General features: G+C 63.8%; 57 protein-coding genes and 1 riboswitch (1 of these 58 only partly in view). Of the genes, 33 read left to right on the top strand and 24 right to left on the bottom strand.

What is annotated here, in order from left to right; all coding sequences use genetic code 11:
- Positions 1-145 precede the first annotated feature (145 nt).
- From G3N95_RS27500 to G3N95_RS27490, 3 genes are all read left to right on the top strand, one after another.
- Positions 146-721: a DUF3331 domain-containing protein gene (locus G3N95_RS27500; protein ID WP_205973238.1), complete on the top strand. Its 576-nt coding sequence runs from the start codon at positions 146-148 to the stop codon at positions 719-721.
- A 105-nt stretch (positions 722-826) separates the two neighbouring features.
- Complete coding sequence (locus G3N95_RS27495) at positions 827-1837, top strand: LysR family transcriptional regulator (RefSeq protein WP_205973237.1); 1011 nt, start codon at positions 827-829, stop codon at positions 1835-1837.
- A 67-nt stretch (positions 1838-1904) separates the two neighbouring features.
- A complete protein-coding gene (locus G3N95_RS27490; protein WP_205973236.1) occupies positions 1905-2459 on the top strand; it encodes a YbaK/EbsC family protein in 555 nt (184 codons plus the stop codon).
- 18 nt (positions 2460-2477) lie between these two features.
- Here G3N95_RS27490 and wrbA read toward each other — a convergent pair whose 3' ends face one another.
- Positions 2478-3077 (bottom strand): NAD(P)H:quinone oxidoreductase, encoded by a 600-nt coding sequence (gene wrbA, locus G3N95_RS27485; RefSeq protein WP_205973235.1) that lies wholly within the window; start codon positions 3075-3077, stop codon positions 2478-2480.
- A gap of 271 nt (positions 3078-3348) precedes the next feature.
- Between wrbA and G3N95_RS27480 the strand changes: the two genes are divergently transcribed.
- Positions 3349-3924 (top strand): DUF4142 domain-containing protein, encoded by a 576-nt coding sequence (locus tag G3N95_RS27480; RefSeq protein ID WP_205973234.1) that lies wholly within the window; start codon positions 3349-3351, stop codon positions 3922-3924.
- 52 nt (positions 3925-3976) lie between these two features.
- Here the strand turns inward: G3N95_RS27480 and G3N95_RS27475 are convergent, their stop codons facing one another.
- On the bottom strand, positions 3977-4684 hold the full coding sequence (locus G3N95_RS27475) for an MgtC/SapB family protein (protein WP_205973233.1): 708 nt from the start codon (positions 4682-4684) through the stop codon (positions 3977-3979).
- Positions 4685-5098: 414 nt separating this feature from the next.
- Here G3N95_RS27475 and G3N95_RS27470 point away from each other — a divergent pair, with 414 nt between their 5' ends.
- The 3 genes from G3N95_RS27470 to G3N95_RS27460 all read left to right on the top strand — a co-directional run bounded on the left by G3N95_RS27470 (position 5099) and on the right by G3N95_RS27460 (position 6363).
- Positions 5099-5455 carry a hypothetical protein gene (locus tag G3N95_RS27470; protein WP_205973257.1) on the top strand — a complete coding sequence of 119 codons (357 nt, stop codon included), beginning with the start codon at positions 5099-5101 and terminating at the stop codon, positions 5453-5455.
- Between the two features lie 14 nt (positions 5456-5469).
- Entirely contained in the window at positions 5470-5835 is a 366-nt protein-coding gene (locus G3N95_RS27465; protein ID WP_205973232.1) for a hypothetical protein, read from the top strand.
- Positions 5836-5934: 99 nt separating this feature from the next.
- Positions 5935-6363: a lytic transglycosylase domain-containing protein gene (locus tag G3N95_RS27460; RefSeq protein ID WP_241018984.1), complete on the top strand. Its 429-nt coding sequence runs from the start codon at positions 5935-5937 to the stop codon at positions 6361-6363.
- 28 nt (positions 6364-6391) lie between these two features.
- Here the strand turns inward: G3N95_RS27460 and G3N95_RS27455 are convergent, their stop codons facing one another.
- A complete protein-coding gene (locus G3N95_RS27455) occupies positions 6392-6796 on the bottom strand; it encodes a helix-turn-helix domain-containing protein (RefSeq protein ID WP_205973230.1) in 405 nt (134 codons plus the stop codon).
- 640 nt (positions 6797-7436) lie between these two features.
- On the opposite strand from G3N95_RS27455, the gene G3N95_RS27450 reads away from it, so the two are divergent.
- The 3 genes from G3N95_RS27450 (at position 7437) to G3N95_RS27440 (ending at position 8839) form a co-directional block, all read left to right on the top strand.
- Positions 7437-7829, top strand: a complete 393-nt coding sequence (locus tag G3N95_RS27450) for a hypothetical protein (protein WP_205973229.1) — start codon at positions 7437-7439, stop codon at positions 7827-7829.
- Between the two features lie 93 nt (positions 7830-7922).
- The gene (locus G3N95_RS27445; protein WP_205973228.1) at positions 7923-8525 is read left to right on the top strand and encodes a hypothetical protein; all 603 of its coding nucleotides are present in this window, start codon (positions 7923-7925) and stop codon (positions 8523-8525) included.
- 86 nt (positions 8526-8611) lie between these two features.
- The gene (locus G3N95_RS27440; RefSeq protein WP_007586054.1) at positions 8612-8839 is read left to right on the top strand and encodes a DUF2964 family protein; all 228 of its coding nucleotides are present in this window, start codon (positions 8612-8614) and stop codon (positions 8837-8839) included.
- A gap of 6 nt (positions 8840-8845) precedes the next feature.
- Here the strand turns inward: G3N95_RS27440 and G3N95_RS27435 are convergent, their stop codons facing one another.
- The 4 genes from G3N95_RS27435 to G3N95_RS27420 all read right to left on the bottom strand — a co-directional run bounded on the left by G3N95_RS27435 (position 8846) and on the right by G3N95_RS27420 (position 11404).
- The gene (locus G3N95_RS27435; protein WP_205973227.1) at positions 8846-9940 is read right to left on the bottom strand and encodes a DUF484 family protein; all 1095 of its coding nucleotides are present in this window, start codon (positions 9938-9940) and stop codon (positions 8846-8848) included.
- Positions 9941-10087: 147 nt separating this feature from the next.
- A complete protein-coding gene (locus G3N95_RS27430) occupies positions 10088-10279 on the bottom strand; it encodes a YqaE/Pmp3 family membrane protein (RefSeq protein WP_205973226.1) in 192 nt (63 codons plus the stop codon).
- A gap of 29 nt (positions 10280-10308) precedes the next feature.
- Positions 10309-10650, bottom strand: a complete 342-nt coding sequence (locus G3N95_RS27425) for a YbjQ family protein (RefSeq protein WP_205973225.1) — start codon at positions 10648-10650, stop codon at positions 10309-10311.
- 31 nt (positions 10651-10681) lie between these two features.
- Positions 10682-11404 (bottom strand): sulfite exporter TauE/SafE family protein, encoded by a 723-nt coding sequence (locus G3N95_RS27420; protein WP_205973224.1) that lies wholly within the window; start codon positions 11402-11404, stop codon positions 10682-10684.
- A 230-nt stretch (positions 11405-11634) separates the two neighbouring features.
- On the opposite strand from G3N95_RS27420, the gene G3N95_RS27415 reads away from it, so the two are divergent.
- From G3N95_RS27415 to rpoD, 9 genes are all read left to right on the top strand, one after another.
- Positions 11635-12471, top strand: coding sequence for a hypothetical protein (locus tag G3N95_RS27415; RefSeq protein ID WP_205973223.1), 837 nt, complete (start codon positions 11635-11637; stop codon positions 12469-12471).
- Between the two features lie 105 nt (positions 12472-12576).
- Positions 12577-13731 carry an acyl-CoA dehydrogenase family protein gene (locus G3N95_RS27410; RefSeq protein ID WP_205973222.1) on the top strand — a complete coding sequence of 385 codons (1155 nt, stop codon included), beginning with the start codon at positions 12577-12579 and terminating at the stop codon, positions 13729-13731.
- A 392-nt stretch (positions 13732-14123) separates the two neighbouring features.
- Entirely contained in the window at positions 14124-16409 is a 2286-nt protein-coding gene (locus G3N95_RS27405) for a DUF3141 domain-containing protein (protein ID WP_205973221.1), read from the top strand.
- An 86-nt stretch (positions 16410-16495) separates the two neighbouring features.
- Complete coding sequence (locus G3N95_RS27400; protein ID WP_205973220.1) at positions 16496-17437, top strand: phosphate acetyltransferase; 942 nt, start codon at positions 16496-16498, stop codon at positions 17435-17437.
- Positions 17438-17455: 18 nt separating this feature from the next.
- Entirely contained in the window at positions 17456-18637 is a 1182-nt protein-coding gene (locus tag G3N95_RS27395) for an acetate/propionate family kinase (RefSeq protein ID WP_205973219.1), read from the top strand.
- 2 nt (positions 18638-18639) lie between these two features.
- The gene (gene fabI / locus G3N95_RS27390) at positions 18640-19419 is read left to right on the top strand and encodes an enoyl-ACP reductase FabI (RefSeq protein ID WP_205973218.1); all 780 of its coding nucleotides are present in this window, start codon (positions 18640-18642) and stop codon (positions 19417-19419) included.
- A 21-nt stretch (positions 19420-19440) separates the two neighbouring features.
- Positions 19441-19746: an RNA-binding protein gene (locus G3N95_RS27385; protein ID WP_205973217.1), complete on the top strand. Its 306-nt coding sequence runs from the start codon at positions 19441-19443 to the stop codon at positions 19744-19746.
- A gap of 230 nt (positions 19747-19976) precedes the next feature.
- A complete protein-coding gene (locus G3N95_RS27380; RefSeq protein ID WP_346778417.1) occupies positions 19977-20231 on the top strand; it encodes a hypothetical protein in 255 nt (84 codons plus the stop codon).
- Between the two features lie 266 nt (positions 20232-20497).
- The gene (gene rpoD, locus G3N95_RS27375) at positions 20498-22495 is read left to right on the top strand and encodes an RNA polymerase sigma factor RpoD (protein ID WP_205973215.1); all 1998 of its coding nucleotides are present in this window, start codon (positions 20498-20500) and stop codon (positions 22493-22495) included.
- 131 nt (positions 22496-22626) lie between these two features.
- On the opposite strand, the gene G3N95_RS27370 is transcribed toward rpoD, so the two are convergent.
- The 6 genes from G3N95_RS27370 to G3N95_RS27345 all read right to left on the bottom strand — a co-directional run bounded on the left by G3N95_RS27370 (position 22627) and on the right by G3N95_RS27345 (position 29239).
- Positions 22627-23067 carry a PRC-barrel domain-containing protein gene (locus G3N95_RS27370; protein WP_205973214.1) on the bottom strand — a complete coding sequence of 147 codons (441 nt, stop codon included), beginning with the start codon at positions 23065-23067 and terminating at the stop codon, positions 22627-22629.
- Between the two features lie 148 nt (positions 23068-23215).
- Positions 23216-24070 (bottom strand): hypothetical protein, encoded by an 855-nt coding sequence (locus tag G3N95_RS27365; protein WP_205973213.1) that lies wholly within the window; start codon positions 24068-24070, stop codon positions 23216-23218.
- 210 nt (positions 24071-24280) lie between these two features.
- Positions 24281-25102 carry a spherulation-specific family 4 protein gene (locus G3N95_RS27360; RefSeq protein WP_205973212.1) on the bottom strand — a complete coding sequence of 274 codons (822 nt, stop codon included), beginning with the start codon at positions 25100-25102 and terminating at the stop codon, positions 24281-24283.
- 60 nt (positions 25103-25162) lie between these two features.
- A riboswitch (cyclic di-GMP riboswitch) is annotated at positions 25163-25241 on the bottom strand.
- A gap of 177 nt (positions 25242-25418) precedes the next feature.
- On the bottom strand, positions 25419-26609 hold the full coding sequence (locus G3N95_RS27355; RefSeq protein WP_205973211.1) for a fumarylacetoacetate hydrolase family protein: 1191 nt from the start codon (positions 26607-26609) through the stop codon (positions 25419-25421).
- 41 nt (positions 26610-26650) lie between these two features.
- A complete protein-coding gene (locus G3N95_RS27350) occupies positions 26651-27541 on the bottom strand; it encodes an SMP-30/gluconolactonase/LRE family protein (protein WP_205973210.1) in 891 nt (296 codons plus the stop codon).
- Positions 27542-27655: 114 nt separating this feature from the next.
- Positions 27656-29239, bottom strand: a complete 1584-nt coding sequence (locus G3N95_RS27345) for a class I SAM-dependent methyltransferase (protein WP_205973209.1) — start codon at positions 29237-29239, stop codon at positions 27656-27658.
- A 396-nt stretch (positions 29240-29635) separates the two neighbouring features.
- Between G3N95_RS27345 and cobA the strand changes: the two genes are divergently transcribed.
- Positions 29636-30400, top strand: coding sequence for a uroporphyrinogen-III C-methyltransferase (gene cobA / locus G3N95_RS27340; RefSeq protein ID WP_205973208.1), 765 nt, complete (start codon positions 29636-29638; stop codon positions 30398-30400).
- A 5-nt stretch (positions 30401-30405) separates the two neighbouring features.
- On the opposite strand, the gene G3N95_RS27335 is transcribed toward cobA, so the two are convergent.
- On the bottom strand, positions 30406-31023 hold the full coding sequence (locus tag G3N95_RS27335; RefSeq protein ID WP_205973207.1) for a CBS domain-containing protein: 618 nt from the start codon (positions 31021-31023) through the stop codon (positions 30406-30408).
- A 245-nt stretch (positions 31024-31268) separates the two neighbouring features.
- Between G3N95_RS27335 and mnmH the strand changes: the two genes are divergently transcribed.
- Positions 31269-32315, top strand: coding sequence for a tRNA 2-selenouridine(34) synthase MnmH (gene mnmH / locus G3N95_RS27330; RefSeq protein ID WP_205973206.1), 1047 nt, complete (start codon positions 31269-31271; stop codon positions 32313-32315).
- A 30-nt stretch (positions 32316-32345) separates the two neighbouring features.
- On the opposite strand, the gene G3N95_RS27325 is transcribed toward mnmH, so the two are convergent.
- Positions 32346-34688: a bifunctional diguanylate cyclase/phosphodiesterase gene (locus tag G3N95_RS27325; protein WP_205973205.1), complete on the bottom strand. Its 2343-nt coding sequence runs from the start codon at positions 34686-34688 to the stop codon at positions 32346-32348.
- Positions 34689-34931: 243 nt separating this feature from the next.
- Complete coding sequence (locus tag G3N95_RS27320; protein ID WP_205973204.1) at positions 34932-35432, bottom strand: GNAT family N-acetyltransferase; 501 nt, start codon at positions 35430-35432, stop codon at positions 34932-34934.
- A gap of 228 nt (positions 35433-35660) precedes the next feature.
- Between G3N95_RS27320 and G3N95_RS27315 the strand changes: the two genes are divergently transcribed.
- Both G3N95_RS27315 and G3N95_RS27310 read left to right on the top strand, forming a co-directional pair.
- Positions 35661-35807: a hypothetical protein gene (locus tag G3N95_RS27315; protein WP_205973203.1), complete on the top strand. Its 147-nt coding sequence runs from the start codon at positions 35661-35663 to the stop codon at positions 35805-35807.
- Positions 35808-35821: 14 nt separating this feature from the next.
- Positions 35822-36427, top strand: coding sequence for a hypothetical protein (locus tag G3N95_RS27310; RefSeq protein ID WP_205973202.1), 606 nt, complete (start codon positions 35822-35824; stop codon positions 36425-36427).
- 106 nt (positions 36428-36533) lie between these two features.
- On the opposite strand, the gene G3N95_RS27305 is transcribed toward G3N95_RS27310, so the two are convergent.
- Positions 36534-38768 carry a TonB-dependent siderophore receptor gene (locus tag G3N95_RS27305; protein WP_205973201.1) on the bottom strand — a complete coding sequence of 745 codons (2235 nt, stop codon included), beginning with the start codon at positions 38766-38768 and terminating at the stop codon, positions 36534-36536.
- Between the two features lie 213 nt (positions 38769-38981).
- Between G3N95_RS27305 and G3N95_RS27300 the strand changes: the two genes are divergently transcribed.
- Complete coding sequence (locus G3N95_RS27300) at positions 38982-39335, top strand: gamma-glutamylcyclotransferase family protein (RefSeq protein ID WP_205973200.1); 354 nt, start codon at positions 38982-38984, stop codon at positions 39333-39335.
- Positions 39336-39440: 105 nt separating this feature from the next.
- Positions 39441-39989, top strand: a complete 549-nt coding sequence (locus tag G3N95_RS27295) for a hypothetical protein (RefSeq protein ID WP_205973199.1) — start codon at positions 39441-39443, stop codon at positions 39987-39989.
- Between the two features lie 28 nt (positions 39990-40017).
- Here G3N95_RS27295 and G3N95_RS27290 read toward each other — a convergent pair whose 3' ends face one another.
- Complete coding sequence (locus G3N95_RS27290) at positions 40018-40419, bottom strand: hypothetical protein (RefSeq protein ID WP_346778416.1); 402 nt, start codon at positions 40417-40419, stop codon at positions 40018-40020.
- Between the two features lie 274 nt (positions 40420-40693).
- Complete coding sequence (locus G3N95_RS27285) at positions 40694-42115, bottom strand: aldehyde dehydrogenase family protein (protein ID WP_205973198.1); 1422 nt, start codon at positions 42113-42115, stop codon at positions 40694-40696.
- A 102-nt stretch (positions 42116-42217) separates the two neighbouring features.
- Here G3N95_RS27285 and G3N95_RS27280 point away from each other — a divergent pair, with 102 nt between their 5' ends.
- Together G3N95_RS27280 and G3N95_RS27275 are read left to right on the top strand one after the other, a co-directional pair.
- On the top strand, positions 42218-43192 hold the full coding sequence (locus G3N95_RS27280) for a LysR family transcriptional regulator (RefSeq protein WP_205973197.1): 975 nt from the start codon (positions 42218-42220) through the stop codon (positions 43190-43192).
- A 97-nt stretch (positions 43193-43289) separates the two neighbouring features.
- A complete protein-coding gene (locus tag G3N95_RS27275) occupies positions 43290-43727 on the top strand; it encodes a YciI family protein (protein WP_205973196.1) in 438 nt (145 codons plus the stop codon).
- Positions 43728-43733: 6 nt separating this feature from the next.
- Here the strand turns inward: G3N95_RS27275 and G3N95_RS27270 are convergent, their stop codons facing one another.
- The 4 genes from G3N95_RS27270 to G3N95_RS27255 are packed head-to-tail and all read right to left on the bottom strand — an operon-like array spanning position 43734 to position 48013.
- Complete coding sequence (locus tag G3N95_RS27270; RefSeq protein WP_205973195.1) at positions 43734-44900, bottom strand: ABC transporter permease; 1167 nt, start codon at positions 44898-44900, stop codon at positions 43734-43736.
- Between the two features lie 24 nt (positions 44901-44924).
- Positions 44925-46079, bottom strand: a complete 1155-nt coding sequence (locus tag G3N95_RS27265; protein WP_205973194.1) for an ABC transporter permease — start codon at positions 46077-46079, stop codon at positions 44925-44927.
- A 21-nt stretch (positions 46080-46100) separates the two neighbouring features.
- A complete protein-coding gene (locus tag G3N95_RS27260) occupies positions 46101-46808 on the bottom strand; it encodes an ABC transporter ATP-binding protein (RefSeq protein ID WP_205973193.1) in 708 nt (235 codons plus the stop codon).
- Positions 46805-48013 carry an efflux RND transporter periplasmic adaptor subunit gene (locus G3N95_RS27255; RefSeq protein ID WP_205973192.1) on the bottom strand — a complete coding sequence of 403 codons (1209 nt, stop codon included), beginning with the start codon at positions 48011-48013 and terminating at the stop codon, positions 46805-46807. Before G3N95_RS27255 ends, G3N95_RS27260 begins: the two co-directional genes overlap by 4 nt.
- 213 nt (positions 48014-48226) lie before the next feature.
- On the opposite strand from G3N95_RS27255, the gene G3N95_RS27250 reads away from it, so the two are divergent.
- Positions 48227-49084, top strand: a complete 858-nt coding sequence (locus tag G3N95_RS27250; protein WP_205973191.1) for a class I SAM-dependent methyltransferase — start codon at positions 48227-48229, stop codon at positions 49082-49084.
- A 22-nt stretch (positions 49085-49106) separates the two neighbouring features.
- On the opposite strand, the gene G3N95_RS27245 is transcribed toward G3N95_RS27250, so the two are convergent.
- Positions 49107-50954 carry a tannase/feruloyl esterase family alpha/beta hydrolase gene (locus tag G3N95_RS27245; protein WP_205973190.1) on the bottom strand — a complete coding sequence of 616 codons (1848 nt, stop codon included), beginning with the start codon at positions 50952-50954 and terminating at the stop codon, positions 49107-49109.
- Positions 50955-51354: 400 nt separating this feature from the next.
- Between G3N95_RS27245 and G3N95_RS27240 the strand changes: the two genes are divergently transcribed.
- The 5 genes from G3N95_RS27240 to nudC all read left to right on the top strand — a co-directional run.
- Positions 51355-52611, top strand: a complete 1257-nt coding sequence (locus G3N95_RS27240) for an MFS transporter (RefSeq protein ID WP_205973189.1) — start codon at positions 51355-51357, stop codon at positions 52609-52611.
- Between the two features lie 151 nt (positions 52612-52762).
- Positions 52763-52942, top strand: coding sequence for a hypothetical protein (locus G3N95_RS27235; RefSeq protein ID WP_205973188.1), 180 nt, complete (start codon positions 52763-52765; stop codon positions 52940-52942).
- Between the two features lie 102 nt (positions 52943-53044).
- Positions 53045-53326 carry a hypothetical protein gene (locus tag G3N95_RS27230; RefSeq protein WP_205973187.1) on the top strand — a complete coding sequence of 94 codons (282 nt, stop codon included), beginning with the start codon at positions 53045-53047 and terminating at the stop codon, positions 53324-53326.
- 89 nt (positions 53327-53415) lie between these two features.
- A complete protein-coding gene (locus tag G3N95_RS27225; RefSeq protein WP_205973186.1) occupies positions 53416-54984 on the top strand; it encodes a S8 family serine peptidase in 1569 nt (522 codons plus the stop codon).
- A gap of 124 nt (positions 54985-55108) precedes the next feature.
- Positions 55109-55754, top strand: the 5' portion of a protein-coding gene (gene nudC / locus G3N95_RS27220; RefSeq protein ID WP_205973185.1) for an NAD(+) diphosphatase. The gene runs 362 nt beyond the window's last position; the window shows 646 of its 1008 coding nt (coding positions 1-646); its start codon is at positions 55109-55111; its stop codon lies beyond the right edge, outside the window.

Below are 55754 nucleotides of genomic sequence, written 5' to 3'. Positions count from 1 at the left end.
GCGCAACGACGCGCGGCGCATGCGTTTTCGCCCGCACGCAAGCGGCCGCGATGTGCGGCAGCAGGCGTTCATCACAAGCAGGCCGTAAGGTTCTGCGCAGCCGGATGATTCGCTTCGACGGGCCATGCTTTAACGAGGAGTCGACGTGAGCAGGATTGGAACTGCAACTGGCACAACGGCTGAACCCCGGCCTCGCGCCCACGCAAACCGGCGCGCGAGCGGCGAGCCGGAACTGCGCCGCAAGGAAACGCTGTACGCTGACGTCCGGTCCGACCATGCGGGGGGCGTTGCGTCCGCTCCGCCCGCACTGCGCGATCCGTGGGCCGCGACCATTTCGCGGCTGGGCAAGGCCCCCGCACAGGACATCAAGCTCGGACCTTCCGACAAATGCGACCAGGGCGCATGTGCCGCACGCGCCGCGCGCCGCACGGCAACGGCCGAACGCACCCAGGCCGCGAGCGAATATAGCGGCGCGGTGATCACCTTCGTCGAACGCTTCGGAGCAAAGTCGATTTCGATCACGTGGCGCGATTCGACGGCAGGCCGCTATACCGAGCAACTGTGGGTGCGCCGCATCGCGCGTTCGCGCGGCGTGTGCGCGCTGACGGGCGCGGAGATCGTGCGCGGCGACGCCGTGTACGGACCGTTCAGTCGACCGTCGAGCCGTCCGCGCAACATGTCGCAGATGATTCTCGCCGAGTTGCTCGACGACCTCGAATGATCGTTCCCACGCGATCGCGCTACACTTCGGACGCGCACGCCTAGCGTGCGCCGCGCCGCCCTCGGCATCGCGTCTGGGCGGCGCGTTTCGTTCCGGAGACCTCTCATGGCTTCGCAAGCCGATGCCGCGCGCACCGCGCCCCTCACGCTGCACTCCGCATCGTCGGCCACCGTCGACGGCACGTCGAGCACGAGCGCGATGGACCGCTTCGGCTCGATCAACGTATTCGTGCGTGCCGCCGAAACCCGCAGCTTCGCGGAAGCGGGCCGCCAGCTAGGCATTTCCGCTTCCGCCGTCGGCAAGGCTGTCTCGCGGCTGGAAACGCGGCTCGGCGCGCGGCTCTTTCATCGCAGCACTCGCAGCATCACGCTCACGCCCGAAGGCGCGCTGTTTCTCACGCGCTGTCAGCGCATCGTCGAAGAAATCGAGGCGGCCGAAAACGAACTCGCGCTCGCGCATGCGGCGCCGCGCGGCAAGCTGCGCGTGAGCATGCCGATGGTCGCGACGCTCGTGATGCCCGTGGTCGGCGAGTTCATGAAGGCGTATCCGCAGATCACGCTGGACATCGACTTCAGCGACCGGATCGTCGATGTGATCGAAGAAGGCTTCGACGTGGTGATGCGCACGGGCGACGTGAACGACTCGCAACTGATCACGCGCATCATGGGCACGTATGTGCATCTGATCGTGGCATCGCCTGCGTATCTCGCGAAGCATCCGCCCCTCACGGCACCCGAAGCACTCGTTCATCACGCATGTCTTCAGCATCGCTTTCCGACCACGGGCAAGCTGCGCCGCTGGCCGCTCGAACGCGACGGCGAATCGCTCGATATCGACTTGCCTTCGACCGCCATCGCAACGGCCGTCGAGCCGCTGATCGCGATGGCCGAACAGGATCTCGGCCTCGCCTGCGTGCCGGACTTCACCGTGCGCACACAGATCGCGAACGGCACGCTCGTCCCCGTTCTGCGCGAATACTCCGGCGCTTTGAGCGTATTTCGCGCGCTATGGCCTTCAGGCGGAAAACTGACGCCGAAGATGCGGGCCTTCGTCGACTTCATGAGTCTGCATCTCTTTCCCGCCGATACCGCCAGCAAACACGCGCAAGGCGACTGACTGACGACAACGTACAATGTGTGCGCGTCGTTTTCGCTCGCTCATTGCCCGGAGATCACAGGTCACCATGCTTTCGCACGAACCGCTTCAGAAGCTCGACATCGTCTCGCCCGATCGCATCGGCGCACATCTCCCCGCACACGTTGCCGCGTCGATCGAAGGCCGCGATATCGTCGTGTTCTCCGTCACCGACGATGCATCGGACACCGCCGACTTCAGCACGCGCTACGGCTTTCCGATGGAAGACTGCGCGAACACGATCGTGGTTCGCTACAAGAAGGACGGCGGCGAACATCTCGCCGCGATCGTGACGCTCGGCTCGCTGCGTCTCGACGTCAACGGCGCGGTGAAAGCGGTGCTCGGCGCAAAGCGCATTTCGTTTGCGCAGCGCGAGATCGCGACCGAGCAAAGCGCCATGGAGTTCGGCGGCATCACGGCATTCGGTTTGCCTGCGAACTGGCGTGTGCTCGTCGATGCCGCGGTGATGGAACGCCGGCAGGTAGTAATGGGCGCAGGCATACGCGAGGCGAAGCTGTTGCTCGCGCCGTCCGTGCTCGCGCAGCTCGGCAACGTCGAAGTCGCGCAATTGACGTTGCCGGCCGGCGAGCCCGACGCGGCCTGAATCGTAGGAACAAGAGGCTCAGCCAAACAGCTTCGCGGCCGTCTTCGCCACCAGTTCGCCCTGATGCCGCGCGCCAGCCAGATCGATGGCGCTCGGCTGGCGCGAGCCGTCGCCCGCTGCGATCGTGGTGGCGCCATAGGGCGCGCCGCCGACGATCTCCGTCATGTTCATCATCCCCTGATGGCTATACGGCAAGCCCACGATGATCATGCCGAGATGCATCAGGTTCGTGATGATCGAGAACAGCGTGGTCTCCTGTCCGCCGTGCTGCGTCGCCGTCGATGCAAACGCCGCGCCGACCTTGCCGTTCAGTGCACCGCGCATCCATAGTCCGCCTGTCTGATCGAGAAACGCGGCCATCTGCGACGAGATGCGTCCATAACGCGTGCCCGTGCCCACGACAATCGCATCGTATTGTTCGAGATCGGCGACCGTCGCAATGGGCGCCTGCTGATCGAGCTTGAAATTCGCCTTCTTCGCAATCTCTTCGGGCACGGTCTCCGGCACGCGTTTGATGTCGACCTGCGCGCCCGCGCCGCGCGCACCTTCCGCCATGGCCTCCGCCATTTTTTCGACATGCCCGTACGACGAGTAATAGAGAACGAGAACCCTGGCCATTGCGATCTCCTGACGTGAATGCGAAGCCCGCATGCTTCGCGTTGAGAGAAGGCGGCATCGATTGCCGTACTGCGCACGATACTCCCGACACATCGCGCATGTCTTCGCAAGGCCGGGGCGCATGCCATTGCATCGTCACGCTACACGCGCCACAACCTTTACGCGCCGTTACACAAGCGACATCGCCGTTGCACCTGCACGCCCGCCCGGCCCCTAGAATGCCCTCGACTGATTTCCAGCTCACGATTCACAACTCACTGAAGGAGAACACATGATCCGTTTGCCCCGCGCTCTCATCGTCTGTGCATCCACGACCAGTTTGTTGCTGCTCGCATCGACGGCGAACGCGCAAACCACGCAACCGGCACAACAGGCACCCGCTGCGAAGTCCGCAGAGACCGTGCGCCTGCACGCTGCCGACCAGACTTTCATCAACGAAGGCACGCAAGCCGTCGCTACGCAACGCGATGCCGCGCGCATCGCAACGTCGCGCTCGACGGATCGTGAGGTGAAGGCTTTCGCCGAAAAGGCCGCCGCCGACAATCTGCAAATCGCCGACGCGCTGCGCGCAGCGAGTCCGCGCGGCGTCGACGTGCCGCACAACAATCCGGACACGGCGGTGCTCGACAGCATCAAGACGATGCGCGGCGCGGAATTCGACAAGACGTACATCGAGCAGATCGCACTGGCCGATGGACAGAAAACGCTGTCTGCGTTTCAGGCGGAAATCGCGTCGGGCCGCAACGAGCAGTTGAAGGACGCCGCGCGCAAGGCGCTGCCCGTCATTCAGGCGCAGTACGCATCAGCGCAAGAGCTTGCAAAGCGCAAACATCTCGCGGCGCAGTAAAGCCAGTTCAGAAGCAAGCTCGAATGAAGCGCATCATCGCGATGCGCTTTTTTTATTCGGGCGTCGGCTCGACTTCCTTCGCCGACCAACTGACGCTCGACACGCTCTTCTCCATGCTGAGCCGGCTCGCCATCAGTTCGAGCTTCGGCTGATCCTTCGGATGCATGCGCAAGGTCGCCGTCACCTGGATGCGCGACGGCTCATCCGCGACATCCTCGCTCGTCAAACTCTGAAACGACAGCGGTTGCGAATACATCGCGTTCGACAGCACCGTGCGAATGTGGATCTCGTCATGCTCGCGGCACACCACCGTCAACACATATTCGCGCACGAGATCCGCGCTCGATACAGGTGTGGCGTTGATCGCGCGGCTCACTTCGCGCAGCACCGTATTGGTTGCCAGCACGACGACGGTGCCCGCGAGCGCCGGTCCGTAATGCCCCGCGCCGCATAGCACACCGACGGCCGCGGAACACCACAGCGTCGCCGCCGTGTTGATGCCCTGGATCGAGCCTTTGTCGCGCATGATCACGCCACCGCCGAGAAAGCCGACGCCCGACACCACGTACGCGGCAATCTGCGTGACACCCGCCACGCCGTTGCCCGTCAGCATGCCGAGCGTGACGAACAGGCACGCGCCGCTCGCGACCAGCGTGATGGTGCGCAGCCCCGCCGTGCGCTGGCGCATCTGACGTTCGAGACCAATCGCGACGCCGCACGCGAACGCGGCGAGCAACCTCCAGATGAAATCCGCTGACATGTCTTTTGAAAGGTGAATGCGGGTTGGATATCGAATGAAGCCTGGCTGCCCGAGCCGGCTCATGGGAGCGATATCCTGAGGCCGCTGTGTTTCACTACTGTGTTGCAGGAATATGTTGTGCGGCCAATCATTTCGGCTGCCGCCGGCAGCGAAGGAAAATGAAATCCGCCTGACGCGAAACGTGTCTTCCGTCAGGCCGCGAAGCGCCGCCAACCGCGAGGCAACCTCACCGCTTTCGCGCCCTCGACGGTCAGAGTTTCCGCTCGACCGCTATTTCTTGAGTCAAGTTTCCCGATTTGCCAAACGTTTGCGGTTTGCATATCAAGTTCGCCGTGATCCTGCCGACAAACCGATACAGCCCGTTATAGCGTCAACGACTTCTGGGAGCGGTTCGTGAAGCAGCTTGCGATAGGTATGGTTCTCGCCGTGATGGCCGGTTGCGCGCAGTTGCCTGCCAATACGGCATCGCAGGCGGACAAGCCGCCCGCGTCGAACGACGTCATGAGTTTCACGATTCCGCCCGACGCACTCGGCGCGCGTGACCCGCAGCTGTCGGCCGTACTGGCCAAGGCGGGCGCGCTGGCCGCGTCGCAGAAGCAGCCGACGACCATTCTCGTCACCGCACTCGGCCAGGATCTGCCGTACCTGAACCAGGCCATCTGGCGCGGCGTGCCTTCGCAGCATCCGGCGAAGCTCAGCCTCGAGAACCTGACGGCGGGCGCGAATCAGCCGTATAGCGTGTCGATCCGGCCGACGGCCGCGACGCCATGAGGGGAAGCCACGTCATGTTCCGCACTGCCATCCTCGCGGCGAGCCTTGCGCTCGCCGCGTTCATGAGTCAGGCCGCGTCCGCTGGCCAGCCTGCCGTTGCCGGCGCGCTGTCGACCAGCGGCTCGAGCGCGGCGCCCGCCGCGTCCGCTGCCGCCGACAAGGTCTATCCGCCGCTGCCGACGCTCGCGATGCTGCCGCCCTCGGCCGGCGACGACGACGAACCGCCGCTCGCACCGAAGCCCACTGCGAAGAAACGCAAGGTGCGCGCGTCCGTCGACTTGCGGCCCGCCGCGCCCGCTGCGCGACTCGTCGTGTCGGAGACGACGCGCACCTATCTGCGTTCGGTCGAAAAGCAGCTCGACCTCGCGCTCGCGAAATAACCGCTGATCCGCGAACCCTACGGAGCGTCATACGTGTCTCTTCACCGATTCCGCGCTGCGCCCCGCTCAGGGCGTCCACTCGGGCGTGCGCTCGGCGCGCTGGCCCTGTCGTTCGCCGCGCTGACCTGCGGGACGGCACGCGCCGACGACTGCTTCGAGCAGGCCGCCGTCTATCAGGGCGTCAATCCGCTGATTCTGCGTGCGGTCGCGTGGCATGAATCGAAGGGCGATCCCGCCGCGGTCAACCGCAATACGAACGGCTCGATCGACGTCGGCCAGGCGCAGATCAATTCCGTGCACTTCAGCGACCTGAAACGCCTCGGCATTCCGCATCGCGCGCTCACGGATGCGTGCGTGAACATCTACGTCGCCGCGTGGCTCATCAAGCAGAAGATGGTGAAGTACGGCAACACGTGGCGTGCGATCGGCGCATATCACTCGGAGTCGCCGAAAGAGCGCGACGCCTATGCGCGCAGCATCCAGAAGATCCTCGTCGCGTGGGGCGAGCTGCTGCCCGCGGCTCATTGACGACACTGGCGGGTGCCGCTGCCCGCTTTCATTTGCGCGACTTCGTGAGGCGGTGCCCCAGACCGAGATTGGTCGCGATCTGCCAGGTGTAGACCCGCGAGTAGCTGACGCCGAACCTCGCGCGTATCAGTTCGCGCAGACGATTGCTGGTCCACGCGTCGGAAGGAAACCCGTGAATGCCCGCGGGGCCGTTCAGCGCCGCCGCGATCCATTCCATCGCAGCCTCGTCGAGCACCGACGACCTCCCGCCTACACTCATCTGCCGCAACGACTCCATTCCGCCTTCGTTCATGAGCGCGCGATATTTGCGCACTGTGTTCTCGGAGATGTGCAACTGCGCGGCGACATCGCTGACGGACGCGCCCTCCATCAGCATCTTGCCTGCGGCGAGCCTGCGCATGACGGTCGGCAATGCTTCGTTTCGTGGCGACATGAACGGCCTCGCTGATGGTCGGTACAGGAAAGCCTTGGGTGCCGCATGACGGGCCTTGCTCGGGCGCGTGGCAAAAGTTAAAAAAACCAATATATGCTTCGCGACTGTTTGTGTCAGGCGTCCGTAAAATTTCATGAATATCGAAAAACCATTTGTGGATTTTATTGCGCAATATCTAACGAAAATCAACAAACGAATCATTTCGGTAAATAATAAGAAACCCTCACATTTTTTCAACCACATTACACAGCACCCTTGAACTTACCGAAATCGTTTGCTAGCATGCAGTAACCGTTACTTACGTCGAGTGCAGTCAAGGCTTACAACCGCACTTTGAACTGTGCGCCTGCCACGTTTCACAGGGGAACGTCGTATGGCAATACCTCGATTTCAATAACGCACTACCCAATCGCCGCGGCTTTCGTATGCCAAGGCAATAACTTTTTATTCCGCCCAGTTCGCCGCTTTTAAAGCGGTGGGTATATTCCTGCCCGAAAATTCTTATGATTGTCCGAAATTAAATAATATTCATCGGCACAAAACATCATTTAGGCATAAACGACATAACCGGCAGTTTGTAATTGTCCGCCGCGCAGGTTTACATGGCCTGCGTGACGGCGCATCACGCGCGGAGGTAGAGATGGAAGTGGAACGGGTCGAACGTATCGTCGTGGCGCTGCGGCGCGCGGCGGAACATGAGCGTCTTCTGAGCTATCAGCGCTTTCATGCGATGTTCGGCGCGGGCGATCCTCTTACCGCTCGCTACGACGCGCTGGAGCGTGCCATAGCGTCGCTCGGCGAAGTGTCGAGCATCGATTACGGTGTGCTGCTCGCGCTGAGCAACGGCTTGCCCGGTCCCGACTTCTTCCGCCGCTACCAGAAGCACCGCTATGACGACTATGTCGCCGTCATGGGGCCGCCCATCCACCGGCAGTCGATCAAGCGCAAGCGCGTGCTGGTCGAGGCGGAACGTCGCCGCGTCTATGACGATGCAAGAAAAAGGGCGTCCTGCCACGCCGCCGAAACCGCCTGAGCCCAGGCCGGACAGACCCGCACAGAACGCGGGCCCGGCACATCGCGCCATGTGGCCAACGAACCAAGCGTCCATTTAACCGAGGAGTCTCACATGCAACTTGCAGCTCGCCGTTCGATTCGCATCCTGACCATCGCTGCCGCTTGCGCGGCGCTCGCCGCGCCCGCCCTCAACGCCCGCGCGCAGGACAATCCGGCGTCCTCGCCCGATGCCGTCGGCACGGCAGCCGTCGCCGAAGTGACGGCGCACATCACCCATATCGACGCCGACAACAACGAAGTGACGATCCGCGGACCGCGCGGCAATTCGATGATCGTCGACGTCGATCCCGACGTCGGGGACGTGAAGAAACTCAAGGTCGGCGACGAAGTGCATATTTCGTACAAGGGTGCGCTGCTGCTGTCAGCGGACAAGGTCGATGCGAAGGGCATACGTTCGCGCGTCGAATCGCAGGCGACGACGCCCACGAAGAGCGGCGCGTCGACGCAGGTGCGTCGTGTGGAAGTCGTCGCGACCGTGCAGAAGATCGACCGCAAGAAGCGCGAGGTGACGTTGCGCGGACCGAAGCACACCGTGGTGCTCGAGGTCGCGCCCGACGTGCCGCTCGAGAAGATCAAGGTCGGCGACAGCATTCGCGCGAACTACGCGTCCGCCACGGCCGTGCAGATCACGCGCAACGGCACGCCCATCCAGTAACGGGCTGCTTGCGCCCTTCCGTCTCGCCCGGCATATGACGCGGGCGAGACATATCGCTGCCGGTCACTGCCCGCATGGTCAATCCGATGCCTATCGAACCCTGGAACTCCCCAAAGCGCCGCGCGCGCCGCAAGATGATCTGGAGCAAGGCTCACGTCGTGCTGGCCGCGATCGGCACGCTGTCGGCCGTCGCGGGCATCGCCGTCGCGATCAACGGCGGGCTCGAATTCAATCGCACGAAGGTGTTCGTCGGCGTCGGCATCATCGTCGTGTCGACGATCCTCTACGTGTCGATGCTGTTCGTCGACGACTAGCACGCGTCAGGTGACGAGCGTCACCACGCGATTGCGCCCGTCGGCTTTCGCCTTGTACATCGCGCGGTCCGCTTCGTCGACGAGCGTGCGGCCAAGCCGGTCGAGATCGGCGCCGAGCTGCATCGCATGCGCGGATACGCCGATCGACACCGTCAGCGGTATGCGCGCGCCGCTGTCGTCGTGCAGTTCGAGTTGCGCGACGGCCGTGCGCATGCGCTCGGCCACCACCAGCGAATCCTTCAGGTCGCCTTGCAGCAACACGGCGAACTCTTCGCCGCCATACCGCGCGATCGTGTCGCCGAGGCGCGTCTGCTTGCGCAGACATGCGCCGACCAGCGCGAGCGCGCGGTCGCCGACTGCATGGCCGTGTACATCGTTGATCGGCTTGAAGCCGTCGATATCGATGAAGAGGCAGCCGAGCGGCAGACGGTAGCGCGACGCACGCGTCGTCTCTTCGCGCAGACGCTCGTCGAAATAGCGTCGATTGGGCAGACCCGTCAACGCATCGGTTGCACCGAGCCGTTCGAGCTGCTCGCGATGCGCGACGTTATCGAGGCTCGCCGCCACGATCACGGCGAAGCGTTCCAGCATGTCCGTCGCCATGCCCGCCGCGAAGCGGCTGGCGTTGTCGCTGCCGAGGCACAGATAGCCGCTCAGTTGGCCGTTGGCGGCAAGAGGCAGCAGCGCGACGCTGGCCGCCTGCATATCGCGGGTACAGAGCGCGTCGTGCGTTGCATCGTCCATCGATGCGGCGGTGCCCAGCCAAGGACGTCCTTGCGGACACAGACGCGTCGCCGCGTCGCCGATTTCACGCGACGTCTTCAGTGACGCGACCGGGCCTCCGTTCGCCGGCTGGATCACGTGACGCGAGGCCATCTCATGCAGCAGCGGCAGCGTGTCGTTGAGCCAGAGCATCACGCACTCCAGTCCGAACTCGCGCGGCAGATAATCGAGCAGCACGCGGCAAAGGGACTGGAAATCCTGCGCGCGAATCAGTTGAAGTTCGACATCCTGGAAGCGGCGCAACGTGCGTTCGTTGCGTTGCACCGTATCGACGAGTGCGCGAAGACGGACGGACTGGGGCGTGTGTGGTGTGCTCATCGGGGCCGTTGCATTGGGGCCCGCTACAGGGCCCAACGTCTGGTTATCGGCCACGATGCACGTTTGCTTGAGGCCGACGGTTGCGATCGGTTGCAACCGCCTTGAACGCCGCCCGCTTCACACGGCGCGTGGCCCCGAATACGCCGATCAGCGCCGGCCGAGCGCCTCTTCGATCTTGCGATCGGTCTTGTACTGGCTCAGTGCGTAGACCGACCAGATCGCCGCGGGCAGCCAGCCGATGATCGTGAGCTGCAGCACGAGGCAGATGATCCCCGCGATCGGTCGGCCGATCGTGAAGAACTGGAACCACGGCAAGAGCAGGGCAAGCAACAGACGCATGAGATTTCCTTCTGGTTGAAAAAACCTGGTTATACGTTGACGTTGCGGCGTGCGTGCACGGCGGTGCCGTAGCAGAGCACTTCCGTCACGCCCGCGCCGATCTCGGTCGCATCGTAGCGCATGCCGATGATGGCATTCGCTCCGAGCATCCCCGCTTCGGCCAGCATGCGCTCGTAGGCGTCCTGCCGCGCACGCTCGCACAGCGACGTGTACAGCGAGATGTTGCCGCCGAAGATCGTCTGCAACCCCGCGCCTATCGATCCCACCACGGAGCGCGAGCGCACGATGATGCCGCGTACCATGCCTAGCGATGCATCGACGGTATGGCCGGGCAAATCGAAGGTCGTGGAGACCATGTGTCGTTCGATCATGTCGTTTCCTCCGCTGGTTGATTCGTTTGGTTCAGCGGCCCGCCGCCCACAGCAGCGACAAACCGGATGAGAGCATCAGTCCGTCGACGACCAGCCTGAACGTGCCGGGACTCATGCGCACGACGATGCGGCGCGCACAGAATGCGCCCGCCATCAGCGCGGACCCCGTGATCAGCCCGTCGAGCACCACATGCAGCGGCAGCGCGCCGAAGTGATTGAAGGCCGCGACTTTCGCGGCATAGACGGCGAGCGAGCCGGCCGCTTCCGTCGCGAGAAACGCGCCTTTCACGAGACCGTAGCCCATGAACACGGGCACCGTGATCGGTCCCGTCGACACGACGATGCCTGTCAGAAAGCCGACGGGCCCGCCGATGGCAGCAAGATGCCACGGCGAAAAGCGGACCGCGCGGCGCGCGAGCCAGCGGCGCGCGGGCACCATCGCGACGAAGAACAGGCCCAACGCGATCTCGACGGCATGCGGCGGCAGCGCGAGCAGCGTGCGCACGCCGAGCGCCGCGCCCGGCACGGCCGTCGCGCAATACGCGCCGCACGCGCGCCAGTCGATCTCGCGCCACCACGCAAGCACCTTGCCGAAATTGCCCATGATCGCGGCGATCGCCATGATGGGCACCGCCTGTTGCGGGCCGAACAGCATCACGAGCACGGGCATCAGCAGCATCGACGAACCCGTGCCGATCACACCGCTCAACGTACCCGCGGCAAGACCGACAGCCAGTACCAACAGATAACCCATGCGACTCCCCGAAAAGCGCGTTGGCGCCATGCTACTGGAAAATGGCGGCACATCATTCAAACATGCGACGAATGCCGGCAGGTGTTTTTGCACAACAGCGGCCTTTCGGCAGCTAATTGCTGCTACAACTCGTATTGGACGCGCGCGCTTGCCGCGTCTGTTTCGTCTGCCGATTGCGGGCGGTGCGATGCGTTAGCGACCTGTGCGATATCCGTTTCAAGGAACGCGCGATGATGAGCGAATCCAGCAGAATGTTCGTGGCAGGCGGCGTGCTGATCGGCGCGCTGGCGCTCGCGACACTCGGGCTCCGCTTCGGCAATCGCGAGTCGTCGGCGAAGGAAGCGGACGGCCACATCGATGCGTCGCTCGCGTCCGGCGCGCTGCCCGTGATACCCGACGCGCCCGTCGACGATCCGCAGAACGCCGGCATCGCACGCGTGTTGCAGGCGGTGCACGACAGTCTGCAAAGCAATGACCTCGCCTCCGCACGCGTGCTGCTCGATGCCGTGCTGACGATGCGCGCAAACGAACCTCAAGCCCTCATGCTTCAGAAGGAACTGGCTGCGCGCGAAGCGATGGCGCGCGGCGTGCAGACGTCGACATTCGACCGGCAAGGCGATGCGAGATCCGCGACGCACGCGCATGCGTCGCGCAAGACGCTGCATGCGCGCGTGCATCATGTGACGGACCATGACGAAGAGGAAGACCTTTCAGTCAACAACCCGCCGCCGCCCGTCGATATCCGTTCAACCAGCGCAAAGAACGACACGACAAGCGACATTCAAAACGCGCAACCAGAGCCTGAAGCCGCAACACAAACGGCGACAACGACAACAACTGAAGAACCGCCCGCACCACCCGCCGCCCCCGTCATCGCGCCCGGCAAGCCAAACGACGAAGCGCCCGGCGCCTCGATCCGCGATGCATCGAAAACCCGCGCCGATGTACGCGACGAACTGAATCGCGCGCGCAGCGACGGCTCGATGTCGCGCTTCGGCAATCCCGATCCGTATGGCCCCGGCGGCGCATCGAGCCGCGACACGCAGCCTTCCGCGCGAAACTGGTAATGCCAGAGCGCCCGCCGCATGTTCGCTGACCGGCCGGTTGGCGAATCCGCGCGTCCGTCTCTACAATGACCGGCCAGATCAACTGCGTCTTGCACAGGTAACACGATGATCCGCGATCAGGAAACACTTTCCATTCTTCTCGATTCGCTGTCGCGCTTCGTGCGCGAGCGTCTCGTGCCCGCCGAAAACGAAGTCGCCGAAACGGATGAAATCCCCGCCGACATCGTCGGCGAAATGCGCGAACTCGGTCTCTTCGGCCTGTCGATTCCCGAGGAATACGGCGGCCTCGGTCTGACGATGGAAGAGGAAGTGCTCGCTGCGTTCGAGATCGCGAAGACCTCGCCCGCGTTCCGCTCGCTGATCGGCACGAACAACGGCATCGGTTCGCAAGGGCTCATCATCGACGGCACGGACGAGCAGAAGCAATACTATTTGCCGAAGCTCGCATCGGGCGAACTGATCGCTTCGTTCGCGCTGACGGAACCGGGCTCGGGCTCGGATGCCGCGTCGCTGCGCACGACAGCCGTGCGCGATGATGACCATTATGTGATCAATGGAACCAAGCGTTTCATTACCAACGCACCCGAAGCCGGCATCTATACGGTGATGGCGCGCACCAATCCGGATATCAAGGGTGCGGGCGGCATCTCGGCGTTCATCGTCGAGCAAGGCACGCCCGGTTTGTCGCTGGGCAAGATCGACAAAAAGATGGGCCAGAAAGGCGCGCATACCTGCGACGTGATCTTCGAGAACTGCCGCGTGCCTGCGTCGAACATCATCGGCGGCAAGGAAGGTGTCGGCTTCAAGACGGCGATGAAGGTACTCGACAAAGGCCGCCTGCATATCTCTGCAATCTGCGTCGGTGCGGCCGAGCGCATGCTCGACGACGCGCTGCGCTACGCAATGGAGCGCAAGCAGTTCGGCCAGCCGATTGCCGAATTTCAGCTCGTGCAGGCCATGCTCGCCGACAGCCGCGCGGAAATCTACGCCGCGCGTTCGATGGTGCTCGACGCCGCGCGCCGCCGCGACGAGAAACAGGACGTATCGACGGAAGCATCGTGCTGCAAGCTGTTCGCGTCGGAGATGTGCGGACGCGTCGCCGATCGCGCGGTGCAGATTCACGGCGGCGCAGGTTATGTGTCCGACTATGCCGTCGAACGCTTCTATCGCGATGTACGCCTGTTCCGCATTTACGAAGGCACGACGCAGATCCAGCAACTGGTCATTGCGCGTAACATGATTCGCGACGCAAGCCGCTAAAGCGATACTACGTCGATCAACGCAGACGTTTGCGATTGCGTTGATCGATGTCATTGCAGTCGTAAGCCTGCTTCAAATTGCGCACACGTATAGGCACTTTTTCGATTGCCAGAAAAATTATCCCGTCCTAAACTGAGTTGATGACGCAACGCAACAAGCACCGGATGATGCTTAAGGTATGTCCGATGTCCGCATTCATCAAAGCGTCATGCTTCTGCCATTTTTTTCGCTGATCTTGATCGAAGCCGCGCCTCATTCGAGGCGCGTTGAAGTCTCGCCCTGGTATCAGGCCGCTTGACTCGCCGCGACGCTGCACGCATCGCCTGTTTGATGCGCGCATGCAGTCTCGCATGAGAACGCGGCACCGACCCTTTGAGGGAGCAGATCCGACCATGAATCAGTCTCAACCGATCTCCGCTTCATCCAGCACGTTCACCGCGCCGATGCCTTTCGCGTCGATGCCGGGCAATCTGTTCGCGCAAGGCTATGCGTATGCCGTCGATGCATGGCAGCGCGGCGTGCTGTTCGCCGACGTGATGCGCGAGCGCGGCAATCAGTATCAGGCTCACTTGCAGGAGCGCGTGCCCAACGTGCTCGACTTCGGCACGGATCTCGTCGTCGATGGACGCACCTTGCCGCGCCCCGTGAATTACGGGCTCGTGCGCATCGTCGCGCCCGACGACCTGAAGCCCGACCGCGATCTCGTGGAAGGACGCGATCCCGGCCGTCTGCGTCCGTTCGTGGTGGTCGATCCGCGCGCGGGGCACGGTCCCGGCATCGGCGGATTCAAGCGCGATAGCGAAATCGGCGCTGCGCTGCGCGCCGGCCATCCCTGCTATTTCGTCGGCTTCCTGCCCGACCCCGTGCCGGGACAGACCGTCGAAGACGTGATGCTCGCGGAAGCCGCGTTCCTCGAAAAGGTGATCGAACTGCATCCCGGCAGCCCCGGCAAACCCGCCGTGATCGCCAATTGCCAGGCAGGCTGGCAAGTGCTGATGACGGCCTCGATGCGCCCCGACCTGTTCGGACCGATCGTCGTCGCAGGCGCGCCCGTGTCGTACTGGGCAGGCTGGCGCGGCAAGAACCCGATGCGCTATTCGGGCGGCATGCTCGGCGGCTCGTGGCTCACGGCGCTCACGGGCGATCTCGGCGATGGCCGCTTCGACGGCGCGTGGCTCGTCGAGAACTTCGAGAACCTGAACCCCGCGAACACGCTCTGGACCAAGCAATACAACCTGTACGCGAACGTCGACACGGAAGGGCAGCGCTATCTCGGCTTCGAAAAGTATTGGGGCGGCCATGTGTTTCTGAACGCGGCCGAGATGCAATACATCGTCGACAACCTGTTCGTCGGCAACCGCTTCGTGAGCGGCGAGATCGTGACGTCCGAAGGCGTGCGGCTCGACCTGCGCAACATCCGTTCGCCTATCGTCGTGTTCTGCTCGTATGGCGACAACATCACGCCGCCGCCGCAGGCGCTCGGCTGGATCACCGACCTCTATCGCGACGACGCCGATCTGCTCGGCCACGACCAGACCATCGTCTACGCGACGCACGACAGCATCGGCCATCTCGGCATCTTCGTGTCGAGCAGCACGGGCAAGAAGGAACATCGCGAGTTCGTCAGCAACATCGATCTGATCGACCTGCTGCCGTCCGGCCTCTACGAAGCGCATATGGGCGCGAAGACCGAGGAGACGACGCATGCGGATCTCGTGCAAGGCCAGTATGTATTGTCGATCTCGCCGCGCACGATCGCCGACGTGCGCGAGATCGTGCAACCCGATCCCGAGAGCGACAGGCGCTTTGCAACGGCCGCCTATCTGTCGCGCTTCAACCTCGGCATGTATCGCAGCTTCCTGCAACCGTGGGTGCGCGCCTGCACGACGCCGTGGACAGCCGATGTGTCGAGCAAGCTGCATCCGCTGCGCGTGACATACGAGTTATGGTCCGATCGCAATCCGTTTGCGTCGTCGGTCGCGCAAGCCGCCGCCAGCGTGAAGGAAGCGCGCACGCCCGTCGCGGAAGACAATCCGTTCATGCAGATGCAAACGGCCATGTCGAACGCGATCATCGCGTCGCTCGATTTCTATCGCGATATGCGCGACGCCGCCGTCGAACAGGCTTTCGAAACCATCTATGGCGCGCCCTGGCTGCAGGCGTTCGCGGGTCTTCCGCCGCAGAGCGACAGCGCAGCGAATGCCGCGCTGACGGCACCGGGCGACAAGGAAGAGCGCGACGCCTCGATCGTCGCGGAACACGAGCGTCTGCGCAACGACATGACGCAAGGCGGTCTCGTCGAGGCGAGCGTACGCGCGCTCCTGTATGTGCGGCGCACGCGCGGCGAAGCGGATGAACGGCGCTTCAATCTCGCGCGCGAGATGCTGAGCAAGCTCTCCGATCAGGGCATTCTGTATTTCAAGCATGTCGTGCGTGAACAGGCCGCGCTGCTGCGCCTCGACAGCGAAGCCGCGATCGACGCGCTGCCCGGCCTGCTCTCCAATGCACCACCCGACAATATCCGCACCGCCGCGCGCGATATCGACGAACTCAGCACGATGCTGCCGCTCGAAGATAGCGAACGCGCCGATCTCGCCCGCGTCCTGACGATCTTCGAATCGGCATCGAAGAAGAAGACGGCGCGGCGTGCGGAACCGGCGCGTCAGCAGGTCGAATGACAGAAGGCATCGTCATGCGCGAGCGGACGTTCACGTTCCGCCGCGCATGACGGGCACGGATCGGTTCACCTACGAGGGCACGCAACATGGAACACAAGCGCGAAAAATACGAGCGTCTCGTCGCCTTTGCGGCCACGCTCCCGCCGACGCCGACAGCCGTCGCGCATCCCTGCGATCACGATTCGCTGTCGGCCGTCGTCGAAGCCGCGCGCATGAAGCTGATCGCGCCGATCCTCGTCGGTCCGCGCGAGAAGATCGAAGCAGCCGCGAAGGAAGGCAATCTCGATCTCGGCGACCTGCCCATCGTCGACGCGCCGCATAGCCACGCGGCCGCGGAGATCGCAGTGCAACTGGTCCACGAAGGCCGCGCGCAAGCGCTGATGAAAGGCTCGCTGCACACGGACGAACTGATGGGCGCAGTGGTCTCCCGCAGCACGGGCCTGCGCACCGAACGGCGCGTGAGCCATTGTTTCATCATGGACGTGCCGGGCCACGACGAGGCCCTCATCATCACCGACGCAGCCGTCAACATCTCGCCGACGCTCGACGAAAAGCGCGACATCGTGCAAAACGCGATCGACCTCGCGCATGCGCTGCGTGTTCCCGTGGTACGTGTGGCGATTCTCTCGGCGATGGAAACGGTCAACTCCAAGGTGCCGTCGACGCTCGACGCCGCCGCACTGTGCAAGATGGCCGACCGCGGGCAGATCAAGGGCGGCATACTCGACGGCCCGCTCGCGCTCGACAACGCGATCAACGAAGAAGCCGCGAAGATCAAGGGCATCGAGTCGCCCGTCGCGGGTCGCGCGAACGTGCTCGTCGTGCCCGATCTCGAAGCGGGCAACATGCTCGCGAAGAGCCTCACCTTTCTGGCGGGCGCGGATGCCGCTGGCATCGTGCTCGGCGCGAAGGTGCCCATCATCCTCACGAGCCGCGCGGACTCCGTGATCACACGGCTCGCTTCCTGCGCGGTTGCTTCGATGGTCGCGCTCGCGCGGCGCGAGCAGCCCGCTTCCGCCATCGTTTGATACGTCTCGGGGCATTGCATGGACGTCATTCTCGTCATCAACGCGGGTTCGTCTAGCATCAAGTTTCATGCGTTCCGCGCAGAGGGCGCGCAACTCGAACCCATCGCAGGCGGCAAGCTCGAAGAGATCTACACGAACCCGCGCTTCACGGCGAAGCGGCAAAACGGCGAAGTCATCGAAGACAAGCGCTGGCCCGAAGGCGAGCAGCTGGGACATGACAATGCGATCGCGTTTCTGCTCGACTGGCTGCGCAGCCACGGCGAAGGCCGCGCTACGTTGCTCGCGGTCGGCCATCGCGTCGTGCATGGCGGCGACAAATATTCCGAGCCGGTGCGCGTCGATGCGAAGGTGATGCAAGAACTCGAAGCGCTCGTGCCGCTTGCGCCGCTGCATCAGCCGCACAATCTCGCGGCCATCCGTTCGATCATGGCGCGCAACACGAACGTGCCGCAGATCGCGTGCTTCGATACCGCGTTCCATCACACGCAGCCCGCCGTCGCGACGCGCTTCGCGCTGCCGCCCGACATCACGAGCCGTGGCGTGCGGCGTTACGGTTTTCACGGGCTGTCGTACGAGTACATCGCGAGCGTGCTGCCGCAAGTCGACGAACGCGCGGCCAAAGGCAAGACCGTCGTGCTGCATCTGGGCAACGGCGCGAGCATGGCGGCCTTCGATGGCTGCAAGAGCATCGCGAGCACGATGGGCTTCACAGCCGTCGAAGGGCTCGTGATGGGCACGCGTTCGGGCAGCCTCGATCCCGGCGTCGTGCTGTGGATGCTCGAAGAAGCGAACATGGACGCGCGCGCGATCGAATCGCTGCTCTACAAGCGCTCGGGTTTGCTCGGCGTATCGGGCATTTCCAGCGACATGCGCACGCTGCTCGCCAGCGACGACCCGAAAGCCGCCGAAGCCGTCGAACTGTTCTGCTACCGCATCTCGCGCGAACTCGGCTCGCTCGCGGCCGCGCTCGGCGGACTCGACGCGATCGTCTTCACCGCGGGCATCGGCGAACGCGCGGACCCGGTGCGCAAGCGCGTCGGCGAGCTGGCCGCGTGGCTCGGCGTATCGATCGACGAAGCGGCGAACCAGCGTCACGGTCCGTGCATCAGCGATGCGAAAAGCGCCGTCGACGTCTGGGTGATTCCGACCAACGAAGAACTGATGATCGCCCGGCACGCACTCGGCCGGCTGGAGAGCTAAACATGGAAAGGCCCACGGGACAGGTACTGGCAGGCAGCAAAGCGCTGATCGTCGGCATCGCCAACGAGCATTCCATCGCATACGGTTGCGCGCGCGCGTTTCGCGAGCTAGGCGCCGAACTGGCGATCACGTATCTGAACGACAAGGCGAAGCCGTACGTCGAGCCGCTCGCGCAGGAACTCGGTGCGTCGTTGCTGCTGCCGCTCGACGTGTCGAAGCCCGGCGAACTCGAAGCCGTTTTCGACGCCGTGCGCACCACTTGGGGACGGCTCGACGTCGCCGTGCATTCGATCGCCTTCGCGCCGAAGGCCGACCTGCAGGGCGGCCTGCTGAACAGTTCGCCGGAAGGCTTTTCGGTCGCGATGGACATCTCGTGTCATTCGTTCATCCGCATGGCGCGTCTCGCCGCGCCGCTGATGGACGACGGCGGGTCGCTGTTCGCGATGAGCTATCTGGGCGCGTCGCGCGTCGTGCCGAACTACGATCTGATGGGGCCCGTGAAGGCGGCGCTCGAAGCATCGTGCCGCTATCTCGCGCACGAACTCGGCCCGAAGCGCATCCGCGTGCATCCCGTTTCGCCGGGACCGCTGAAGACCCGCGCCGCATCGGGATTAAAGGACTTCGACCTGCTGCTCAATGAAGCGGCTGAACGCGCGCCCATCGGCGAACTCGTCGACATCATGGACGTCGGCTACACCTGCGCATTCCTCGCGACGCCGTACGCGCGCCGGATGACGGGCAACACGGTCTTCGTCGACGGCGGCGTGAGCATCATCGGCTGAAACGGCTCATTTGTTCATTGCATGAAACTTCTGATCAGCGGCCTGCCGCAAAAAGCTTCACTCGACGAAATCAAGACTCTCGTCTACCGCTATTCACACGCGGATTGCAGCGATATCGAACTGGTCGGCGAGGCCGACGAGCGTCCCGCCGCGCTCATCGCCATCAAGGGCGCCAACTGGACGGCGCTGAACTACATACGCCGACGTCTGCACGGCATGTACTGGCATCGCTGCAGGCTCTCGGTGCAGGTGCTGTCGTTCTGGGACGTCAGCGAAGCGGCCGAAGCGCGCCGCCAGACCAGAACGGCCGCACCACCGCCCATGTGAACCCGCGTGTAAACCATTTCCTCCCGCGCCGCGTTGTACTTCTGCACACCCCTGCCTCCCGCGCTGACGCCCATGCCGTTATGTCATAACATGATGGACCTGCCGCGCGGCCGCCCGCCAGAGGCATGCGTCCACCCATCCAGTTACCGGTTCGAAAGAAACACGTAGTCGAAATGAACGATGCGTCGCATAAGATAGGTTCTATCTCCTCGTCGTCGAAAGCGCCTGCCGTGCCTACCCCGTCTACCGTTCCCGAGCCGGAACGCGCGCAGGACGCCTGTGCGCGCAAGGAATCCGCGAAGCACGGCGGAATGCCGTGGGCGATGTTCGCGCTGTCGGCCGTCGGGCTGCTGGTCGGCGTGTTCGCCGTGATCGGACCGGAACACGTGTCCGTGGCCGTCGCCAAGACCCTGCTGACGGTCGGCTGCCTGCTGGTTGCGGCGCTGGCGGGCGTCGTCGCCTCCGATCTGTCCCGCAACCGCTGAGGATCGCGCACCAGCATGGGGCATATGCAGTTGCATAAAACTGGTGCACTGCACCACATTTCTTGCTATACTTGCAGATTCACTTTTCTGCACGCGTCGAACTGTGTTCCGACTGGGCTTCCGAACAGGCTCCCAAGCCAGGCTCCCAAGCGGTCCGCGCCAATCGATTCGTGCAACACCCCGCCCTCCCTCACGATCCGACAGGTCACGTCACCTGCCGCGCGCGTGCGCGCGGGGTAGCGAAACAGCCTGCCGAGGAGAACGTATTGGCAAAGCTTGACCGGGACAACTCCCAGTTCGAAACCACCGCAGCGAAAGCGCCCAAGCGCGCAGCAAAGGCCAAGGCACAACCTGCCTCCGCGCCGCAAGACATGGCCTTGATGGAATCTCTCGCTGAAGAACGTCAACGTCAGATGCGCGCGCTGATCGCGCTGGGCCGCGAGCGCGGCTATTTGACGCACGCCGACATCAACGACCACCTTCCCGACAATTTCACCGAAACGGCCGCGATGGAAACCATCGTCAGCACGTTCGGCGAAATGGGCGTTTCCGTGTACGAAACGGCGCCCGACGCGGAAACGCTGTTGCTGAACGACGGCCCATCGGCTGCCGCATCGGACGATCAGGCCGATGAAGAAGCCGAAGTCGCGCTGTCCACCGTCGACTCCGAATTCGGCCGCACTACCGACCCGGTCCGCATGTACATGCGTGAAATGGGCGCGAGCGAGCTGCTGACGCGCGCCGGCGAAATCGAAATCGCCAAGCGCATCGAAGGCGGCCTGCAGGACATGGTGCAAGCCATCGCGATGTGCCCGTCCATCATCTCGACGATTCTCTCGGACGTCGACCGCGTGGTTGCGGGCGAAATCCGCATCGACGAGCTGGTCGACGGCATCAGCGACGCGAGCGAAGCCGCCGAACTCGACGACGACGCAGCCGACGCAGCCGCTGAAGAAGAACTCGACGCGAGCGCCTCGGACGACGAGTCCGACGACGAAGACGGCGATCTCTCCGACGACGGCGGCGAAAAAGCCAATGCCGCGCGCCTCGAACAGCTGACGGCGGACAGCCTCGCGATTTTCGAGCGCGTGCGCGCGCTGTTCGCCAGCGTCCCCGACATGCCCGTCACGGACAAGCGCCGCGCCACGGCCATCGCGAATCTGCGCGAATCGATCCAGCAGGAACTCACGCCGATCCGCTTCACGGCGAAGACCATCGACCGTCTCTGCGCGGAAGTGCAGGCGCAGGTTGCGCAGGTTCGCGCGATCGAACGCAGCATCCTGCAGATCGCGGTGGACCGCTGCGACATGCCGCGCGAAGCGTTCGTCGAGTCGTTCCCGGGTAACGAAACGGATCTCGACTGGACGATGCGCATCGCCGCGAAGTCGAAGACCTACGGCCCGGCCCTCGAGCGTCACCTGCCCGCCATCCAGTCGGAACAGCAGAAGCTCGTCGACATCGAAGCGTCGATCGCGCTGCCGCTGCAGCAACTGAAGCAGATCAACAAGCAGCTCGGCTCGGCTGAATCGAAGATGCGTCAGGCCAAGCGCGAGATGATCGAAGCGAACCTGCGTCTCGTGATCTCGATCGCGAAGAAGTACGTGAATCGCGGCATGCACTTCCTCGATCTGATCCAGGAAGGCAACATCGGCCTGATGAAGGCGGTGGACAAGTTCGAATACCGTCGCGGCTGGAAGTTCTCGACGTACGCAACGTGGTGGGTCCGTCAGGCCATCACGCGCGCGATCGCCGACCAGGCGCGCACCATTCGTGTGCCGGTTCACATGATCGAGTCGATCAACAAGCTGAACCGCATCCAGCGCGAGATCGTGCAGCAAACGGGTCAGGAGCCGCATCCGTCCGTGCTCGCCGAACGCATGGACATGCCTGAAGCGAAGATCCGCAGCATCCTGAAGATCGCGAAGAATCCGGCATCGCTGGATTCGCCCGTCGGTGAAGATGCCGACACGACGCTCGGCGACATGATCGAAGACACGTCGGCAACGTCGCCCGCCGACGCCGCTGTGCATGCGAACATGCGCCGCGCGATCGACGAAGCCCTCGACGCGCTCACGCCGCGCGAAGCGAAGGTGTTGCGTATGCGTTACGGCATCGACACGGCTTCGGAACTGACGCTCGAAGAAGTGGGCCGCCAGTTCGACGTGACGCGCGAGCGTATCCGCCAGATCGAAGGCAAGGCGATCCGCAAGCTCAATCACCCGAGCCGCGCGGACAAGCTGCGCCCGTTCCTCGAACGCAGCTGATGCGCCTGGCCGCTGCTGTTCACGCATGCGGCCCGCTGCTAAAGCAGCTTCAAAACAAAAGCGCGGCAGCCTCAGGGCTGCCGCGCATTTTTTCATCTCCACGGTCCGCTCACGCGAGCCGCGTTCAGCGCTCAGTGATGCTCGCTGTATTCCTTACGAGCCATCGGCGTCGCGCGGACCTTCGCATACTGGAACGCCGGAATCGACTTCACGGCATCCTTCGTCGCGCCTGCCCACACCAGCTTGCCAGCCGAATAGTCGATCTGCGAGAGCGGCACGGCGACGTCATGCTGCGACACGCCGAGGAACTGATGCGCTGCGACGATCGCGAACGAAGCCGCGTTGTCCGGCGAAATGATGATGTCGTGGAGCACGCCGACCTTCTGGCCCTCCTCGTTGTAGATCGGCTTACCGAGCAGGCTCTTCTTCGCACTCCAGCCGTTGATGATGATCGCTTCCTGCTCGACGGTCACGCCGATAGTCTGCGAACCCGCCACCTGTGCGCTTGCCTGGCTGGACATCACGCCGAACGTCGATGCCGCGATCAGAACCGCTGCCCACTTTGCCTTCATAGCTTATTCTCCGATTTGAATTGTTGCGAGGAACTGCCGCTGCTGTGAGAAGCGACATACCTTACCTCATCAGAAAGAAACCGTCGCAGAAGGGTACATGCACCATTTCGGAAGTGCACGGCGCCGTGCACGATGCATCGCTTAGCCTTTACTTCGCCAGGTGCAATCCTTTTGCGAGCACCGTGTTGTCCTTTGCGTTCACGAGCCATACGGCCTGAACGTTCGCGTGCAGCGTCGACGTGCGCCGTGTGATGTCGGTGGGCTCTTCGTCGGTGGGGTCGCTGTGCTCGCGCTCCTCTGTCAAGTATGGCGGTTCGAGCGTGCACACGAGCACGATCGCGAAGTTGTCGTCGGCCTGTTCGAAGCTCGTTTGCGTCAGTTTCAGACGGCCGCGCGCCGTGGTCTTCTGCTTGCCTTCCGTTGCCAGTTCGATCGAGTCGATCTTCTGGATAAAGCCCTTGGCCTTTGCATCGGGCGCGATCACGAGACCGCGTCCGCTCGGCCCTTCGATGTTCTGATAGAGCTGGATGGCGTCGGGATCGTCGTCGCTTGCAAGCGGCACGTTCACGCTCAGCATGTGCGTGCTCGACCGGTACAGGATGCCGTGCGGCGCGGGAATCATGAAAAGAAACGTGCGTTGCGCGTTCTCCGCCGTTGCCGCATGACCGTGCACGAAGCGGTCGTATGGTTCGCGCGCGAGCTTGCGCAGACGGTCGGTGAGCGAATGCGTCTCGGCCGTGGGCATCTGGCTCGCGAGCATGTCGCGCACCTTGACGGGATCGTCGGCCGTAAAACGGTCGGGAGTGGCCGTGGCACTCGCCTCTTGGGTCTCTTGCGCGCCTTGCGTTTCGTTCGACGCTTTCGACTCGCTGGCCTTGTGCGCGGCAGACGATGCCGCGTACGCCGCCGTGCCGGCGCTCGACATCAGGGCAACACCTAGCGCGACACCCACAGCGGGCAATACGCGATTTGCCGAAGCAAGCACACGATTCAGAACTTGCACAACATCCTCTCCGTTGATGATGGCGCTATCGCTGCGCCTCGATGCGTCGAACGCAATCCAATTCAGCTCGCATTCTAAGCGTATTCCTTCAACGTGATAGCGCATGCGCACATCACCTGGCGCGCGCAAAAAAAACGCCAGGCACATCAGCGCCTGGCGTACTTCGACAATCGACTGCAGAGGCGCGCGAAGCGCCCTTTTTCTTCTTGGTTATTTCACCGCGAGCACGTTGCTCACCAACTGACTCCACCACGACGGCAGGTTCTTGTACGGATTCGGCAAGCCCGTCGACGTGACGAACACGCTGCCTGCGCCATGTTTCGCCGCGTACGACACGATGCCGGGCATCTGCGCCTCCGTCGCGCCATACACCATGTGCACAAAGCGCTTCACCGGATAGCCCGCTTGCCATTTCGCCGGCGCGTAGCTCGCGTAGTGTTTGGCCGAGTCTTCGAATACGACGAACTGATCGGCCGTGGGCAGGCTTGCGTAGAGTTCGGGAATGTTCGTGCCGGGATTGCCCGTCACCGAATACGCAGGCGACAAGCCTTTGATGTAGTTGTAGATCGACTGATAGAACTGGATATGCGACGTCACGCTATCCGACGTCATCTCGTCGATGAAGAAACCGTCGATCTTATAGAGCGCGATATAGCGGTTGATGTCCGTCGCGACAGCCGACAGCGAACGCTTCGAGTACGACGTGGACACATAGCCGATCACGCGTCCGCCCGCTGCATGCACTTTCCCGATTGCGGCGATATAGGTCGCGTCGGCATTCGTGCCGGGGCCGCTATCGGGATTAAGAATGACCGTGGTCGGTACTTTGGCCGCCGTCGTCGCGAGGTCGTTCCAGTAGCCGGCGCCCTTGCCGACGGGATCGAAATAGGCGGGGACGGTCAGCGGCAGCACAGTGGCTGCGAAAGCGTTCGCGTGAGCGGCAATGGCAAGCGGTGCCACTGCAAGCAACGCGACGCGACGCAGCCATTGAATGGCGCGAGACCCTGAACCGGGTGTGCGAGCGTTGAACATCTCGATGCCTCCTGACGACGGCGTGTCTCGCCGTCCATCGTTTGGCCCGCTGCGGATACAGCGGGCAACTGGCTAACTCCTGTGCGGAGTCCCTTTAGCTTTGCGTCGCCGGATCGCTCCGGTTTTGCCCTTCCGTGTATATCGACGCCCAGTTGTCCGCCTTTAGGCTCTAGCGTGGAAATATAAATGGGGAGAGAGTCGTGGCGCGACAAGTGATTTTGCGCTCCCGATTAATTGAACGTTTGCGAATGTCGATAACGCGATTCGCAAACGTTTTCTTCGATTCAAAGCGCGAATCTATAACCGCGAAAAATATTCAGCCGAGCAGCCCACGCGCTGCGAGATTCGCGTATAGCGAACGCACGCCGAACGTCCACGGTGCGATCTCCGTGCATAGCTGCACGGTGTTGCGCAACCCGCCGAGTTGCGGCGTCGAAATCGTGACGATATCGCCGAGGTGATGCGTGAAGCCGCCGCCCTTCGTATCGCGGTCCTTGATCGGCGAGAACATCGTGCCAAGGAACAGCATGAAGCCGTCCGGATACTGATGATGTTTGCCGCATGTTTGCGCGACGAGATCGGCGGGATCGCGGCTGATCTCCGACATATGGCTCACGCCTTCGAGCAGGAAACCGTCGTCGACGCCTTCGACACGCAGCGACACGCTCGCGCGCCGCACGGCATCCAGCGTGAAGTCGCCGTCGAACAGACGCACGAACGGCCCGATCGAACACGAGCCGTTGTTGTCCTTGCATTTGCCGAGCAGCAGCGCCGAACGCCCTTCGATATCGCGCAGGTTCACGTCGTTACCGAGGGTCGCGCCCACCACCACGGCCTTGCTGTTGACGGCCAGCACGATTTCCGGCTCGGGATTGTTCCAGGTGGACGCCGCGAGCAGGCCCACGTCGGCGCCGAAGCCCACGGACGACATCGGCTGTGACTTCGAAAACACTTCCGCGTCCGGGCCGATGCCCACTTCCATGTATTGCGACCACGCGCCGCGCCGTTCGAGTTCCGCTTTCAGACGCGCCGCCGCGTCCGAGCCGGGCTTGACCTTCGACAGATCCGTGCCGATCACCGATGCAATCGTCTGCCGCACTTCTTCGGCCTTCGCGGGATCACCGCCCGCCTGCTCTTCGATCACGCGCTCGATCAGGCTCACGGCGAACGTGACGCCACAGGCCTTGATCGGTTGAACGTCGCATGGTGCGAGCAGGCGCAGATTCGCCGAGCCGTCATTCGCGAGGCTCGCCGCGATCAGTTCGGCTGCGCTGCAAAGACGCTCGCCCGGCGCGTTGCGCGCGACGTCGACGGCATCGTCGCGTTCGAACAGATCGGCCGTGGTCGGCGCGCTCGACGTGATGTCGTATACGTCGCCATTGCGTACGGCCACGACGCACGGTCCTTCATGAGCGCTCGTCTTGCGCCACACGCGGCCGATCAGCAGCGCGCGGTTCAGGTCGTCGGGAAGATAGTTTGCTGTGGTCGCTTGAGTCGATGCTGTCATGAAGTGTGTCTCCAATGTTTTTAGAGGTGTACCTGCACGATTCAATCCGTCACGCGCAACGCGCTGCGTTTTTCGATCAGCCCCGGCACCGACACGCGCATCGCAAACACCCCACCTGACTGTGGGTATTGTTCGATCTCTTCAGCAGGACGCCCCTTGCGCGCCGTCGTCACATAGAGCGTTTTCAGATCATCGCCGCCGAACGCGCACATGGTCGGACAGCGCGCGGCCAGCGCATGCGTTTCGACCACCTTGCCTTCGGGCGATATCCGCACGACGCGCCCGCCCTCATACAGCGCCGCCCAGTAAAACCCTTCGCTATCCACCGAGGCGCCATCGGGACGCCCGCGATCCGTCGACGTCGGTTCGAATTTCACCCACTCTTCGCGCGGCCCGACCTCGCCACTGTCGACGTCGTACGGATGGCGGTAGATGGTGAAGCGCGGCGTATCCGAGTGATAGCACCAGCGGTAGTCGGGGCTGAACGCCATGCCGTTCGACGTAAGCAGCCCCGCGTCGACCTTCGTCAACACGCCGTTTCCATAGCAATAGAGCGATGCCGCGTTGCCCGCTTTCGGCTCGTCGAGCGTGCCGAGCCAGAAGCGGCCGTGCGCGTCGCAACGGCCATCGTTGAAGCGGCTCGTCGCCGGGTTCTCCGGGTTTGCGCACAGCTTGCGCACGACCTGCCCTTTCGCGTCGAGCAGAAAGATGCCCGTTCGCATGCCGGCAATGAAACCGTCGTCCTCTGTCAGCGAAAAGCAGCCGATGTTCTCGGGCATCGGCAGCACCGTATCCTGCCCCGTCTTCGGATCGAAACCGTGCAGCGCGGGCGCCTGGATATCGACCCACCACAGCTTCGCGCGGCGCTCGTCCCAGCGCGGGCACTCGCCGAGCGCGGCGGCGGCGGGCAACACACACTCCAATGTCTGCATGATGACTGTCCTCTCGGCTGGCTGCGCAAAGGGCGCGGGCGCGCCCCTCGAAACAGTAGCAGACATTCGCGTGCGCTCAGAGTTCGCGGCTCGCGGCCGCCTCGAGCAACGCGATCACGCACACAGCTGTTCCAGCACCTGCTCCAGCTTGAGTTCGAAGACAGCACGCGGGTCCGCTTCGCCGCCTTCGACCGTCGGCAGCGACACCAGCAACTCGCCGTCCTGCACCGCTTTCGACAGCATGCCAAGCAGCTCCTTCCGCGTACGGCTACCGTCGATAAGGCGCAGAAGAAACTGCGCCGCTGCGTCGAGCTGCACGGGCTGATGCCACGCGTTGACCGTGTGCGCGAGCTGGCCTTCGGGCAGCGACGCTGGATACGCGCGCACGGCCGGATGCAGGCTCGGATTGGCCGCGCCGCGCATCACCGGCTGGAGCCGGAAACGGCCCAGTCCGCGCACCACCAGTGCGTTGAGAAACAGTTCGAGCCGCGAATCGAGGCCGGCTTCGTCGAGCGCTTCGGCAATGTTCATGCGCGCGAGCACCTCGCGTTTCAGCTCATCGAAGCTCAGCGTGAACGGCCATGTGTCGCCCAGCGCAACGGTGGCCGCCTTGGCGACGGCATCGTTGAACACGACCGAACTGCCGTTGTCCGCGATGAACTGTTGCGGCGATTCGTCGAGACGAACCTCGCCGTTCGCGCACATCAGCGATGCCGCGACATGCAATGCGCGCAGGCGCTCGTGCCCGACGTGATATTCGATAGCGTCCGCGCGTTCCTTGTGCACGAGCAAGGAGGTGCGGAACGACCGGTCGCTGACGAAATCCAGATACTGTTCGACCGCCACCTGGCTGTGCCCGCACTCCTCGATCAGCAGGCGGCCGATTTCGGCACCGTAGTTGAGCGCGAACATCGAAGGCAGATTCGCATCGCCGAGATACGCGAGCCCGTGTTCGCCGGCACGATTCGCAAAGTCCTGCAGATAGCACGGTGTATTGGAAGGCGCCAGATAATCGTGCGAAACATACGCGGATGTGCCCGTATCGCCGTTGCCGATCAGCGCGTGATCCCGCTCGACCGCGCGTGCCAGCAGGCTGTCCTTGCTCGCATGCTCGCGTAGAAAGTCGATCATGCCGCGGCCATACGCGAGCCGCTCGCGGCCGCCCGTCAGTCCGCGCGCCCGCAACAGCATCGCGTCACGGACAATCTCGCGCGACTTCCATCCCGGGTACGTGTTGTACCCGATATACGCGATGCCATCCGCCGACAGATTCTCGCGGCAAACACGCAGGATCGCCTGCTGCACATCGGGCGGCACCCAGCTGTAAACGCCGTGACAGATGATGTAGTCGAACTTGCCGTCCACTTCGCCGAGCGTCGTGAGGTCCTGCTGACGCAGTTCGACATTCTTCAGCTTCAACCGCTTCACGCGCTTGCGCCCTTCCTGCACCTGTACACCGGAGAGATCCACACCGATCGCTCGCCCCTCCGGGTTGCGCACGGCGAACGCAATCAGATTGCCGCCTGCCGCGCAGCCCAGTTCGAGCACGCGGGCCGTGCTCGTGTCCGGCGCGGACAAACCGAACACATGCGCGACGGCGGCGAGGTGTTCGGGAGCAGACTGCTCGTACGGGAACGAGAAGTAAGGGAAATCGTCGTAGTTCTGTTGGATCTCGTTCGTTTGCTTGTTGACGTCCATCGTGCGGTACCGTGAATGTTCCGGATTGCGGGAACCGCAATATCGTCTGAGCGCTATGTGCAAATGTCGATTTTGTGTGAATGATCCGGCGTGATGCCCAGGGCACGCTCGTGGTGCGCTGCCGCACAGCGCGAGTGCAGTTCGGCGCCGTACGGAAGAGGTACCAATCGGGAGCACGGCGTTTACAACGCGCATATGCATTGGCCCCGTTCTTGCGTTAATTGCTGCGCCGGCAAAGGCGTCGGCATCGAATCGCAAGCGGGCGCGTAGCAACGCGCCCGATATGGAAACACATAGCATTGGTCAGGACAGCGGCGTCCCCTTCGTGCATGCACGGGCGGGACGCCGTTTTGCGTTGGCGGACAGAAATCGACGAATCACGCGATGGAGAAAACGATGAACACGGGCAAAGTCACACTCGTCAGCGCAGGGCCTGGCGATCTCGATCTGCTGACCTTCAAGGCAGCGAAGGCCATCGCGGCAGGCGACGTGCTGCTGATCGACGACCTCGTGAACGACGAGATCACGACGCTGAAGTCCACGCATGCGCGCGTCGTCAAGGTCGGCAAGCGCGGCGGCTGCAAGTCCACGCCGCAGGCATTCATCCAGCGCCTGATGCGCCGCTATGCGCTGCAAGGCAAGCACGTCGTGCGCATCAAGGGCGGCGATGCGCTGCTGTTCGGCCGCGCCGGCGAAGAAATCGCGGACCTGCGGCACGCGGGCATCGAGGTCGAGATCGTCAACGGCATTTCATCCGGCTTTGCGGCGGCGGCGGGGCTCGGCGTATCGCTCACGCATCGCGATCATTGCCAGGGCGTGATCTTCGTGACGGCGCATCTGCGCGACAACACCGAGCCCGACTGGGCAACGCTCGCGGCCACGGGCATGACGCTCGCGATCTACATGGGCGCGAGCCGTATCGACAGCATCAGCGAAGCATTGACCAGGACGCTCGCGCCCGATACGCCCGCTGCCGTCGTGCAGTGGGCGGGTACGTCACGTGAAAAACGGGTGTGTGCGACGCTCGGCGACATCGCCGCGTGCGCGGCGGCGCAACAGGTAGCGAGCCCGGCCGTGATCCTGATCGGCGGCGCGATCGGCGAGGCGATGGCGCAAGTGTCCGCGCACAGCGAACCGATGATGCAGCGGCTGAGCGCCTGATCCGCTCAAAAGCCGCCGGGACGGCCGCACATGAGCTTCAGGATGTCGGCCTGAGTCAGCATGCCGACCACGCGTCCGCCCTCTTCCACCACGGGCAAATGATGATGTCCGTTCCTCGTGAAGAGCGGAATGACTTCCGTGAGCGGCGTGAGCAGGTCGACATACTGGACATGGGCCGACATCACGGTCGTGACCGGCCATTCGCGCCGTTCGCTTTCGGGCGCAGTCGTGTCGGAAGCCAGCTTGAGAAACGGCAGCACTTCGTCGAGCGGCTGCAGATCGACATGTGTCACGACGCCTTTGAGCCGCCCTTGCGCATCGACCACGGGCAGCAGCTTGATATGGTGAGCGTCGAGCGTTTTCAACGCGCTGCCGATGGTTTCGTCGACAGAGACTGTAACGGGCGGCGTGCGCATCACATCGGCGCAGGTGAGACGCAGCAGTTCGTGCAGATAGGCCTGCCGATGCAGTTCGCCGAGCACTGCCCGCCGTTCGTCGTGCGGCGCCGGCGAGCGGGGTGCATCGTCGTCCGGGCCGTCATTGCTTTCGCTGTGGCCGTGGTCCGGTCCGACATGATGCGGCTGGGCTCCGAAACACCATTGCAATACCGACGAAATCGACATGTTGCGCCTCCGCGGTGACGGTCGACCGTGCATGAAGCACTTATTCCGGCGATGCGCACCCGTGGTTCCCGCTCCGCTGCCGTAGCGCGGAGCACGTCGGCGGCTTACATCGCTTTCCGTCACTTTACATCATAACGTGAGCTATTTGCTCGCGACAGCCCGTCGCGGGGGCGGACGGGAAAGCACACCCCGGCATGCGATAATTCAATATTACGTCGCGTCGCGACCGCTTCTTGCTCCCGCCCTTGAAATCGCTTCTCGTCCCGCTCGACCAGATCGCGGAATTCGATGAAATCGTCGACGTCCGCACACCGCTCGAATTCGCCGAAGACCATATTCCCGGCGCAATCAACGCGCCCGTATTGTCCAACGAAGAACGCGTGATCATCGGCACGATGTACAAGCAGGTGTCGCCGTTCGAAGCCACCCGGCAAGGTGCCGCGATGGTGTCGCGCAACATTGCCGCGCACCTTGAAACGACCTTCGCGGATCGTCCGCGCAACTGGCGGCCGCTCGTCTATTGCTGGCGCGGCGGCAAGCGCTCGGGATCGATGACGACGTGGTTCAACCTGATCGGCTGGCGCGCCCGGCAACTGGACGGCGGCTACAAGACCTATCGCCGCAGCGTGGTCGAACTGCTCGATACACTGCCGCAGCAATTCCGTTACATCGTGCTCGCGGGCCACACGGGCAGCGGCAAGACGCGGCTCCTGAACGCACTGGCGGGCGCCGACGCGCAAACGCTCGATCTCGAAGCGCTCGCCGCGCATCGCGGCTCGATTCTCGGCACGCTGCCCAACGAGGTGCAGCCTTCGCAGAAAGCGTTCGACACCGCGCTCATCGGTGCCATGCGCCGCTTCGACGCGGAACAGCCGGTATTCGTCGAAGCGGAAAGCCGCCGCATCGGTGCGATCGCGCTGCCCGTGTCATTAACGGAGCAGATCCATCGCGGCACCTGCATCCGGGTCGAAACGGAACGCGACGAGCGCATCCGTCTGTTGTTGCAGGACTACGCGCATCTGTTCGACAACCGCGCGCTCTTCAAGTCGCAGCTCGCGCGGCTCGTCGAATTGCACGGCCGTGCGCGCATCGGCGAATGGCACAAGTTGATCGACGAAGACCGCCGCGTCGAACTCTTCGAGCAGTTGATCGATCTGCACTATGACCCTGCGTATGCGCGCAGCTCGGGCAAGAATTTTGCCAAGCTGCCCGAGTCGACGCGTTTCGCGCTGCGGCCCACGGATGCCGATCTTCACGAGCAGGCCTGCGAGCTGCTCGCCCGCCTGCGCTGACGCGGTTTCAGCGTTTCGACGCGCGCCGCGTCACCAATGCTCGGCCGTCGGCCAGGGCAGCCTGTGCAGCGACCAGTCCAGTTCCGCGCCGACCACGCAGCGCCCGGCCTCCGACTGCAACGCGACCGTCACCGCGATGCACGGTCTGCCGCTCGCGAGCGACAGATACGGGCTGCTTGTGACCGGTACGCCCGGCTTCAGCACGGCGTTGCGGAAATACGGCCGATGATCCCAACGCGCATCGCGCGGATTCGCGACGGGATGCAACGATCCACCGTCGATCGCCGACGCCTTGCCAGGCAACTCGTGCCCGATCTGCCGGCCCGTATCGTCGAGCACGAAACAGCTGATGCAGAGTTCCAGTTGCGCGAGATCGTAGAACGCGTCGTTGAGGGGCGTGCCCTTGAGCCATGCATCGACACCCGCATCGAGCGCCTGCCGGTAGGGCCGCACTTCCGATTCGAACAATGCGTGCTGATGCGCGCGCCCTTCCGCGATCACATCGAACGCATGATCGATGCGCCGGTGCACGGCATCGGGCGGCGTGATGGACGGCGACGGGCGGCCCAGCAAGAAGCCCTGCGCGAAATCGACGTTCGATTCGACCGCGAGGATCAACTGCTCCGTCGTCTCGACGCCTTCCACGACGACCAGCATGCCCGCCTGATGCAGCAGCGATACCAGCTTCGGCAGAATCGGCTGGTCCGCGCCGTGACTTTTCGCGCGAATCAGCTCGCCGTCCAGCTTGACCAGATCGGGCCGGATGCGCAGCAGACGGTCGAGATTCGAATGCCCCGCGCCGAAATCGTCGACGGCGATCAGGAAGCCGTGGTCGCGATACTGGCTCGCCGCGCGCGACATCTCGTCGACGCTGCCGCCGTGCGACTCCAGCAGTTCGAGCACCACGCGCCCCGCTGAAATTCCTGCTGAGCGCGCGATCTGCGCCAACTGGTCGGGATAGCCGTCGGCGACGAACGTCGAAGGCAGAATGTTCAGGAACACCCATGCATCGTCGGGAATCAGACGGCGCGCGTTGCCGAGATGCAACGCGTGGCTCACGCGGTCGAGTTCGCCCTGATCGCTGAACGGCTTCGGCGAAAACAGCACGGCGGGCGGCACTTGCCCCCCGTCCTCGCGCTCGCCGCGCAACAGCGCCTCGAAGCCGACCTGTTTCTGATGCGAGAGGCTGTAAAGCGGCTGGAAATGCGAGGTCAGCCAGAAATCGTCCCATTGCTGACGCACCGGCTGCGATGCCGTGCCGTCTGCGTCATCGTGCGTCCAGGTGAGGCGCACCGGGTCCACGAGGGTCGCGCGTTCTGCGCATACGCGGTTGCGGCCCGAATACTTGGCGCGCAGCAGCGCTTCGTCCGCGCGGTCGAGCAGCGCCATCACGCCTTCGCCCGGCCGATACTCCGCGACGCCGAAGCTCGCGCTCAGTTGCCCATCGGGACGTGCGATGCGGCCGATCGCGGCACGCAGCGTTTCGGCGAGTTGCGCGGCGGGACGCAGCGCCGCGTCGTGCAGCAGCGCAAATTCCTCGCCGCCGATGCGGCTCACGAGGTCTCCCGCCGCCGTCATCTCCTTCAACACGCGCGCCACGTCCGACAGCGCCTGATCGCCGACAGCATGCCCGAACTGGTCGTTGAGCGACTTGAAATAGTCGATGTCGAGAAAAATCGCGCTGGCCTTCGCGCCGCTGTCCAGTGAGGACAAACGCAACGCCGCCTGCTCGAGAAAGGCGCGGCGGTTCTGCAGGCCCGTCAGGGGATCGGTGGCGGCGAGGCGCGCGAGCCGGTCTTCGAGCAGGAAATGATTGCGCCGGAACCAGTAGAAGCCGAAGTGAAACACGGCCGCCGTCGACACCGCGATCAGCACCCACATCCAGCACACGACACTGACGTCGCCGCGCGGATGCGGCAGGTTCAACAGAAATGGCGTGCCCGCCGCGTAGAACAGCGCTGTGCCGATGCAGAAGTGCGCGGGCGTCAGCCACAACGGCGCGGCGCAGACCGAGATCACGACCATCGCGGGCAGCGCCCATAACACCGGCTCGTCGAGTCCGGCGACGTTGAGCGCGAGCCCCGCCAGCAGCACGAGCGTGTACGCGACGCCGATGCCGCCGAAGACCCAGATACGCCGCGTCCACGGAATGGCGGCGACCAGCAGCGCAAGCACGATTGCGCACGACAGCCGCCATACGAGCGGCACAGCCGGTCCCGCGACCAGGCTGCGGGCGCACACGAAGATGATGAAGGCGACGACGGTAAACGCCATCGTCACGGTAGAAAGGGGCCGCTGGTGTTCCAGCGAACGTCGGTGAAACCGGCTTCGAAATCCGGCGTCGGACGTCTGTTCCGTCGGGGAGAAAAGCATTGTCTACTCAGGCCAGTTCCGGTCACTCTGCCCGTGTATAACGGCAGTAAAGGCCTGAGGTTAATACTTCAGATCAATTCGCACCCGTAGACGGTCAATATCCTGAGCATCGACTCATTTGACAATTGATGCTCTTGCGCCCGATGGTTTGCATCCGATGCGAATTGCGTTGCGGATGCAACCATCTATTCCCTTTATATGGGACGTGCGGCGAGCTTCGTGTTCACCAAACTCTCTGCACGTTCACAACACGAGTTCGAGAAAGCGCGTTCCTGCAACGGGATTCGCATAGTACGGCGCTGTTTCAGTGAAGCCCATACGCTCGTACAACCCTTGCGCGAATGCCGTTTGAGGTACGGAATCCAGCACGAGCCTTGCATAACCCGACGACTTTGCCCTGTCGATCACGCGCTTCATCAGTTGCTCTCCCAGCGCCAGTCCACGGTAGGCCGGCCGCACGTAAAGACGCTTCACTTCCGCGACCTCGTCCGAATGACGCAGCAGGCCGCCGCAGCCCGCCAGTTCGCCGTCCGCTTCGGCAATGAAAAACACGCCGGAAGGCCAGGTGTACGTCTGTTCGAACGACTGCATTTCGTCTTCGAAACCGCGGTACGAGAGATCCATGTCGAGCCAGCGCACATACTCGCGAATGATCGCGACGAGAGGCGCGGTATCTGCGGGCAACACGGCTTCGCGAATCTGCGGCACTACCTGAGGCCTGAGTGGAGTGAATGAAGTGGTCATGTCGCCCTCGCAACGAATACCGGATCAACCGTACGGCATGCAGCGTAGCCGGCGCGCGGGCAGCGTGTCTTGAACGTTTGTGCATGGCCGCCCGAAGGCCATATCTTCCACATCCTGACGCACAGCAACTTCTGGTAAGCGATCGGCTTTATCGCCCGTTGCTCCCGTGAATGCGCGCGCACGCGGCACCTATGCTTGCAGGTCGAGACTATCTGCATCGAGGGGCCAATGCGCTTTACCACCGTTTCCATCCTGCTGGCGGCCGTGCTGTGCCTGCAGGGATGCGCGACATCACTTCAGACTTTCATGCTCGGCGGACTGGTCGGCGCGGCTGCCAGCCTCAGCGCCGTCACGTGCGTCATCGCATGTCACTGACCTCGCGCTATCCCATGAAGCTCAACCGAACCATTCTCGCTGCGCTCGGCCTGCTCGCGATGTCGAATGCGCACGCCACCAGCTTCAATTGCGCCATCGCGCATTCGACGGCAGAGACGCTGATCTGCCATGACGCCGGCCTCTCGAAAGCCGACGACGAACTCGGCAAGCTGTTCAGGCTCGCGCAGAAACAGACCGCGGACCGCCGCGCCTATCGACGCGACAGCGACAGCAAATGGGCTTGGCGCGAAGAGAACTGCAAGGACATCGCGTGCCTGACCGACTGGTACTCGACGCGTATCGAGGAAATCCGCGAGCAGTTGCACAAACCGGCGCCCGACGAACCACGCGCGCGCCCCGTCGATACCGATCTTGCGGCTGTCAGCAAGCCCGCCGTCGAGAAGCCCGCCGCCAAGCCCAAGGCATTCGAATCGCAAGCGTTCGCGCGCGACGTGCAGCAGTGCACGGCCACGACGCAAGATCTCGTGCCGCCCGTCCAATGCAGCAGCGTGCTCGGTAAGCGCTCGGAATGGCAAGCGCAAGGTGCTGCTTCGGATAGCTGGTTTTGTGGCGTCGCGATGATCGCGCCGCCTTCCTCCGACGGCGGCGCCTCGCAATAACACCTGTTCTGCGGGCTGGAAATGGCAAGACGCCTGGCCGCAGTGAAAATAGAAAAAGCTCGAACGCCAAACGTTCGAGCTTTTTTGTTGCCCCTGAGAAACAGGCTTAGAACTGCAGCGTCGCGCTTGCAACAGCCGTTCGCGTCGCGCCCGGCAGCACGTAATAGCCGTAAGCGGAGGTCCAGTAGCGGCGGTTGAACAGATTGTTGATCCCCGCGCGGAAGATCACGTCCTTGCCCGCGATGCGCGTTTCGTACTTGCCGCTCACGTCGTACAGCACGTAGGCCGGCGTGAACTGCGTATTCGCTGCATCGACGGCCATGTTGCCGACGTACTTGCCGCCGAACGCGAGCGTCAGCTGCCGCATGTATGACGGGTTGTATTCGATGCGGCCCGTCGCGGTGAAGCGCGGCGCTGCATATACGCGCTTGCCCTCGATCGTCGCATCGTCGACATCGACCGCCTTCGCATTCAACCACATCACGCCGCCAAGGAAACGCCAGTCGTTCGCGAGCTGCACCCAGCCGCTTGCATCGACACCCGTATAACGCTTCTTGCCGCTCTGCACGTACACGTTCTGCGTATTCGTGTACTCGTAGCCCTGATCGACGCGGAACAGCGCAACATTGGCGCCCCACTTCTGGTGATCCGTCTTGTAGCCGACTTCATACTGCTTGCTCTTGAGCGGCCCGAATGTCTCGCCATAGTTCACGTTTGTGTTGCCCGCCGCGCCGCCCTGCTGCAGCGACTCGACATAGCTCGCGTACACGGTCGAATACGGATCGGTCTTGAACATCACCGCGACAGTCGGCGTGACGGGGTTCGCGCTATAGCCCGAGCTGACCGTGTAGTCGGTGTTGTACGAGGTCTGCCTGAATTGCGTATAGCGCACGCCGAGCAGCACCGACAGACGCGACGTGATGTCGACGGTATCGCTCGCGTACAGCGCGGCCTGCGTCGTGTACGACTGGCGATACATGTTCTCGCCGATATGCACTTCGTCGTTCGTCAGCAACGTGCTGCTGTACAGATTGCCGATGCCGAGGCTATAGCCGTCGTTCCAGCCCGTGCTGTTGTCGTACGCGCTCGTCTGCGTCTGATAGCCGGCGCCGAGCACGACGTCATGCTTCACGCTGCCCGTGTTGAACTTGCCTTCCACCATCGCATCGACGTTCGAATAGAAGTAGCGCGTGAGTGCGGCATACAGCGTGTTCGAATAGTCGCCCGCGTTGTCGTAGACGTACAGCAGGCTGTCCGAGTTGTAGCGGTTTTCCTTCGCGAAGCGGTACTTCAGGCTCGCGTGCCAGTTGTCGTTGATCCGGTAGTCGAGGCCCGTGCCGAACGACGCCATCTCCGTTTCGTAGTAGTTCTGCGGCTGCGTGAGGTTGCGGCTGACCGTGCTCGCATCCGGAATGCCGACGCCCGAGCCGAAGTACATCGCGAACAGCGTGCCGTTCGTTTTACGCTTCTGATAGAACGCATCCATGCTCCAGACGAGATCCGGTGTGATGCGGAAGTCCAGCGCAACCGAAGCGACCTGGCGGCGCAAATGCCCATTCGCTTCCGCCGTATTGCCCTCTTCGTTCACGAGATTGAAGCGATAGCCGAAGCGGTCGTCGTTGCCGAACCGGCCACCCACGTCGAGCTTCTCGCTGAACACGCCCGCCGACTGATAACCGATCGACACGCTGCGATACGGCGTATCCGTCGGACGCTTGACCACGTAGTTGACGATGCCGCCCGGCGAACCGAAGCCGTACATGAAGCCCGACAAGCCCTTGAGCAACTGCACCTGCTCGAACGGTTCGAGGGGAAGATCCGTATCCCACGACGGAAAACTCTGGCCGTCGACCTTCACGCCGTTGAGCATGTCGATCTGCAGGCCGCGCACGCTGAACACCGAGTTCTCGGCCGTCGCGTTGTCGCCGACCACGGTCACGGCCGGATCGTATTTGAAGAGATCGTTGGCCGTGTTGGCCATCAGATCCTTCGCGTCCTCGCTCGTCTTCACGTTGGTCGAGAACGGCGTGTCGACCTGTGTGCGCGTGCCCAATGCGCCCGCGCTGATGGTCGTATTGTCGGACGACACATCGCGTTTGGCGGCCACCTTCACGGACGGCAAGGTCTTGTCTTCCTGCTGGGTCGACTGCTGGGTCGTGGTCGAATCGGCGGCCGTGGCTTGCGCCCAGGCCGCCGTCGTCACCGACGACAGCACGACGCCCGCGCTGACGAGAAGCGCCGCACCGAGCGGCAAGCGCGTCGCGCCCGGCAGGCGGGCGGCGCGGCGGACTGAAACACGCGCGCCGGCGGCGCGCCCCGTGAAAGGCGTGTGGTCTGTCATGTCGTCGTGGTCGTGGAAGCGCCCGCACGAGGCGCATTCAGTTGGCTTGAAAGTGCGCCAGATTAATAAGAGTTATTCTCATTTGCAATAAGCGGGCGCCGATCGTGCTTTCCGATTCTTTCTGTGTGGCTCAGCGCGCCGGTCGAAGGCACGCTGAAAGCGGCAACGGTAGACTGACCGCTTCTCCGACCCTGTTCATTCGAGGAGCACCACTTGAACACGCCCGATACCCCGATCGTTCATCTCTTCTCGTATGGCACGCTGCAGGATCGCAACGTGCAGATTTCGAGCTTCGGCCGCGAACTCGCCGGACGTGCGGACGCGCTGCCAGGCTACGCGCAGACACTGCTTGCGATCGCCGATCCGAAGGTCGTCGAGATCAGCGGCAAGACGCATCATCCCGTCGTGCGCCCGAGCGGCAATCCCGCCGACGAAGTGGCGGGCACCGTCTTCGAGATCACCCCGCAGGAACTCGCGGCCGCCGACGAATACGAAGTCGCTGACTACAGGCGCGTGCTCGTCACGCTGAAATCCGGCATCGACGCGTGGGTGTATATCGCCGCTTGATGCACGCGGTTTGCTTACCTGGCCTTACGAGCCCTCAAGTTGTGCGCGCAAGCAGACGTTAGCGCCATCAGTGCAACTGGAATTCGCGACTGAAGGAGGCGTGCAATGGTAAGCAGTGTCGGATATGGGACGGCGTCCACGCCGTCGACGCATCGCACTTCCGTGTCCGGCGAAGCATCGGCTGCAGTGGCACAATCCACGGCGGGCAGCGCGATCGGCAACGGACAGAAAGATTCGAAACAGGATGCCGCGACCCAGGCCGCACAGCCCGGCGTGACGGTCAGCATTTCGCCCGCCGGCGCGGCGGCGGTGTCTCGCATGCAGCGAGCGGATAGCAGGGATCAGACGAGCAACGCGAGCGCGAACGCATCGGTGGCGACAGACGCGGACATGGACGCCGACACGGATACCGGCGCGGACACGGCTGATATCGACGGCACCGACGGCATCGGCACTGGCGACACCGCCGACGACGTGACGGCCGGCGACGATGCAACGCCATCGGATATCTCGCCCGTGAAGGCATTCGCGTATGGCGCACTGGGACTGGAGCGGCCCGATCAGCCGAAGGACGAGCGCAACAGCTTCTACTCGGCAGGCAAATGGCTCGCCGCAGGACTGACCATCGGCGGCCTGATTTCGCTGCTCGTATGAGACGAGCAGCGGTCTTTAAAGCAAACGTTTAGCGCTTGGCAGGCGGGGCAGCGCGCTTGTCGAGCGCTTCGATATCTTCGTCGAGGCTCTTGCGGATCGTGTCGATCGCCTGATCGACATTGGCGGGCTTCAACTGGTTGCGCGCCAGCGCGACATACACGTAATGACGAAGCGCGGGATCGTGCGTTTTCGACAGCACGTCGTGATAGACCGCATTCATCTCGGCGTCGCGCCCGCTCATGTCGTAGAGACGTTGCAGGTGTTCGAGATCGTTGACGGCCGCAAAGCCAGGACCATGCGGCGGCGGACCGTCGTGTGCGGGACCGTCGTGCGGCGGCGGAAGATCGGACGACGGCGGCACTTGCGCGTGCGCAGCAGCGGTCAGCGCGACGAGCGCGGCGAGAAGGGAAATTCGTTTCAGCGGGATCATGGCGTTCGGCAGATATGACGCTGCCGTTGCAGTAATGAAGATTCCGAAACGATATCAACGCGTCCCACGTGATGGGAGTGCCGCCGCGCAACGTTCGCTTACTCACGCTTTCACGTATCACATGCGCGTTGGATCGATACGGCGCGGCAACACGCGCCGCGCTCCGTCCAGCCGATGCATGCCGTGATAACGCACTTCCAGCACGAGACAGAAAAGGAAAGGCGGCGAAAGACGAACCGTCCTTTGCCGCCACTGTCGACGCCACACGTCGCGCTCAAAACACGCCGAGCACCGCCTTCGGTTCGAGAAACGCTTCGATCCCATATGTGCCGTACTCGCGCCCGATACCCGACTGCTTGAATCCGCCGAACGGCGCGGCGGGCTCGTGTGCCAGCGTGTTGACGAGCACGCGCCCCGCCTCGATGCGCGACGCCACTTCCCGCGCGCGCGCCTTGTCGTGCGAGAACACGTACCCTTGCAAGCCGTAGTTCGTATCGTTGGCGATCGCGATGGCCTGTTCGACATCGTCATACGCGATGATCGACAGCACCGGGCCGAAGATTTCCTCGCGCGCGATCGTCATGTCGTTGGTCACGTCGCTGAAGACCGTCGGCCGGATGAACCAGCCTGCGTCGAGACCTTCGGGGCGCCCTTCGCCGCCCGCGATCAGACGCGCGCCCTCGTCGATACCGATACGGATATAGCGCTGCACCCGCTCCCATTGCTTCTGGCTGACCATCGGGCCGACCGTCGTGCGCGGATCGCGCGGATCGCCCGCTTGCGTGCGCACCACTTCGTCACGCACGAGCGCTTCGAACTCCGCGAGACGCCGGCGCGGCACCAGAATGCGCGTACCCGCGATGCACGCCTGGCCGCTGTTCATGAAGCCCGCCTGAAGCGCGAGCGGCACGGCCTGCGCGAAGTCGGCATCGTCGAGTACGACAAAGGGCGACTTGCCGCCCAGTTCCAGCGTCACACGCTTGAGCGTGTCGGCGCCCGTGCGCAGAATGGTCTTGCCGACAGCCGTCGATCCCGTGAACGAAATCTTCGCGACATCCGGATGCGAACTGATCTGCGCGCCGACGGAATCGCCGCGCCCCGTGACGATGTTGAACACGCCGGGCGGCAAATCCGCCTCGTGCAGCGCCTGCGTGACGATCTGCGTCTGCAGCGCGCTCATTTCGCTCGGCTTGATAACCGTCGTGCAGCCTGCCGCCAGCGCCGCCGCGAGCTTGCCGCAGATGAAGCCAGCGTTGCTGTTCCAGGGCGTGATCAGTCCCGCGACGCCGAGCGGCTGCATCACGACTTCGGCCGTGCCCGCTTGCCGCGTGAACGCAAAGTGGTCCAGCACCTTGGCCGCTTCGTCCAGCACGTTGCTCGCATGCTGCGCCATCCAGCGCCCACGCGAAACGGGCGCACCGTATTCCTCGATGATCGCCTCGTAAAGCTCGTCCTCTTTCGCAACGACAGCGGCATGCATGCGCCTGAGCATGTCGATGCGGGCGCGTTTGCTGGTGCGCGAAAACGCCGGAAACGCGCGCTTCGCCGCCGCGATCGCGTCACGCGCGTCTTTCGCGTCGGCGAGGCGCACGCGGCCGATCACGCGTTCGGTGGCGGGGTTGAAGAGATCGAACCACTCTTCGCCGTGCGGCGTGACGAACGCGCCGTCGATATAGATTCTGTCGATTGTGTGCATCTGCGTATCCCGTAACGTGCTTCCGATGGCATAAAGATAGCGGCGCGCGATTGAACCGACTAGCCGTACAATCGGACATGACCTATTGAGCAAAACAGGACAATGAAAACGACGGGCATGACCGAACTGGAAGCGGTACTGGCTGTCGCGCGCCATCGCAGCTTTCGCGCCGCCGCCAACGAACTGAGCGTCTCGACGTCGGCGCTGAGTCACGCGGTGGCGGGGCTCGAAGCGCGCATCGGCGTGCGCCTGTTCAACCGTACGACGCGCAGCGTGTCGCTATCGGAAGCGGGCGCGCAATTCGTCGACAGCGTGGCGCCCGCGCTGTCCAGCATCCGCGTCGCGCTCGAACAGGCGGGCAGCTTTCGCGACACGCCGAGCGGCACGCTGCGCATCAACACGTCGGTGGGCGCGGCGCATCAGGCGATGCCCGTTTTCATCGCGTTCCTCGAGCGCTATCCGGAGATGAAACTCGACATCGTCACGGAAGGCAGGCTGATCGATATCGTCGTCGAAGGCTTCGATGCGGGTATCCGTCTCGCCGAAACAGTGCCGCAGGACATGATCGCCGTGCCGTTCGGCGACAGGCAGCGCTTTGCGGTGGTGGGAAGCCCCGCGTATTTCGCGCAGCACACGCCGCCACGCACGCCCCACGATCTCGATCAGCACCGCTGCATCCGCACGCGTATGCCGAGCGGCACGATTTATCAATGGGAGTTCGAGCGGCATGGCGAGACGGTGCGGATCGACGGCAAGGGCGCGCTGACGCTCGACGAATCCGGCCTGATGCTCGACGCCGCGCGCGCCGGCGTCGGCCTCACGTATCTGAGCGAGTGGACCGTCGCCGCCGATCTCGAAGCGGGCACGCTGATTCGCGTGCTCGACGACTGGACACCGCCGCTCGACGGCCTGTGCCTCTACTATCCGGGGCGCCGGCACGCGCCGGCCGGCTTGCGCGCGCTGGTCGCAATGATCCGGGAATGGGCGGACGCGCAGCGGGCCGAAGCACGGGTCAAACGCAAACCGCAGTGGAAAACCGCCCGCGCGGACGGTGCCGCGCGTCGCAAGAAGAAATAAACTTGCGTGACGCTGTCGATCCCGGCAGCGCTCGAACGTCGTCGTGATGAAGGCCGCGATTTCGCGCGGCTTCGACAACACACTCAGGAGAACAACGATGCGAGTCATGGTGATCGTGAAGGCGACGACCGATTCGGAAGCGTACAAGATGCCCAGCACCGAATTGCTGGCGGCGATGGGCCAGTTCAACGAGGAACTCGTCAAGGCGGGCATCATGCAGGCGGGCGAAGGCCTGCATCCGAGTTCGCGTGGCAAGCGGGTGCGCTTTTCCGGCGAGAAGCGGACAGTGATCGACGGTCCGTTTGCTGAGACGAAGGAACTGATTGCCGGGTTCTGGCTGTGGAAGGTGAAGTCGATGGACGAGGCCGTCGAATGGGTGCGGCGCTGCCCGAATCCGATGGAAGGCGATTCGGAAATCGAAATCCGTCAGATATTCGAGGCGGAAGATTTCGGCGACGAGTTCACGCCCGAGTTGCGCGAGCAGGAAGACCGGCTGCGCGCGGAGATCGATCAGCAGGCGAGCAAAGCGAAGTAACCGGCGTCAGCGCGCGCGCAACGCATCAACGATATTCATCCGCGCCGCGCGCATCGCCGGCAGAAATCCGCCGACGAGCCCCATCGTCGTCGCAAACAGCAGCGTCTTCCCGACGATCGACGGTGTGAGTACGAAGCGGAACGACAGGTCCGCGAAGGTCTGGAAGTTGGTGGTGGAAAACGACGCGAACTGCATGAACGCCGCGCAGCCCAGACCCGCCAGGCCGCCCACCAGCCCCAGCAGCATCGCCTCGATCAGAAACGCGGCCAGCACGTTCGCGCGCTGAAATCCGAGTGCGCGCAACGTGCCGATCTCCGCGACGCGATTGGCGACCGACGCGTACATCGTGATCATCGCGCCGATCATCGCGGCAATCGAAAAGATCGTCGACAACGTGATGCCGAGAATATTGAGGAAACTGGACAGCGCCTTCGACTGGTCGCTGTAGAAGGTCTGCTCGCGCTTCGCTTCTTCCGCGAGGCGCGGATCGACGTCGAGATCGGCGCGAAACTGTTCGAACTGGTCGGATTGTGCAAGCCGCACCACCATCGACGAATAGCTGGTGCGCCGGAACGACTGCATCAACTGATCGACATCGCCCCAGATTTCCGAATCGAAACCGCTGCCGCCCGCGTCGAAGGTGCCGACCACCGTCCAGTCGCGTTGCGCGAAGTGCAGGTGCTCCCCTAGCTGCGTGCCGCTGAAACCCTTCGCGATGCTGCTGCCGACCACGATCTCCGACGAGCCGGGACTGAACATGCGCCCGGATGCGAGCTTCACCTGCGGCCGCAAGCTCATGCCCGCGGGCGACACGCCGCGAATCACGACGTTCGACGGCTTGCCCGTGCCGAGCTTCAGCAGCGAGATCAGCACGACGGATTCCTTCGACGCCATCCGCATCCCGTCGCCGCCCATCGCCACGGCCGGATGCATTTCGATCACGTTGGCCTGCCCGCGGTCGATCGCGCTCTGCACCTCCGTCTCCGCGCCCTTGCGGATCACGACGGCGTTGTCCTGCTCGCCCGTCGACACGAGCGTCTTCTTGAGACCGGCGTCGAGCATCAGCACCGTCGCGAACACGAACACCACGAGCGCGAGGCCGCCAGCCGTGAGCGCCGTGGTGAGACGGCGGGTCCACAGGTTGCGGGCGATGTACGAGAGCGGAATTGCCACGCGCTTTTCCCTTTAGCTTTCCGTTTAGCCGATCGCCCGCAGGCCTTCGACGATCCGCACGCGCGCCGCCTGCAACGCCGGAATGACGGCGGCCGCCAGCCCGACAACGAGCGCGCACGCCGCCTGTTGCAGCATCGTGTCGCGCGACACGGTGAACACCGGGAACACACCGCCCGTCGCCTGCTTGAAGAAGGCGGCGGCGGGCGGCGTCGCGAGCATGCCGAGCCCCGCGCCGACCGTGCAGATGGTCAGCGACTCGCCGAACATCAGCAGCGCGAGAAAGCCCGGCCCGAAGCCGAGCGCCTTGAGCGTCGCGTATTCGACGGTGCGCTCGCGCGCGCTCATCGCCATCGCGTTCGCCATCACGGCCATGATGATCACGATCACCACATACGACACGAGCTGGATCGCCGCGATGATCTGATTCGACATCGCGACGAAGCCGAGCTGGAACGCCTGCTCCGTTTCCGTCAGCGTTTCGGCGAGCGAGTTCTTGAACACGCTGTCGACGCGCCGCGAGATTTCGGCGGCATCGTCAGGATTGTCGATGCCGACCACGTACACGCCGACCTGATCCGCTTTGCGCCCCGGCATCTTGCGCACGCTTTCGTTCAGATAGTCCCAGTGGAAGATCATCTGACGCGTGATCGTCGATTCGTCGCGGCCGTCCAGAATGCCGCGCACGACGAATTCCCACGTGCCCGGATAGATCGTCCCCTTGATGGGAATCACGTCGCCGACCTTGAAGCCGTAGGCCGTCGCAAGCTGCCTGCCGATCAGGCAGCCTTTGCGGTCGCGCTCGTAGTCCGAGCGCTGCTGCGCGGGCAGCAGAAACTCCGGATACAGGTCGAGATAGTTGTCCGACACGGCGAACTGCGCGAAGAAATTTTTCGGCTCGCGGTAGATGCCGCCGAACCAGCTCGACCGCGCGACCATCGTCACGCCTTCCACGCCGCGAATGCGGTTCTCGTAGCTCAGCGGCAGCGGGAACGTGAGCGAGATCGCATTGCGCGTCACGAGCCGCGCATTCGATGCCGCCGCCGCGCCCGCGTACCACGCGTCGACGACCGTATGCAGCAGCCCGAAGGCGAGCACCGCGATCGTCAGACCGAGCACGGTCAGCGTCGTGCGCAACTTGTGACGCAGCGCGTTGCGCGTGATCAGCTTCAGCAGGTACATGATTGCGCGCCGGCGCGGGGTTCAGTTTCTGCTGCCATCGATCAGCTCCCCCTTCTCCAGATGCACGAGCGCGTTGGCGGCACCCGCCGCATGCGCGTCGTGCGTCACCATGATGATCGTCTTGCCCAGTTCGCGGTTCAGGCGTTGCATCATCGAGAGGATTTCTTCGGCGGAGGCGCGGTCTAGGTCACCCGTGGGTTCGTCGGCGACGATCAGCGTCGGGTCGGTGATCAACGCGCGCGCAATCGCGACGCGCTGTTGCTGTCCGCCCGACAACTCCGACGGATAGTGATGCGCGCGATTGCCGAGATTCACCATGTCGAGCACGAGACTGACGCGCTCGCGGCGCTCCTTGCGCGACAGGCGCGTGAGCATGAGCGGCAATTCGATGTTCTCGAATGCCGTCAACACGGGCATCAGGTTGTAGAACTGGAAGATGAAGCCGACATGCGCCGCGCGCCATTGCGCGAGCGCCGACTCCGACAGCCGCGTGATATCCAGCCCGCCGACGCTCAATTCGCCGTCGTCCGGCCGGTCGATACCCGCGATCAGATTCAGCAGCGTGCTCTTGCCCGAGCCGGACGGCCCCATCAGCGCGATGAAATCGCCTTCGCCGATCGCAAGCGTGATATCGGACAGCACGGGCACGGTCTGCACGCCGCGACGGTACGACTTCACGAGGTGCCGGATCTCGACGAGCGGCGGCGTGGCGGGGTTTGGCGCGCTCACTGTTTCTTCGCCACGGAGACTTTGGCGCCGTCCTTGATGTGCTCGTTCGGCGCGCGCACCAGTACGTCGCCGGGATGCACGCCGCTGACCGCGACCAGTTCGCCGAGCGTCTCGCCCGTCGTGACGGGCACTTCGCGCGCGGTGTCGTCCTTGACGGCGAACACCACCTTGCGACCATTGCGCTCGACGATCGCAGCCGGCTGCACGGCCACGACCGGCTTGCGGTCTTCGGGCGGCACCGGCTTCGACAGGAACGCGATCTTCGCGCTCATGTCGGGCAGCACGCGCTCGTCGTGATCGACGAAACGCACCTTGACGAGCACCGTCGCCTTCGAGCGGTCGACGGTCGGCACGATGCGCGACACGCTGCCCGCGAGGCGCACATTGGGCAGCGCGTCGAGCTGGATTTCGCACGGCGCGTTCACGGCGATCTTCGCGATGTTCGATTCCGCGACGTCGGCTTCGACTTCGAGCGTGTCCATGTCGGCGATCGTCACGACAGCGCCTTTGCTGTCCGACGCCTGCGAAAACGGCGTGATGTTGTCGCCGACGTTCGCATGCTTTTCGATCACGACGCCGTCGAACGGCGCGCGGATCACGGTCTGGTCGACGGCGACCTGCGCGGCCTGCGCATTCGCCTGCGCGGACACGATCGCGGCGCGGCTGTTGTCGACCGAGGCTACCGCCTTGTCGTAGCGCGCGACGTCTGCGTCGTACTGCGTCGCGGGGATCGCGCCGTTCGGTGCAAGAATTTTCGAGCGGCGCAGATTGATTTCGGCGTTCTTCAGTTCGGCCTGCTGCAGCGCAAGGTTCGCCTGCGCAACCTTGATCTGCGCCTTCGCCTGCGCAAGCGACGCCGACACGTCCGCGCTCTCGATCCGCGCGATCACTTCGTCTTTCTTGACCCGCGTACCTTCCAGCACGCCGAGCCATTCGAGCCGCCCTTGCGCCTTCGACGCGACGGCAGCCTTGCGCTGCGGCACGACGTAGCCCGTCGCGTTGAGCAGCGTGTAGGTTTGCGAAGGATAGGCCGAGACCACGGTCGTGGTGTCGACGGCTTGCGGCCCGGCGAGCCGGAGCGCGATGACGAGCGCGCCAATGAGGATCAGCGCGACGGCCCCGTAGCCGATCCAGTTACGCCGGCGGCCGCCCGTAGCAACGGCGGGCCGGTCGATTTTCAGCCGCTTCAGATCGTGATCTGCCAATTTGTTATGTCGTCGGATAGAGACGGGCACACAGTATAGCGCCGCGTCTTGCCGGCGCTTGCGTCCGCCGGGTATTCCGTTTGCGCTGCAACAGCGCTCGCACGAAAAACGCCTATGCAGCCTGCATCGACGCGCATCGCGCCGATGTTGACAAGCACGTGCACCGCCGTTTTAGATTCACGTCGTTGGCATTCCAATTCCGAGGGAGACATCATGCAGGACGATCAGACTGTTGCGCCGGACAGCACGGCCATACGCGTCGCATTGTGGCGCGCGATGCACGTCGAGGTCGACGCGGCGCCCCATGTGCTCGACGACCCAATCGGCCTGCGCCTCGCGGCGCCCGATGCAGACTGGCGCAACCGTCCCGACATGGATGCGGAGGGCACGCGCGGCTATCGCGCGTCGATCGTGGGCCGCGCTCGCTTCATCGAAGATCTGGTCGCGCAACAGCGCGATCGAGGCGTCGAGCAATACGTGATTCTCGGCGCGGGGCTCGATACGTTCGCGCAGCGCAAGCCTGAGAGCGCGTCGCGTCTGACCGTTTTCGAAGTGGACCGGCCCGGCGCGCAGGCGTGGAAGCGCAATCGCCTGATCGAACTCGGCTACGGTGTGCCTGACTGGCTGCGGCTCGTGCCCGTCGATTTCGAAGCAGGCCAGTCGTGGTGGGAACAGATCGCGCATGCAGGCTTCGACACGAACGCGCCCGCCGTGATCGCGTCGACGGGCGTGTCGATGTACCTGACGCGCGACGCGAATCTGGCCACCTTGCGTCAGATCGCGAAGCTGGCGCCCGGATCGACGCTCGCAATGACCTTCCTGCTGCCGCTCGATCTGATCGATCCCGCGGAACGCGCGCAGCACGAGTACGTGTACGAGCGCGCGCGTGCAGCGGGCACGCCGTTCATCAGCTTCTTCGCGCCGGACGAGATGCTGGCGCTCGCGCACAAAGCAGGCTTCAGACGCGTCGAGTACGTGTCGACAGGCGACCTCGCCGGACGCTACTTCGCCCGTCGACCGGATGGCCTGCGGCCGTCGACGGGCGAAGCGTTTCTCGTTGCGACGACCTGAAGACGGCCGCGCAACGCCTGGGTCACTGGTTGTTGTCCCGGCGGATCTGCGTCTTGCGGTAGCTGCTCCAGTTGTTGCCGCCCGTGCAGTTCAGCTGCGTGCCTTGCGCCTGACACCATGCCTCGTAACCCGGCGAGTACAGCCACTCGCCGATCCAGTTCAGATCGATACGCGTGTTGTCCTGCACGGCGACGAAGTTGGCTGCGTCGTCGGTGCTGCCCGACCCCGTGTAACGCGCGACGGCGGGATACGGGAACACCGGGCGCGTACGCGTGGCCTGGCCCGTCGAGTCGACGATCGATGCAACGATCTTGCCTGGCTTCGTGGCCGTCTCCGTCCATGACATCAGCGGCGTCAGAATGTCGAACGTGTTCGGACCGTCTCCGCCGCCGCAATGCGCGACGCCCGGGAAGAGATAAAGCTTCGCGAAGCTGTCGACACGATCGCTGCCCATCACGTTCTTCATCTGCGTGTAGTACTCGATCGTCGAACGCGGCGAGATGTGCTGATCTTCGAGTCCATGCCACAGCAGCAACTTGCCGCCACGGCGCTCGAATGGCTGCAGATCGGGATCGGTGGCCGCGAGGTATTTCGACGTCGGCACGGTCTTCAGGAACGCATCGATCGTGAACTTCAGGTCGCCGAATGTTGCCGACGCGTTCGAGCCATTGAAGTAGTCGAGGTAGCGCAGGAACGGCATCACGAAGTTGATGCTGCCGCCAGGTCCGGCATCCGTCGCGGGCACGAAGAGGCTCCAGTTCAGCTCCGAACCCCATTCGCGCGAAACGTACGGCTCCAGACGCGCGCCGTTCGGGTCCGTCGCGCCGTCATGAATCTTCCGCACGACATCCGCTTCCGCAGCGGACAGGCACGTCGCGGACGACTGCCCCTTCGCGCACAGCAGCGTCGCGGGATCGAAACGGCACGCTTGCGGCCGGTCGACCACGCCGTCCGTCACGCCGTCGATGCTGTCGCACGCCTTCAGCACGGCTGCGTGGATCAGCGGCAGCTTGCCCGCGAGCAGAATGTACTTGCCCGTGTTCGGATCGATGTTGGCAGCGACGGCCCAGCCGTGATGGAAGGTGTTCTGCACGATCAGGTCGTTGGCGGGCGCACCGGCCGCGATGCCGTCGAAGTCGTCCGGAAAGCGCTGCGCTTCCATCAGCGCTTCGCGGCCGCCGTCGGAGCAACCGTCGAAATACGCGTACTTCGCGGGCCGCGCGTAGAACTTGTTGATGATCGCCTTCGCCACTTGCGCCGTCGCGTGCTCCCCGCGATACGCGAAGTCCAGCTTGGCCTTCGGATCGAGCGCCCATGAGCCGTCGTTGCCGCCTTCGTGGCCCATGTCGGTCGCGGCCATCGCGATCGTTCCGTTGGTGACGGGCACGCAGGTCGAAGCCATCGGCGCGCTGATCGAGAGGTTGCCGCACAGGCCGCCGCAGCCTGTTTGCAGATAGCGCTGTGTCCAGCCTTGCGTCGGCAGTTGCAGTTCGAACAGCGATGCGCCCGGTCCGATCGTGCCCTTCACGTCGCACATCGCGGCAGGCAGTGTGCGATTGCCGACCACCGTTCCCGCAGGCAGCACGACGGCCGATGTGATCGTGACCGTGCCGTCCGTCACGCCCGTGAGATCGAGGCTCGCGACGGCCGCGCAATTCATCGCGGGCATCACGGCGGGCAGATTGGCGAGACCCGATGCGGCATGCGCGCCCGACGGCCACGCGAGCGCCGTCATCAACGAGACGAACACGGCGAACAGCGTCAGTACGTGGCGCATCAATCGATGCTTCATGAGCGTTGCCAGGCGCCCGGCGCGGGCCGTCGCTGGCGAAGAAGGCGCAAGCGGTCCTGCGTTGCAGATCGCACGCATCTGTCTGTCTCCTGTCGTTGTCGTCGGATTGCCGCGATGCGGCGTGCTTATCGGCCGCTCGCAACGGGAAGGGACGGTCCGGGCGGCGCGCTCGCGCCGTAACGTTTCGGCATCGCACGCAGCCCAGCCGCATGCACAGGATAGCCAACGTAAGGGACGGAGATCATTGCAAAGATCGTGCAATCCGATCTGATTTTCTTATGGGCATGCGGACGGGCGGGACGCTGGGAAAACACTGATGGTATGCGGCAGAATTTTCGCGTGCCCTGAAACGGAGTACGGGAAAGGTCGGATTGACGCGCGCAGCGCGGTCTGTGCAATCCGTCTGCTCATTTCGGAAAGCGGTGATAAGGTGACGCGCTCTATCGATCCAGCGATACACCCATACACCGGCACAGCTATGAACTTCGAGAACACTCCTTCGAGCAACCTGCAAGACACCGCCGACGGCGCCTCTTCGCCGTTGCGCGCATGGCTCGCGGTCGCGTCGGTAACGGTTGGCGCGTTCGCTTTCGTGACGACGGAATTCCTCCCCGTCGGCCTGTTGCCGGACGTCGCGCGGACCTTCGACGTGCTGCCGGGAACAGCCGGCCTCATGGTGACGATTCCCGGCATCATGGCGGCGATTTCCGCGCCGGGGATGATGCTTGCTGCCGGACGCGTGAATCGCCGGCTGATTCTGATTCTGCTGACCGTGATGCTGCTCGCGTCGAACCTGCTGTCGGCATTCGCGCCGTCGTTTCCCGTGATGCTGGTGGGCCGCGCGATGCTCGGCGTCGCGCTCGGCGGGTTCTGGACGCTCGCGCTCGCCGCGGCGAGCCGGCTCGTGAAAGCGCACGAAGCACCACGCGCGACCGCGACGATACTCGCCGGCGTGACCTGCGCGACCGTGATCGGCGTGCCGCTCGGCACGTTCATCGCGGGCTTCGCGTCGTGGCGCATGTCGTTCATCGCGACAGCGGTGCTCGTGACGGTCGCGCTGATTGCGCAGTTCGCGCTGCTGCCGTCGCTGCCGTCGAAAGCAGCATTGCGTTTCGCCGATCTCGTCACGTTGGTGCGCCGTCCGTTTCCGCGCAAGAGTCTGCTGATGGTCGCGCTGATCTTCGGCGCGCATTTCTCGTCGTACACCTATATCGCGCCGTTCCTGCAGGACGCGCATTTCAGCACGTCGACGATCACGGCGGTGCTGCTCGGCTTCGGCATCATCGGCTTCGTGTCGAACTTCGCGGTGTCGACTTTCGTTGCGCGCAGGCTCAGGGGCTCGCTTGCGACAATGACGGTGCTGCTGCTGATCGCGTTGCTGACCATGCCGCTGCTCAAGGACATGGCGCCCGTCGTAACGGCCGTCGTGCTTGCGTGGGGCGTCGCGTTCGGCGCGATTCCGCTGTGCGTGAGCGTGTGGATGCAGGAAGCGGCGCCCGATCTGCCCGAAGCGGGTTCGGCGCTGTTCGTCGGCATCATTCAGGTGGCGATTGCCGTGGGCTCGTCGGTCGGCGGCACGATCGTCGACCACGCCGGCATTCCCGTCGACTTCTGGTTCGGCAGCGTGCTCGCCATTCTCGGCCTCATCACGCTGGCGAGCTTCCGCAAGCGCAACGAGAACGCATCGGCCGCTGCGCCTGTGCAGAGCGGCGAGGTTCAGACGGAATGCGTGTGACGCACGCCGTGTCGTTCACTTCCGCTTGAACGCAGCGCGCCGCCTAATTTTCTCCTCATTCGCGCGACGCATCATGTCGTCACACCCAGCCACGACTGCATGCCGGTGCTGGAAACGACGACATTTCGCATCACCGACATCAGGAGCCGCCATGCCTTTCCACCCGCCCTTTTTCGTCTTCTGCGCACTCGGCGCGAGCGTCATGATCGTGTCCACTCTGCTGGCGATTGCCGCCGAAAAAATCGACGCATGGCTCACGCGGCAGACGCAGCTTCTGTCGAGCCGGCGTCCTCTCGCGCAGCGCCATCTGGAAGTTTCGCATCTGCTGTAACAGGCACGCCGCGCGATGGCATCGACGCGCGCGCCGGCGTAATATCGGAGGCCGTCTTCGAGCGCGAAGGCCCGTTGTGCTGCAACCGATACGGAGGTGGCGATGACGAACGAACCCTGCCCTGTCCGGCGCCTGCAGCTTCTGCTGCACGACCCATGCCGTAACGACGCGGCACGCGAGGCGGCCAAACGCGCCGCCGAACAACTCGGCATGCAGATCAGCGGCGAGGGTCACGCCACGCTATCGGCGCGTATGCCCGATGCCGCTTTCCGCGCGCTTTTTTCCTGTTCTTCCGATACGGGCGGAACCCTTGCCGTGCCCGGCAGTCTTGAACCCTACGTCGCATCGATCAGCGAAGCGCCGCAGCATCTTTCATTCGATTAACCTGCATTCGTCTTGCATGTGACGGCGCAGGCGCGCTTGCGCCCTCTGTGCCCCTTGCGCCTGCCGCCGTCGACACAGGAGAAGAAGCGATGAAGGCCTACGATCCGCATGATGCAACGACCCGCCCCTCACGCAGCGACACAGGAGAAGAGCTTCGCGTCGCGATCACGTTCAACCGCCCGGGCCAGGACATCGGACCGACCAAATTCGGCGCGCGCATGTCGACGGACACGGTGTCGTCGTTCATCCCCGATCCCGCGCAAACCGATCTCGCACTCGCCGAACTCGCGCGGCGCGGCTTCACGCTGACGGGCCGCGGGTCGCTGTCGGCGTCGATGCGCTGCACACGCGAGCAATTCGAAGCGCTGTTCCAGACAAAGCTCAAGCGCATGAAAGCGCCTTGTGCGTCGGCGGCGCAGTTCGGCTCGGTGCTCTATCCGCCCGACAACGCGCCGTGGAATCCGGACCCTTCCATCCGGTCGCTGCTCGACGACGTGTATATCCAGTGGCCGCACATCTACATGGCGAAGGCCGCGAAGGCAGCAACGAGCACAAAGGCGCGCAAGACGCCGGCCACGGCAGCGAAAAAGCGCGCCGCGCCGAAGCCGCGCGAAGCCGCCGCGCCGTCCGCGACGCCGCCTACCGTGCCCTACTTCCATCTCGCCGCACCCGCCGACGTTGCCCTCAAGCTCAACGCGACGCCCGTGCACCAGCAGGGCATCACGGGCAAGGGCGTGCGGATTGCGATGATCGACAGCGGCTTTGCGCACGGCCATCCTTATTTCAAGGCGCATGGCTACTCGTCGTCGGTCGTGCTCGCGCCGGGCGCCACCGACCGCCGCACCGACGGCAACGGCCACGGCACGGGCGAATCCGCCAACATCTTCGCGATTGCGCCGGGCGCGACGTTCATCGGCGTGAAGCTCGACAACGAAGCGGATCCGTCGAGCGGCGCATCGGTGCTGGAAGGATTGCAGGAAGCGCTCAAGCACGACCCGCAGGTGATCTCCGTGAGCCTCGGCTACGACTTGCGCGGCCCCGGCAACACGCCGCTGAAGACGCTGCCGAACGGGCTGGTCGCGCTGGAGGCGGAAATCCAGGCGGCCGTGAAGCGCGGCATCGTGATCGTGTTCTCGGCGGGCAACGGCCACTACTCGTTCCCCGGCCAGATGCCCGAGATCATTTCGGCGGGCGGCGTGTTCGTCGATCAGACCGGCGCGATGCGCGCGTCCGACTACGCGAGCGCGTTCACGAGCCTCATCTATTCGGGCCGCAGCGTGCCCGACGTGTGCGGGCTCGTCGGCCTGCTGCCGCACGCGACGTACATCTCGCTGCCCGTTTCGCCCGGTTGCGAGATCGATCGCGAAAACGCGGCGTTCGACGGCACCACACCCAACGACGGCTGGGGCATATTCAGCGGCACGTCGGCCGCCGCACCGCAACTGGCAGGCCTGTGCGCGCTGCTGTTGCAGACGGACCCGCACCTCTCGCCGAGCGACATCAAGGCGATCCTGCGCCGCACCGCGCGCGACGTGACGAAGGGCCACGCGAACCCCGCGAGCGATCCGAAGGGTGCGGGCGTGCCGGCGGGCGTCGGCGAAGACGGTGCGACGGGCGCGGGTCTCGCCGATGCACTCGCAGCGGTGAAGCAGGTTTGACGTCATCGCGCGCGACGCTGGCCGGGCGGCTGAGGTAAGGCCGCCCGACCGCCTTCGCGTGCACCTGCGCCATGCGGGACACCGTGCCATACTTGCGGATCGTTCCGGCCCACATTCCAACGTAATGATCGTTCCTTCGGCTTCCATCGGCTTCAACCTCAATCACCTCGACCGCCGCTCCGACAAGCGCGACGACGAATCCTTCATCGCGAAACTGCGCAACGATTCCGCCGCGCGTTTTCTCGTCTTCGACGGCGACGTCCCTTTGCTCAAGCGCGGTGAACGGCACGACGTGTGGTTCGTCGCGAGCGAGGCGCTCGCTTTCGGCCAGGCGCTGCAAAGCGTGTTTCTCGGCGAGGACAGCGACGGCAGCGGACGCTTCGCGCTCGGCTTCGCGCCCGGCCTCGTGCCACGCGACGGAAAGGACGAAGAACCGGCGCGCGAGCTGCCATACGACCGCATCGACCTGCGCTCGATCGCGCTGCAAGGTCTCGTTCCGCAGGAACTGCTCGGCGTGCTCGGCGAAGCCAAATCGATGCTCGACTGGCACAACCGTCATCGCTTCTGCGCGAACTGCGGCGCCCGCAGCCGCCCGACGGCGGCCGGCTGGCAACGCCTGTGCGACGCATGCGGCGCGCGTCACTTTCCGCGTGTGGATCCCGTCGTCATCATGCTGACGATCGACGGCGAGCGCTGCCTGCTCGGACGCCAGCGCCAGTTCGCGCCGGGCATGTATTCAGCGCTCGCGGGCTTCGTCGAGCCGGGTGAAA

The sequence above is a fragment of the Paraburkholderia sp. Tr-20389 genome, assembly GCF_017104565.1.
Lineage (GTDB): Bacteria > Pseudomonadota > Gammaproteobacteria > Burkholderiales > Burkholderiaceae > Paraburkholderia.
Note: the sequence above shows the minus strand (reverse complement) of the source record. Positions and strands in the feature narration are given on the sequence as shown.

Coding starts and splice junctions, on each gene's coding strand:
- G3N95_RS27495 (WP_205973237.1), top strand. CDS start 827: ATGGCTTCGCAAGCCGATGCCGCGCGCACCGCGCCCCTCACGCTGCAC.
- G3N95_RS27490 (WP_205973236.1), top strand. CDS start 1,905: ATGCTTTCGCACGAACCGCTTCAGAAGCTCGACATCGTCTCGCCCGAT.
- wrbA (WP_205973235.1), bottom strand. CDS start 3,077: ATGGCCAGGGTTCTCGTTCTCTATTACTCGTCGTACGGGCATGTCGAA.
- G3N95_RS27480 (WP_205973234.1), top strand. CDS start 3,349: ATGATCCGTTTGCCCCGCGCTCTCATCGTCTGTGCATCCACGACCAGT.
- G3N95_RS27475 (WP_205973233.1), bottom strand. CDS start 4,684: ATGTCAGCGGATTTCATCTGGAGGTTGCTCGCCGCGTTCGCGTGCGGC.
- G3N95_RS27470 (WP_205973257.1), top strand. CDS start 5,099: ATGGTTCTCGCCGTGATGGCCGGTTGCGCGCAGTTGCCTGCCAATACG.
- G3N95_RS27465 (WP_205973232.1), top strand. CDS start 5,470: ATGTTCCGCACTGCCATCCTCGCGGCGAGCCTTGCGCTCGCCGCGTTC.
- G3N95_RS27455 (WP_205973230.1), bottom strand. CDS start 6,796: ATGTCGCCACGAAACGAAGCATTGCCGACCGTCATGCGCAGGCTCGCC.
- G3N95_RS27450 (WP_205973229.1), top strand. CDS start 7,437: ATGGAAGTGGAACGGGTCGAACGTATCGTCGTGGCGCTGCGGCGCGCG.
- G3N95_RS27445 (WP_205973228.1), top strand. CDS start 7,923: ATGCAACTTGCAGCTCGCCGTTCGATTCGCATCCTGACCATCGCTGCC.
- G3N95_RS27440 (WP_007586054.1), top strand. CDS start 8,612: ATGCCTATCGAACCCTGGAACTCCCCAAAGCGCCGCGCGCGCCGCAAG.
- G3N95_RS27435 (WP_205973227.1), bottom strand. CDS start 9,940: ATGAGCACACCACACACGCCCCAGTCCGTCCGTCTTCGCGCACTCGTC.
- G3N95_RS27430 (WP_205973226.1), bottom strand. CDS start 10,279: ATGCGTCTGTTGCTTGCCCTGCTCTTGCCGTGGTTCCAGTTCTTCACG.
- G3N95_RS27425 (WP_205973225.1), bottom strand. CDS start 10,650: ATGATCGAACGACACATGGTCTCCACGACCTTCGATTTGCCCGGCCAT.
- G3N95_RS27420 (WP_205973224.1), bottom strand. CDS start 11,404: ATGGGTTATCTGTTGGTACTGGCTGTCGGTCTTGCCGCGGGTACGTTG.
- G3N95_RS27415 (WP_205973223.1), top strand. CDS start 11,635: ATGATGAGCGAATCCAGCAGAATGTTCGTGGCAGGCGGCGTGCTGATC.
- G3N95_RS27410 (WP_205973222.1), top strand. CDS start 12,577: ATGATCCGCGATCAGGAAACACTTTCCATTCTTCTCGATTCGCTGTCG.
- G3N95_RS27405 (WP_205973221.1), top strand. CDS start 14,124: ATGAATCAGTCTCAACCGATCTCCGCTTCATCCAGCACGTTCACCGCG.
- G3N95_RS27400 (WP_205973220.1), top strand. CDS start 16,496: ATGGAACACAAGCGCGAAAAATACGAGCGTCTCGTCGCCTTTGCGGCC.
- G3N95_RS27395 (WP_205973219.1), top strand. CDS start 17,456: ATGGACGTCATTCTCGTCATCAACGCGGGTTCGTCTAGCATCAAGTTT.
- fabI (WP_205973218.1), top strand. CDS start 18,640: ATGGAAAGGCCCACGGGACAGGTACTGGCAGGCAGCAAAGCGCTGATC.
- G3N95_RS27385 (WP_205973217.1), top strand. CDS start 19,441: ATGAAACTTCTGATCAGCGGCCTGCCGCAAAAAGCTTCACTCGACGAA.
- G3N95_RS27370 (WP_205973214.1), bottom strand. CDS start 23,067: ATGAAGGCAAAGTGGGCAGCGGTTCTGATCGCGGCATCGACGTTCGGC.
- G3N95_RS27360 (WP_205973212.1), bottom strand. CDS start 25,102: ATGTTCAACGCTCGCACACCCGGTTCAGGGTCTCGCGCCATTCAATGG.
- G3N95_RS27355 (WP_205973211.1), bottom strand. CDS start 26,609: ATGACAGCATCGACTCAAGCGACCACAGCAAACTATCTTCCCGACGAC.
- G3N95_RS27350 (WP_205973210.1), bottom strand. CDS start 27,541: ATGCAGACATTGGAGTGTGTGTTGCCCGCCGCCGCCGCGCTCGGCGAG.
- G3N95_RS27345 (WP_205973209.1), bottom strand. CDS start 29,239: ATGGACGTCAACAAGCAAACGAACGAGATCCAACAGAACTACGACGAT.
- cobA (WP_205973208.1), top strand. CDS start 29,636: ATGAACACGGGCAAAGTCACACTCGTCAGCGCAGGGCCTGGCGATCTC.
- G3N95_RS27335 (WP_205973207.1), bottom strand. CDS start 31,023: ATGTCGATTTCGTCGGTATTGCAATGGTGTTTCGGAGCCCAGCCGCAT.
- G3N95_RS27325 (WP_205973205.1), bottom strand. CDS start 34,688: ATGCTTTTCTCCCCGACGGAACAGACGTCCGACGCCGGATTTCGAAGC.
- G3N95_RS27320 (WP_205973204.1), bottom strand. CDS start 35,432: ATGACCACTTCATTCACTCCACTCAGGCCTCAGGTAGTGCCGCAGATT.
- G3N95_RS27315 (WP_205973203.1), top strand. CDS start 35,661: ATGCGCTTTACCACCGTTTCCATCCTGCTGGCGGCCGTGCTGTGCCTG.
- G3N95_RS27310 (WP_205973202.1), top strand. CDS start 35,822: ATGAAGCTCAACCGAACCATTCTCGCTGCGCTCGGCCTGCTCGCGATG.
- G3N95_RS27305 (WP_205973201.1), bottom strand. CDS start 38,768: ATGACAGACCACACGCCTTTCACGGGGCGCGCCGCCGGCGCGCGTGTT.
- G3N95_RS27295 (WP_205973199.1), top strand. CDS start 39,441: ATGGTAAGCAGTGTCGGATATGGGACGGCGTCCACGCCGTCGACGCAT.
- G3N95_RS27290 (WP_346778416.1), bottom strand. CDS start 40,419: ATGATCCCGCTGAAACGAATTTCCCTTCTCGCCGCGCTCGTCGCGCTG.
- G3N95_RS27285 (WP_205973198.1), bottom strand. CDS start 42,115: ATGCACACAATCGACAGAATCTATATCGACGGCGCGTTCGTCACGCCG.
- G3N95_RS27280 (WP_205973197.1), top strand. CDS start 42,218: ATGAAAACGACGGGCATGACCGAACTGGAAGCGGTACTGGCTGTCGCG.
- G3N95_RS27275 (WP_205973196.1), top strand. CDS start 43,290: ATGCGAGTCATGGTGATCGTGAAGGCGACGACCGATTCGGAAGCGTAC.
- G3N95_RS27265 (WP_205973194.1), bottom strand. CDS start 46,079: ATGTACCTGCTGAAGCTGATCACGCGCAACGCGCTGCGTCACAAGTTG.
- G3N95_RS27250 (WP_205973191.1), top strand. CDS start 48,227: ATGCAGGACGATCAGACTGTTGCGCCGGACAGCACGGCCATACGCGTC.
- G3N95_RS27245 (WP_205973190.1), bottom strand. CDS start 50,954: ATGCGTGCGATCTGCAACGCAGGACCGCTTGCGCCTTCTTCGCCAGCG.
- G3N95_RS27240 (WP_205973189.1), top strand. CDS start 51,355: ATGAACTTCGAGAACACTCCTTCGAGCAACCTGCAAGACACCGCCGAC.
- G3N95_RS27235 (WP_205973188.1), top strand. CDS start 52,763: ATGCCTTTCCACCCGCCCTTTTTCGTCTTCTGCGCACTCGGCGCGAGC.
- G3N95_RS27230 (WP_205973187.1), top strand. CDS start 53,045: ATGACGAACGAACCCTGCCCTGTCCGGCGCCTGCAGCTTCTGCTGCAC.
- G3N95_RS27225 (WP_205973186.1), top strand. CDS start 53,416: ATGAAGGCCTACGATCCGCATGATGCAACGACCCGCCCCTCACGCAGC.